The 57,671-nt window shown below is 50.5% G+C and carries 41 protein-coding genes and 1 tRNA gene; 26 read left to right on the top strand and 16 right to left on the bottom strand.

Annotated features, from left to right (window positions below; genetic code table 11):
- The first annotated feature begins 513 nt into the window (after positions 1-513).
- The 5 genes from Q1A54_RS15830 (at position 514) to Q1A54_RS15810 (ending at position 7,779) form a co-directional block, all read left to right on the top strand.
- On the top strand, positions 514-1,431 hold the full coding sequence (locus Q1A54_RS15830) for a DUF3667 domain-containing protein (RefSeq protein ID WP_299990165.1): 918 nt from the start codon (positions 514-516) through the stop codon (positions 1,429-1,431).
- Positions 1,432-1,449: 18 nt separating this feature from the next.
- Positions 1,450-2,835: a dGTP triphosphohydrolase gene (gene dgt / locus Q1A54_RS15825; RefSeq protein ID WP_299990164.1), complete on the top strand. Its 1,386-nt coding sequence runs from the start codon at positions 1,450-1,452 to the stop codon at positions 2,833-2,835.
- A 9-nt stretch (positions 2,836-2,844) separates the two neighbouring features.
- The gene (locus tag Q1A54_RS15820; RefSeq protein ID WP_299990162.1) at positions 2,845-4,050 is read left to right on the top strand and encodes a hypothetical protein; all 1,206 of its coding nucleotides are present in this window, start codon (positions 2,845-2,847) and stop codon (positions 4,048-4,050) included.
- Positions 4,051-4,345: 295 nt separating this feature from the next.
- Positions 4,346-5,683: a pitrilysin family protein gene (locus Q1A54_RS15815; RefSeq protein ID WP_196116879.1), complete on the top strand. Its 1,338-nt coding sequence runs from the start codon at positions 4,346-4,348 to the stop codon at positions 5,681-5,683.
- 11 nt (positions 5,684-5,694) lie between these two features.
- Positions 5,695-7,779 (top strand): insulinase family protein, encoded by a 2,085-nt coding sequence (locus Q1A54_RS15810; RefSeq protein ID WP_196116878.1) that lies wholly within the window; start codon positions 5,695-5,697, stop codon positions 7,777-7,779.
- Positions 7,780-7,956: 177 nt separating this feature from the next.
- On the opposite strand, the gene Q1A54_RS15805 is transcribed toward Q1A54_RS15810, so the two are convergent.
- Complete coding sequence (locus Q1A54_RS15805; RefSeq protein ID WP_196116876.1) at positions 7,957-8,877, bottom strand: DUF72 domain-containing protein; 921 nt, start codon at positions 8,875-8,877, stop codon at positions 7,957-7,959.
- Positions 8,878-9,196: 319 nt separating this feature from the next.
- Here Q1A54_RS15805 and Q1A54_RS15800 point away from each other — a divergent pair, with 319 nt between their 5' ends.
- Complete coding sequence (locus tag Q1A54_RS15800; protein ID WP_299990159.1) at positions 9,197-9,841, top strand: septal ring lytic transglycosylase RlpA family protein; 645 nt, start codon at positions 9,197-9,199, stop codon at positions 9,839-9,841.
- 101 nt (positions 9,842-9,942) lie between these two features.
- Here Q1A54_RS15800 and Q1A54_RS15795 read toward each other — a convergent pair whose 3' ends face one another.
- The 5 genes from Q1A54_RS15795 to Q1A54_RS15775 all read right to left on the bottom strand — a co-directional run bounded on the left by Q1A54_RS15795 (position 9,943) and on the right by Q1A54_RS15775 (position 14,672).
- Positions 9,943-10,650 (bottom strand): hypothetical protein, encoded by a 708-nt coding sequence (locus Q1A54_RS15795; protein WP_299990157.1) that lies wholly within the window; start codon positions 10,648-10,650, stop codon positions 9,943-9,945.
- Positions 10,651-10,676: 26 nt separating this feature from the next.
- Positions 10,677-11,534, bottom strand: a complete 858-nt coding sequence (locus Q1A54_RS15790; protein ID WP_230392082.1) for a DUF4097 family beta strand repeat-containing protein — start codon at positions 11,532-11,534, stop codon at positions 10,677-10,679.
- Between the two features lie 50 nt (positions 11,535-11,584).
- Positions 11,585-12,373 carry a HEAT repeat domain-containing protein gene (locus Q1A54_RS15785; protein ID WP_299990153.1) on the bottom strand — a complete coding sequence of 263 codons (789 nt, stop codon included), beginning with the start codon at positions 12,371-12,373 and terminating at the stop codon, positions 11,585-11,587.
- Positions 12,360-12,872 (bottom strand): sigma-70 family RNA polymerase sigma factor, encoded by a 513-nt coding sequence (locus tag Q1A54_RS15780; RefSeq protein WP_299990151.1) that lies wholly within the window; start codon positions 12,870-12,872, stop codon positions 12,360-12,362. Before Q1A54_RS15780 ends, Q1A54_RS15785 begins: the two co-directional genes overlap by 14 nt.
- 114 nt (positions 12,873-12,986) lie before the next feature.
- Positions 12,987-14,672 (bottom strand): S41 family peptidase, encoded by a 1,686-nt coding sequence (locus Q1A54_RS15775; RefSeq protein ID WP_299990149.1) that lies wholly within the window; start codon positions 14,670-14,672, stop codon positions 12,987-12,989.
- Positions 14,673-15,004: 332 nt separating this feature from the next.
- Between Q1A54_RS15775 and Q1A54_RS15770 the strand changes: the two genes are divergently transcribed.
- The 12 genes from Q1A54_RS15770 to Q1A54_RS15715 all read left to right on the top strand — a co-directional run bounded on the left by Q1A54_RS15770 (position 15,005) and on the right by Q1A54_RS15715 (position 28,341).
- Entirely contained in the window at positions 15,005-16,651 is a 1,647-nt protein-coding gene (locus tag Q1A54_RS15770) for a TldD/PmbA family protein (RefSeq protein ID WP_299990147.1), read from the top strand.
- Positions 16,652-16,791: 140 nt separating this feature from the next.
- Positions 16,792-18,108, top strand: a complete 1,317-nt coding sequence (locus Q1A54_RS15765) for a TldD/PmbA family protein (RefSeq protein ID WP_007652633.1) — start codon at positions 16,792-16,794, stop codon at positions 18,106-18,108.
- 72 nt (positions 18,109-18,180) lie between these two features.
- Entirely contained in the window at positions 18,181-18,414 is a 234-nt protein-coding gene (locus tag Q1A54_RS15760) for a DUF4160 domain-containing protein (protein WP_299990144.1), read from the top strand.
- The gene (locus Q1A54_RS15755) at positions 18,398-18,631 is read left to right on the top strand and encodes a DUF2442 domain-containing protein (protein WP_299990142.1); all 234 of its coding nucleotides are present in this window, start codon (positions 18,398-18,400) and stop codon (positions 18,629-18,631) included. Before Q1A54_RS15760 ends, Q1A54_RS15755 begins: the two co-directional genes overlap by 17 nt.
- Before the next feature lie 25 nt (positions 18,632-18,656).
- Entirely contained in the window at positions 18,657-19,274 is a 618-nt protein-coding gene (locus Q1A54_RS15750) for a DUF4159 domain-containing protein (RefSeq protein WP_299990140.1), read from the top strand.
- A 123-nt stretch (positions 19,275-19,397) separates the two neighbouring features.
- Positions 19,398-20,393, top strand: coding sequence for a MoxR family ATPase (locus Q1A54_RS15745; protein WP_299990138.1), 996 nt, complete (start codon positions 19,398-19,400; stop codon positions 20,391-20,393).
- Positions 20,394-20,482: 89 nt separating this feature from the next.
- The gene (locus Q1A54_RS15740; RefSeq protein WP_299990136.1) at positions 20,483-21,022 is read left to right on the top strand and encodes a hypothetical protein; all 540 of its coding nucleotides are present in this window, start codon (positions 20,483-20,485) and stop codon (positions 21,020-21,022) included.
- Positions 21,023-21,033: 11 nt separating this feature from the next.
- Positions 21,034-21,933 (top strand): DUF58 domain-containing protein, encoded by a 900-nt coding sequence (locus tag Q1A54_RS15735; protein WP_299990134.1) that lies wholly within the window; start codon positions 21,034-21,036, stop codon positions 21,931-21,933.
- 35 nt (positions 21,934-21,968) lie between these two features.
- Positions 21,969-22,709 carry a class I SAM-dependent methyltransferase gene (locus Q1A54_RS15730; protein ID WP_299990132.1) on the top strand — a complete coding sequence of 247 codons (741 nt, stop codon included), beginning with the start codon at positions 21,969-21,971 and terminating at the stop codon, positions 22,707-22,709.
- 22 nt (positions 22,710-22,731) lie between these two features.
- Complete coding sequence (locus tag Q1A54_RS15725; RefSeq protein ID WP_299990130.1) at positions 22,732-24,246, top strand: BatA domain-containing protein; 1,515 nt, start codon at positions 22,732-22,734, stop codon at positions 24,244-24,246.
- The gene (locus Q1A54_RS15720) at positions 24,246-26,435 is read left to right on the top strand and encodes a DUF4175 family protein (protein WP_299990128.1); all 2,190 of its coding nucleotides are present in this window, start codon (positions 24,246-24,248) and stop codon (positions 26,433-26,435) included. Before Q1A54_RS15725 ends, Q1A54_RS15720 begins: the two co-directional genes overlap by 1 nt.
- Positions 26,436-26,526: 91 nt before the next feature.
- The gene (locus Q1A54_RS15715; RefSeq protein WP_299990126.1) at positions 26,527-28,341 is read left to right on the top strand and encodes a hypothetical protein; all 1,815 of its coding nucleotides are present in this window, start codon (positions 26,527-26,529) and stop codon (positions 28,339-28,341) included.
- 97 nt (positions 28,342-28,438) lie between these two features.
- On the opposite strand, the gene Q1A54_RS15710 is transcribed toward Q1A54_RS15715, so the two are convergent.
- Entirely contained in the window at positions 28,439-29,263 is an 825-nt protein-coding gene (locus tag Q1A54_RS15710) for an alpha/beta hydrolase (protein ID WP_299990124.1), read from the bottom strand.
- Positions 29,264-29,626: 363 nt separating this feature from the next.
- The gene (locus Q1A54_RS15705; RefSeq protein WP_299990122.1) at positions 29,627-31,765 is read right to left on the bottom strand and encodes a sensor histidine kinase; all 2,139 of its coding nucleotides are present in this window, start codon (positions 31,763-31,765) and stop codon (positions 29,627-29,629) included.
- A gap of 147 nt (positions 31,766-31,912) precedes the next feature.
- On the opposite strand from Q1A54_RS15705, the gene Q1A54_RS15700 reads away from it, so the two are divergent.
- The 5 genes from Q1A54_RS15700 to Q1A54_RS15680 all read left to right on the top strand — a co-directional run bounded on the left by Q1A54_RS15700 (position 31,913) and on the right by Q1A54_RS15680 (position 38,900).
- On the top strand, positions 31,913-32,677 hold the full coding sequence (locus Q1A54_RS15700) for a response regulator (protein ID WP_299990120.1): 765 nt from the start codon (positions 31,913-31,915) through the stop codon (positions 32,675-32,677).
- 248 nt (positions 32,678-32,925) lie between these two features.
- The gene (locus Q1A54_RS15695) at positions 32,926-34,482 is read left to right on the top strand and encodes a sodium:solute symporter (protein ID WP_299990118.1); all 1,557 of its coding nucleotides are present in this window, start codon (positions 32,926-32,928) and stop codon (positions 34,480-34,482) included.
- Positions 34,460-35,512 (top strand): alpha/beta hydrolase, encoded by a 1,053-nt coding sequence (locus Q1A54_RS15690; RefSeq protein ID WP_299990116.1) that lies wholly within the window; start codon positions 34,460-34,462, stop codon positions 35,510-35,512. Before Q1A54_RS15695 ends, Q1A54_RS15690 begins: the two co-directional genes overlap by 23 nt.
- A 39-nt stretch (positions 35,513-35,551) precedes the next feature.
- Entirely contained in the window at positions 35,552-38,050 is a 2,499-nt protein-coding gene (locus Q1A54_RS15685; RefSeq protein ID WP_299990114.1) for a TonB-dependent receptor, read from the top strand.
- An 82-nt stretch (positions 38,051-38,132) separates the two neighbouring features.
- Positions 38,133-38,900: a 3-hydroxybutyrate dehydrogenase gene (locus tag Q1A54_RS15680; protein WP_299990112.1), complete on the top strand. Its 768-nt coding sequence runs from the start codon at positions 38,133-38,135 to the stop codon at positions 38,898-38,900.
- Between the two features lie 90 nt (positions 38,901-38,990).
- Here the strand turns inward: Q1A54_RS15680 and Q1A54_RS15675 are convergent, their stop codons facing one another.
- From Q1A54_RS15675 to Q1A54_RS15645, 7 genes are all read right to left on the bottom strand, one after another.
- Complete coding sequence (locus Q1A54_RS15675) at positions 38,991-40,985, bottom strand: OmpA family protein (protein WP_299990110.1); 1,995 nt, start codon at positions 40,983-40,985, stop codon at positions 38,991-38,993.
- 19 nt (positions 40,986-41,004) lie between these two features.
- Positions 41,005-41,958: a type IX secretion system membrane protein PorP/SprF gene (locus tag Q1A54_RS15670; RefSeq protein WP_299990108.1), complete on the bottom strand. Its 954-nt coding sequence runs from the start codon at positions 41,956-41,958 to the stop codon at positions 41,005-41,007.
- Positions 41,959-41,984: 26 nt separating this feature from the next.
- Positions 41,985-46,181 carry an ice-binding family protein gene (locus Q1A54_RS15665; RefSeq protein WP_299990106.1) on the bottom strand — a complete coding sequence of 1,399 codons (4,197 nt, stop codon included), beginning with the start codon at positions 46,179-46,181 and terminating at the stop codon, positions 41,985-41,987.
- Between the two features lie 465 nt (positions 46,182-46,646).
- Positions 46,647-47,606: a type IX secretion system membrane protein PorP/SprF gene (locus Q1A54_RS15660; protein WP_196116828.1), complete on the bottom strand. Its 960-nt coding sequence runs from the start codon at positions 47,604-47,606 to the stop codon at positions 46,647-46,649.
- 5 nt (positions 47,607-47,611) lie between these two features.
- On the bottom strand, positions 47,612-51,358 hold the full coding sequence (locus tag Q1A54_RS15655; protein ID WP_299990103.1) for a gliding motility-associated C-terminal domain-containing protein: 3,747 nt from the start codon (positions 51,356-51,358) through the stop codon (positions 47,612-47,614).
- Positions 51,359-51,995: 637 nt separating this feature from the next.
- Positions 51,996-52,072: transfer RNA gene (locus Q1A54_RS15650), tRNA-Met, on the bottom strand.
- Positions 52,073-52,155: 83 nt separating this feature from the next.
- Entirely contained in the window at positions 52,156-53,958 is a 1,803-nt protein-coding gene (locus Q1A54_RS15645; RefSeq protein ID WP_299990102.1) for a POTRA domain-containing protein, read from the bottom strand.
- Positions 53,959-54,136: 178 nt separating this feature from the next.
- Between Q1A54_RS15645 and hemW the strand changes: the two genes are divergently transcribed.
- From hemW to Q1A54_RS15630, 3 genes are all read left to right on the top strand, one after another.
- Positions 54,137-55,264, top strand: a complete 1,128-nt coding sequence (gene hemW, locus Q1A54_RS15640) for a radical SAM family heme chaperone HemW (protein ID WP_299990100.1) — start codon at positions 54,137-54,139, stop codon at positions 55,262-55,264.
- Between the two features lie 70 nt (positions 55,265-55,334).
- Entirely contained in the window at positions 55,335-55,745 is a 411-nt protein-coding gene (locus tag Q1A54_RS15635; protein WP_299990098.1) for a hypothetical protein, read from the top strand.
- 13 nt (positions 55,746-55,758) lie between these two features.
- The gene (locus tag Q1A54_RS15630) at positions 55,759-56,529 is read left to right on the top strand and encodes a cyclase family protein (protein WP_299990096.1); all 771 of its coding nucleotides are present in this window, start codon (positions 55,759-55,761) and stop codon (positions 56,527-56,529) included.
- Positions 56,530-56,710: 181 nt separating this feature from the next.
- On the opposite strand, the gene metF is transcribed toward Q1A54_RS15630, so the two are convergent.
- Positions 56,711-57,667, bottom strand: a complete 957-nt coding sequence (gene metF / locus Q1A54_RS15625) for a methylenetetrahydrofolate reductase [NAD(P)H] (RefSeq protein ID WP_299990094.1) — start codon at positions 57,665-57,667, stop codon at positions 56,711-56,713.
- Between the last annotated feature and the right edge of the window lie 4 nt (positions 57,668-57,671).

The raw sequence follows: 57,671 nt of genomic DNA, 5'->3' as shown, positions 1-57,671 counted from the left end.
TTATAGTTTACCTCTGAATAAAAATAAAAAAAGCAGCCAGAAACAATAATCTGTTTCTGGCTGCTTTTCAGGGTTAAGGTTTGTTTTCAGATGTCAGGGCATACACTCCAGGAGCATAAGCGCATACCCGACGCAGGGTTTAGTCAGTGGCTCGCATGTTGTTTTCACAGCTTGGAAAGGGACAGTCTGTTTTTCATTGCTCGGAATAGGCTCGAGTAACTATACAAATGTTGCGAAACATCAGCAGCACAAAAAGGAGAGTTTACCTTAAAAGGTAACTTTGATAATAGCTGTATAAATCTTAATTTTCAAACTATAAAGATACTTATCGGCCTGGCAACACACATAAATGCTTTAAAACACTTATAAAAAGTAACATTCTAAAACACATTTATATTGTTACAACAACAGATTATTATACATACCTAAAGCCCTTAGAATGAAAGCTATGGTAGTTTTATTATAGTGAGTATGCTATATTTGACTTTCAAGTATGTTACCTGACGCATACCTATGGCCAAAAAGAGACGAAAATTTGTACAATGCCCCAATTGCGGCTATACCTTCGAAGAGGTTAACAATTACTGCCCTAACTGCGGGCAGGAAAACCACGACCTGAATGTGCCTGTTAAGCATCTGGTAGAAGAGTTTTTTGAGAGCACCCTGCACTACGATACAAAATTCTGGCTCACTTTCAAGTACCTGATTACCCGCCCCGGCTATCTGACAGAGAAATTCAATCTGGGCAAGCGAGTATCCTACGTACCCCCTTTCAGACTTTATGTATTTGTAAGCATCTTTTTCTTTACCGCCGTTGCCTTGTTTGCTTCAGATGGTCTTGTGATCAGTGACGCTCAAAGTGCAAAGAATCAATTGGAAGCAACTAACCCGGAAGCTGCCGCTCAGATATTGCAAGCAGATTCGCTGGCCAGAGCCAAGGCTGGTCTTCTGGCCAACGATACCTCGTCTTTCATTGCAGGTGACACGTCATCTGTTATCATCAATGAAGAGGTGGATAATAAGTTTAGAAATTTCCTCAAAAATGAGGAGCAGTCGAGGCAAAAGCTGCTAAAAAACATCTCTTTTATGATGTTTGTACTAATGCCGTTCTTCGGGTTTATCCTATACCTGTTTTACAGATCACAGCGTCGCAATTACGTGGAGCACCTGATGTTCTCTGTTCATTTCCATACCTTTGTTTTCCTGCTGATCATGTTTGCCATACTGGTAGAGGTGATTTTCAGTAATATTGATACCAATGGCTGGGTCTTTCTGATCAGTATGGCATACCTGTTCTTTGCTTTGCGCTATGTATACAAAGAATCTTACCTGCGCACAGCACTTAAACTGCTACCGATCGGCTTGACTTATTTGGTATCACTGGCCACATTGTTTTTAGCAACTGTTGGCATTAGCGTGCTGCTCAGTTAACTTATACCCTATTATTACATGACTCCTACTACCTCCTGGGAACGCTTAATTTCAAAGAAACGCTTTGAGACGACCGACAATAGGTATAGCTCAGATGAATCGGTGCGCGGTGAGTTTCAGCGCGACTACGATCGCATTGTATTCTCCTCAGCTTTCCGCCGCCTGCAGAACAAGACGCAGGTCATGCCGATGCCAGAGAGCGACTTTGTGCATACCCGTCTTACACATAGCTTAGAAGCCTCTGTAGTAGGCCGATCTTTAGGACGTATTGTGGGCAAAAGTATACTGGAGCGCTACCCAGAGCTGACAGGAGATAAGAATATACAGGAGGCTGACTTTGGAGATATAGTTGCGGCTGCCTGCCTGTCGCACGACATTGGTAACCCACCATTTGGCCACTCCGGTGAAGACGCCATTTCGGCTTATTTACTGAGCGAGGAGGCCCAGCCTTTTTTAACAAACCTGACAGATGCGCAGAAAGCCGACCTGCAGCGTTTTGAGGGCAATGCGGCTGGTTTCAGAGTGCTCACCTATACCTACCCGGCACATTGCAAGCTACCTGATGGCGTCAGTCACAGTGGTCTAGCCCTGACCTTTACGACGCTGGCAACATTCACCAAGTACCCCAAGGAGTCGCTGCCAGAAGTGAAAGGCACAAAAAATACAAGCGAAAAGAAGTACGGCTTCTTCCAGACCGAAAAGACGTGGTTCGACACCATTGCACAGGAATTAGGTCTTTTGGGGAAAGGAGCTGACGACCAGGTATTTTATCATCGTCATCCGCTGGCATTTCTGGTGGAAGCTGCTGACGACATTTGCTACCGCATCATCGATTTTGAAGATGGGCTACGGCTTGGCCTGGTACCGCACCAGCAAGGTATAGCGCTGCTGCGCCAAATCCTCAACGATGACCCTAACCGTGTTTCCAGCCTTACTTTTTATGACTGGCGTGAGGAGATTGGTTACCTGCGGGCCCGCATTATCGGAAAGCTGATACAAGAAACCTCGCAAATCTTTTTGCAGCATGAAGATGCTATATTAACCGGCACATACGACAAACCGCTGATCAACGAGCTCGCCTGCAAGCCCGTACTTGACGAAATTAAAAGCCTTTCTATAGAATTGATCTACCGCAATAAACCGGTACTGGAGATCGAAGCAGCGGGCTTTGAGGTGCTGGGCGGCTTGCTGGATGCCTGCATGAAAGCCGCATTTCGCCAGGAGTCAAAGCACCACCGTAAAATAGCTGACCTCATACCACAGCACTACCTCAAGCTACCCGAAGGCGCCTCCGACTACGAACGCATCATCCACATCACCGACTACGTGACCAGCCTCACCGACCAGGCCGCATTGGGGTTGTATAGGAAGATTAAGGGGATTGAATTACCGAGGATGTATTAGGGGGTTGGGATGTTGAATGGTCGTTTCTTTAAGGCAGATTTATATTTATTACTGCTTTACCTGCTTACTGCTGCAATTATTCTTTTTAGAGTGAATGTTGAAGGCACTGGATATACCACACCTGATTCATTGGCATACCTAGATGCTGCCCAAAATTTTAAAGATGGGTATGGCTTTTACGAAACAGACACAGCAGGCAATAAAGATCAACTTTTTACCAAATGGCCTATTGGATACCCAATACTAATTTTTCTGACATCAGTTATGAGTGGCCTGGATGTCTTTTGGGCTTCAAAAGTGCTCAACTTACTTATATTGGCTGGCATCTTTCTGTTTCTCCGGAGTATTTGCCTTAGCTACTCTTTTGTGCTTGCCTCTATATGCTCAAGCTACACTTTATTGGAAATTTATAGCTCTACCTGGTCTGAAGCACCTTTTCTACTTGTTCTCCTCCTAGTTGCTTATCTAGCTTTTCGCACCTATAATGGTATTTCAATTCTACGTAATGCAATGCTTATTTTCTTAGCTTGCATTGGTTTATTTCTATTACGGTATGCAGGCATCTTTTCATTGAGCATACCGGCCATATTATGTTTATATTTTTACCTTAATGGAAATTATAAGATTGCGTCCTTATTCTTCTTTGTTTCAGCACTGACGACGCTTTCATTCACTAGCTACCTTTTTATTAATTATCAACTTAGCGGGTATACAACTGGCCTTAACAGACTGGAGACCGAAACAGAATCAGGGATTCACTTTCTGCTTATGTCTCTTAAAGGACTCATCAATGAATTCCTAATCATCCGCGAATACAGACCCCAGAACCAACCTGATTACTTACTTTACATAACAGCGATCATCCAATTGGTCGTATTTACCTTTATCACGATTAAAGTAAATAGGCATTATAACTTCTGGAAGGAGCTCAAGCAAAATAGCTTCTCGATGATATGCATTGGTATAGCGCTCTTGTACCTGGCTGCTATTTTAGCACTCCGCTTTGTCTCTCACTTTGATGCACTCGACTATAGACTACTGGCTCCATTCAGCTTTCCGTTGTTTGTTGGGATAGTTTATACCTTGGTCTCTCTTCCTGATAAACACCGAGATATTATCCAGGCGAAGTATGCACTCTTTGCTTTCTTTCTGTTATCGCTCTTTCTTAACCTACCTAAAAAATTCATCTTGCAGCAGTTGGAGCAGATCTTATAAATCGAGCTTTATACTAGCCAATAAGAGCATTTACAGTACGAAGCGCTTCCAAATCCTATAATCTAACTCCAAGCAAGGGGCTTCGATTTAAACACTAACACATAAGGTATAAGCCACTCTCAGCACTCCTCTTCATCCCACAAATTTCCTTATTCATCTACCTCTCCTCCCTATTTGTAGAGCAATCTCCTGTGTTCAGCTATTTGTGGAAAACCCCTCTAAGTTTTAGATTAATTTTATAGTTTCTATAACACATGTTGTGTATAGAGCTTTACTATTCCTAAACAATCATTTTATGAAACGTAAGCTTATCCTTTGCCTTATGTGGTGCGCTACGGGCTTTGCGGCCTTCGCCCAAACTAAGAGCAATAAGATCGAATTCACGGAGTATACGCTCCCGAACGGGCTGCATGTGATCCTGCACAAGGACAATTCCACACCAAACGTGGCGGTGTCTGTGCTGTATCATGTGGGTTCAAAAAACGAGGTGAAAGGCCGCACAGGCTTTGCTCACTTTTTCGAGCACTTAATGTTCGAAGGCACCGAGAACATTGAGCGTGGCCAGTACATGAACATGGTGCAGGCTGCCGGTGGCTCCCTCAATGCCAATACCTCTTTTGACCGCACTTACTACTACGAATTACTGCCTTCTAACCAACTGGCACTAGGCCTTTGGATGGAAGCGGAGCGTATGGTAGGCGCTAAGGTAGACGAAGTAGGTGTAGAGACGCAGCGTAAAGTAGTGCAGGAAGAGAAGCGTATGCGCGTGGACAACCAGCCTTACGGCACGATCCTGGAGAATACCTTCGGTCTTGCTTATACCGAACACCCGTACAAAATCACGCCGATCGGTACCTTCGAAGACCTGAACAATGCGAAAATCGAGGAATTCCGCGATTTCTATAAGACCTTCTATGTGCCTAACAATGCTACGCTTTCTATCGCCGGCGACATCAACATCGACGAGACCAAGAAGTTGATCGAGCAGTATTTTGCGAAGATCCCGAAAGGCACGCAGGAGATTCCAAGACCAAAGGTTGTAGAGCCTGCACAGACAGAAGAGCGCCGCAAAATCGTGTATGACAACATCCAGTTGCCAGCCGTTATTCAGGCATACCACATTCCTGCACAGGGCACAGAAGATCATTACGCACTTTCTATGCTGACTACTTTGCTTTCTGGTGGTAAAAGTGCCCGTATGCCGAAAGCTATCGTGGACAAGCAGCAGAAGGCGGTTGCAGCCCTTTCTATCCCTTTCCCAACTGAAGACCCAGGCTTGTTCCTGACCTATGCCATTGCCAACATGGGCGTGGATGTGAAGGATCTTGAAGCTGCTGTGGATGCGGAGATTGAGCTTGTGAAAAAAGAGCTGATTAGCGAGCGTGAGTTCCAGAAACTGCGCAACCAAATGGAAAGCCAGTTTGTGCAGCAGAACAGCACTGTGGCTGGTCGTGCCGAGAACCTGGCTAACTACCATGTGTACTATGGCGATGCGAACCTGATCAACAACGAGATCGATCGTTACATGAAGGTGACGAAAGAAGACATCCAGCGTGTGGCTAACAAGTACCTCACCAAAAACAACCGCGTGGTGTTGCACTACCTGCCTAAGTCAGCTCAACAAAGCAATTAATTTAGATGATCATGAAGAGAATATATAACATACTCCTTTTGATGCTGGCGCTTACAACGGTAGCCACAGCTCAAACAAAACAAACGCCTCCTCCTGCTGGTCCAGCTCCTAAAATTGAGCTGGGTAAGTACGAGCACTTCACCCTGAAAAACGGTCTGAAGGTATACGTGGTAGAAAACCACAAATTACCAGTAGTAAACATGTCGTTGGTTTTGGACCGCGACCCGATTTTGGAAGGTGACAAAGCAGGCTATGTAGCCATGGCAGGCCAGATGATGCGTACAGGTACCAAGTCGCGCACAAAAGACCAGCTCGACGAGCAGGTTGACTTTATCGGTGCTAATCTTTCTTTCAGCTCTACTGGCTTCAGCGCTTCTTCCCTTAAGAAGAACCTGCCTACTTTGCTTGACCTCACTGCTGATGCGCTTCTGAACCCGAACTTCACTCAGGAAGAACTGGACAAGGTGAAAAAGCAGATGGCCGCTAACCTTGCTTCTGAGAAAGACAACCCGGACGCTATCGCGGGTAAAATCCGTAACACGCTGCTTTTCGGTAAGAATCACCCGAATGGCGAACTGATGACCGAGAAGTCGATTGAAAGCGTAACGCTGGCCGATGTACAGAACTACTACAACACATATTACCGCCCGAACATTGGCTACCTGGCTGTAGTTGGTGACGTGACGCCAAAAGAGATGAAGAAGCTGCTGAACAAATCGTTTGGCAAGTGGAAAAAAGGCAATGTACCAACACACAACTACGACCTGCCTAAGCACGATGGCAAAACGCAGGTAGTGATTGTGGATCGTCCGAGCGCAGTACAGAGTGTGCTTTCTTTCACAAACCCAGCTGAGCTTAAGCCAGGCGCTGACGATTTTGTTGCTACTCAGGTTATGAATACCATTTTAGGTGGTGGCAGCACAGCCCGTCTGTTTATGAACCTACGCGAGAAGAATGGCTATACCTATGGCGCTTATTCTACGCTTTCGTCTGACAAGATCCTCGGACGCTTCAATGCCTCTGCGAGTGTGCGCAACGCCGTCACTGATAGTGCCGCTGCAGAATTCATGAAAGAATTCACTGACATCAGAACAAAGCAGGTAACCGACAAAGAGCTTGCTTATGCGAAGGCTTACATCACGGGTAACTTTGCACGTGGCTTGGAAAACCCAGGCACTGTGGCGATGTATGCCATCTCTACTGCCCGCTACAAACTGCCTGCTGACTACTATGCCAACTACCTGAAGAAAGTAGAATCTATTACTGCAGCTGATGTGCAGCGTGTAGCACAGAAGTATGTGCGTCCTGACCAGCTGTACATCCTGGCCGTAGGTAACGCCGCCGATATCGCTGATAAGCTGGTGGCGTTCGACAAAGACGACAACGCCATTACGTACTTTGACGCTACTGGCGAAAAGGTAGACAGAGCAGCTGCCAAAGCGGTACCAACTGATGTGACAGCTGATCAGCTTATCGCTAAGTACATTCAGGCGATTGGTGGCAAAGCGAACATCGAGAAGGTGAAAGATGTGACAGTAACTATGAATGCCAGTGTACAGGGCATGCCGCTTGTTTTCAAGCAGCAGCAGAAAGGTGCTGACAAAATGCTAATCCAGATCTTGATGAACAACAACCCAATGCAGCGTGTGATCATCAACGGTGACAAAGGCAAAATGGAAGCTCCAATGCAAGGTGTGAACAAAGATATGACTGCCGAGGAACTTGCTTCTTCTAAAGCGGAATCTGACATGTTCTCCATGACCCGTTTCGAGAAGTTCGGCATCAAGACAGCTGTATCCGGTCAGGAGAAAGTGGATGGCGCTGACGCCTATATTGTGGAAGCAACAGCCTCAAACGGTCAGAAGACGCTTCATTACTTCGACAAAGCAACAGGTTTGCTTTTGAAAGATGTAAAAAGCATGCAGACGCCACAGGGCGCTATCACGCAGACCAAGAGCTACAAGAACTACAAAGAAGTAGACGGTGTGAAATACCCGCACGTGATCGAGACCGTTGTTGGCCCTCAGGTGATTAAAGCCGAGGTACAGAGCGTGGAAGTGAACAAAGGCATCAGCGACGACGCCTTCAAAATCTAATTACCTTTACCCAATAACCCAAAGCAAAGCGGCGTGTCCAGATGGACACGCCGCTTTTTTTGTTGTAGCTATACCTATAAATGATGTCTTCGAGCAATCGCTATACCTTGGGTAGAAGCCAGGTATAGCGGGAATTAAACTCAGGAAGCGTAGATATAGGCATTGCCTCAGTAACCATCATTCTTTAAACAGCTCGCCTTGAACCGCCTGCACGAACTTTTTAGGCGGCTTTACATCCAGCCCGCATACCTTGTTCAGCTTTTCGATCAGATAAGTAGCCAGCTCAGGCGAAGTGATGTTGTCAGGCTCGTGCACAAAAAAGTAAAGTTCTTGCAGGCCAGCTTCCAGCCATACCTTGATTCTTTCCACCCAATCATCAATGCGGGTATAGTCAGAGGGGTGCAGGCCGTTTCCCACAAAGCGCACCATAGCCATCGGCGTGGTCAGGCGGATGTGCAGCACGTCGCGGCGACCGGCCACATCGGTGAGCACTGTGCCTACACGGAATTTCTCCAGCACCTCAAACAGCTCCAGCGACGCCACATTGTCTACGAACCAGTCGGGATGGCGGAGCTCTACCGCCAGCGGCACGCTCTCAGGTATGTACTGCACAAATTTTTCCAGATCGGGCAACTGTTTCGGGCCGAAGTAGGGCGGTAGCTGCAAAAAAGAACAGCCCAGTTTATCTTCCAACCCAGCAATAGCCTCGCAGAATGTAGCCGTGAGGTCGAGGGAACTCACAAGCGGCCCTTCATGGCTGATCAGTTGCGGAAACTTGGGACAGAAGGTAAAGCCTTGCGGCACGGTATGACGCCAGCGGTCTATCGTGTCCGGGCCAGGTATGTGGTAGTGCGTGCTGTTGAGCTCGATGGTATTGAACTGCTTGCCGTACCACAGCAGCGACTCCTTCTCTTTCATACCAGCCGGATAGTACTCGCCTATCCAGGGTTTATTCACCCAAACCGGTAGCCCGATGTATACCTTTGGCTTCTGCGGCAGGTCTTGCTTATACCTGTTGAGCAGGTTCAAAGTATCTGGATGGTCAGGCGGCAATGTGAAATCTACACGGCTTATATCTGAGAGTTTTCCAAAGTCCATGGTACTATGCTTTTATAAAGTATACGCTTTGGCAGAAGTTGCGGCTTAAACAAAATATACACACAAAAGTTCCCGTTTACCCTACAGCTAAGTCATAAAATGAAAACTTTTTTTAGGCTTCAAGCGGTTTGTTCATCGCCATAAAATATATAAAAAAGCGCCTATATCAGCTTGAGAAAGGGCTTTTTGTCATTATAAGACTTATAGCGATTTTGCGAGGCAGCGTGTATCCCCCTACAACCAGGACCACAATCGCACGTATAAGGCCTCGTTTGAAAATATTTCCGTATCTTTGCGGATTCACCAACTAAAAAACTATATGAAGAACGATAGAAAGTGCTTTATCTTAACAGTAATCATTTTTCTATTTATCGGAGTTAGTCAACCAACTTTCGCACAAAAGAACGACAAAACCCAAATTGGTTCTGCCTCTTGGTATGGCAGTAAATACCACGGCAGAAAAACCAGCAGCGGCGAGCGCTATAACAAGAACGAGATGACCGCCGCGCACAAAACCCTGCCTTTCGGCACGATGGTCAAGGTGACCAACCCAGCCAACGACAAATCTGTAGTATTGCGCATTAACGACCGCGGACCTTTTGTAGGCAAACGCATTATTGATGTGTCAGAAGCAGCCGCCCGCAAACTGGGCATACACGCTACAGGTGTGGCAAAGGTAGAGGTAGAGGTACTTGATAAGAACGAAGTAGCTGCAGCCAATGCAGAGACAAAGCCAAGTGCCTTTACGATCCAGACAGCTGCCAACCACCAGCAGGCTGAAGAGTTAAGCCGCAAACTGAAAGCCTTTGACAAGCACCTTCCGCTGGAGTTAGCAGAAGAGCAGGTAAACGGCAGAAAAGTGGTGCTGGTAAAAGCCGGCAAATTCAGCAGCAAGAACGAAGCTGAGGCCTTCAACGAGTTACTCGAGGAAGAAGGCCTGGCAGGAAAGGTTAGCGAAGCCTAAAAGACTAAAAGATTACTGATAAACAAAAAAGCGGAAGGCCTGTAGAGGCCTTCCGCTTTTTTGTTTATTTACTTGGTGCTGATTGAAATTCGCCGCTATACCTATTCCTTTTTGCGTAGGTAGATGTCGTTGCTGATGCTCTCTAACTTAATAGCGGATCCGCCGCCGCTTACGTTGCCTTTCAGCTCATACCCTACCATAGGGGCTTTTTGTTTACTACCGCCCAGGTCGATGGCCAGATCTGAGTAAACTTCGCCTGTTATAGTTTTCAGAGCCACAGCAGCGCCCTTGTTCGAAGCCCAGTTCATATCCACAAATCCACTGATGGATTTGGCGCTTACCGGACCTGTTAAGCCTCTTATCTCAATGTTGCCATTAATGGTTTCCACGGTCAAGTCAGCGTTGGCCGGGAGGAAGATCTCGTAATTGATCTTCGCACAGACAAAATTTCGGTTGCCGTTCTTGCTGACGTTGTACTGGCTGTAGTTGTTGTCCGGGCAATCCCCTGCCTGTCCATTCTTAGTTAGCTCCTTATCCAGATCCACATTTACGCGGGCACTGGCATTATCGCTCTCAAAATCCAGCTGCAGCGCTTCGTTCAGCTTGCCGCTGTTTATCTCGTAGGTTACTTTGATGTAGGCTTCTTTCTTGTTCCAAACGCTGATTTTGATGTCTTCACCGAATTTGAGGTTCAGCTCCACTTTGTTATTTGCGGGGATGGACAGCGTACGTTCCACCGTCTTGCTCTGGGCCCAAACGGTGGTTGTAAAACCAAACCATAGTAGAGCGAGGATAAATGACTTTTTCATAGTCTTAGAAGGTTAAGTTTGATGAGTTACTTGCTTTTGCGGATGTACATGTCGCCGCTGATAGTATACAGGTTCATCTCCACGCCACCACCATTGGTTTTGCCGTCGATATTATTGCCGCCAGTCACACGTGGCAGATTGCTCTTGGAGTCACGGGCAATGTTCATGTCGAAGTCTGAGTAGATTTCACCCTGTATAGTCTTCAGCTTAAAGTTCGCCTTCGTGCTCGCTGGCAGGTGGATGTCAACAGTGCCTGCCACAGTGGAGATGGCGCTCGGCTTGGACTGGTTCAGGCTGGAAAACTTGATCACCATGTCACTGCTGGTAGCGTTTGCCACAACTGGCCCCGTGATATTGGAGAGGTTCGCATTTCCATTATTTAACTTAAGCTCGATCTCACCTTCTACATCGGCGATGCTCAGGTCACCTCCCATCCAGTTGGTCTCTTCGTACATGACAGATGCATTCTTAGGTACCCGGATGGTATACTTGCCATCTTGTCTGGATGCTTTTGTAACGGTTAATGTGTTTCCTTCTTTTTTCACAGACAACCCCATTCCTGTGTTATCCTCGGCCTGGTTGTACAGTGGTTTCAGTCCGGCAGCACGGGCAGGAGGAGCCTGGTGGCTGGCAGCTTCTATTACGACCTCGTCTGAGTTATGCCCAATGACCTTTACATCACTGTTGTGCATCATAATGACCACCTTGTTGCCTTTGCTGTTGCCCAGCTTGTTTTTGTAGACAAGTGGTTTGTCCTGCAAGGTCTCCTCCGGATCGATACTTCCGGCTACTGTCGTGGTATGGGTTTCATTCCGTTCATGCGCATTTACTGGCGCTGCGGAGAGCAGAAGACAGGCAACTGCTACTAGTGTTAATCTTTTCATATGGCTCTAATCGCTCTAGTGGTAAGTAAAATCTCTTATGTTGTGTTCTGTTATATCAGTATGCCCAGCCCTTCTGCGGCCTTGCTTTTCACGATAGGAAGCAGGTCTTTCCGGTTCGCCATCTCCTCCAGCTCGCTAACCGCTTCTTTCTCTTTGATGTTGACCAGCATGTCGATCAGTGTGAGCTGCATGAGCGGGTCTGTCTGCAGTTTCAGCGACTCAACCAAAGCCTGGCGTACTACTTTTTTGTTGCTGAACTTATAAAGCGCTTCTGAGGCGGCCACCCGCACATTCACGTTCGGGTCTTGGTTCATGGTCCTGATCAGTACCTGTATAATCTCGTCAGGCTGCTCTGTATCGAATTCCTGGCTAACCAGCTGGATGCGCTCACTCGCAGAGGCTCCTGTAGTCATGGCCAGCTTCATCTCTTCTACTTCCTCTCGCAAAGCGGCTATCTCGGCTTCCTGTTCGGGTGCTATACCTTGGTTATAGTTCCGGCCTAACCAGAAGGCTCCCAGGATGAAGATGATGCCAGCGGCTATACGCCAGTAAGTGGCATATTCCTGCAGGATCGGGAAGAACACCTGTTTCCCTTTTGGCTCCTGTTGCTGCACTTCCTCCTGCTCGATCTTCTCAAACAACCAGTCGTCTGATAGTGCCCTGATTGATTGTTGCTGCTGCTGTTTGGCGTAGTACTGAAATGGGGCAGCATGGGCCTTTAGGTGCTCGGGCAAATTTGCTGTTTCTTTAAAGAATGCCTGCAGCTCCTTTTCTTCAGCTAATGTCGTTTCGCCTTCGTAATACTTCTGCAGCAGTTCTTCTATGTTATCCAACTTCATAATTCTCTAGTTTTAGAAAGCCATCCCGTACGCTTTTGCGGGCTCTTGACAAGATCACCCGCAGGTTGTTCACGGTCAGGCTTGTAATCTGCTCTATTTCTTCAAAGGTGTACCCTTCTACATCTCGTAGGTGCAGCACCAGTTTCTGCTGCTCGGGCAGTGCTGCGAGCAGCTTCTGCACATTGCCTATGCTGTCTGTTAGTTCCGAGTGCTGGTAGGGGTTCATATCTCCTGAGCTCAAGTCTATACCTGTCACGTCGACCATCTGCTTTCGCTTGCCTGCTTTCAGCTTGTCCAGGCAGAGGTTTTTGGTGATGCGCATGGCGAAAGCCTCAATGCTATCGTAAGCGTGCAGCTTGTCTTTCTGGGTCCAGAGTTTGAGGAATACATCCTGCAGGATATCCTCTGCTTCATCTTTGTCGTGAAGCAGGAACAGCGCAAGCCGGTAGAGCTTTTGCTTCGCAGGAAGTACCTTTATTTTAAACTCTTGCAGATCCATTCAATTACAAAGACGACTCGGGGTGGGAAACATTACAGCATATTATCAAAATTTTGCCTGCTCAAGGTATAGCAGCATCTTCTTTATTTACAGAACACTGCCTGCCAGCGTGTTTCACCCTTTTGCTGGCACTTTTTTTATTGTTGCCAACAGTTCTTTCGCCTGCTTGTTGGCAGGTTGTAACTGAATTGCCTTCTCCAATGCAACAGTTGCCTTTTGTGGTTCCTCGCTCAGCAGGTGCGCCTTTGCCAGTCCAATCAATGGCCAGGCTTCTTCTTTGTATCGGCCGCTGATATGGCTGTACCAGGCAATGGCCTCAGGAGATTTTTTAGCCTGCAGCAAGTATTCCCCGAAATTCTTCTCTGCCTGATCGATCGCTTCGCTATCAGCGCGGGCATCCTGCACGGCCCGGAAGTAGACCCAGGTAGCTGACCGAAAGCCTGCCTTTTCGTATACCTGCTGCATCACATCCGCTATGCTGATGTTCTGGGGCATTTGCAGTACTGCTTCCAGCGCAGGGTCTTTTCCCGCCAGGTAGTCTGTCGAGGTATAGCCGACAGGTATATCAGGCGCTGTCCAGGGTCGCTTTTCGTCCCCGTCCCAATCGCGCCAGTAAATGGTGGACACCCGTATGGTCAGCTTACTGTTCGGTAGCTGCATTTTTCGGGAGTCACCGTAGGCGCTAGGCGAGGAACCAGAGGGCTCTCCTACAAACAGGGTATTGGTATAGTACTCCAAATCATTGGCCAGCATCTGTGCCGCCGAGAAAGTCTCCCGCCCGATCAAGGTATAGAGTCTCCCAAAACGGTTGATCTGCTCCGACCGTGCCAAGGCAAGCACCAGAGAGCGGTTCAGATGATTGTTCCCTCCGGGATTATACCGCAGGTCCAGTATCAACTTCTCTACTGGAAAACCGGTGACGATGTGCTCTATCTTTGCAACAAAGGCGGCGAGCGACTTATCGTCTTTGTCGTTGCTTTCATTCAGCTGCACGTACAGGGTCTTCTCTTTCTCCAGCATGTGGAGCCAGAACTTTTCCTTTCTGTTCCACTGGCTCATGGGCGCTGCTATACCTAGCGCTTCGCTTGCCCCTACAAAGTATACCTGCCTGAATTGCGGGATTGGAGAGAGCGCTATAGTTGTCGTTTTTCCATCGCGTGTTTTTACTTTAAGCGTTACCTCCTGCACATCATCAGCTATACCCAGCGCTGTCAGAAATTCAGGCACAACCAGAAAGGTGGGAGCCAGCTGCTTGAAGCCCATTTCGTTATCGTAATGCACGACCGGTCTTACTTTTTCCAGTGCCTCATTTGTAGCAGTACTGCCAATCTGCAATACCTCGGCACCAATCAGGTCTATCAGTTCAGGTGTTGCTTCCCGGATGAACAGACCATCATCAAACAAGGCGAGCTTTACGGGCAGGTGATTCAGAAACAAACTAGAGTCAGCGGGCGGAGGTGTAGAGGAGTGCGCCCGACTGTAGGCCACTGCCATATCCTGCGGCAACGTCAGGCGGGTATGGCCGTCACCGATCATAGCAACCAGACGCGTGAGGGCCACCACTATTTCATGATCCTGCAGTTTAGGCACCTGTGCATGCAATACTGCAACAGCACTGTCAAACTCTTGCTGCGACATCTTATTATAAGGAGATCGGTGCATTTTGGGCATATGCTCAGCCAGGGCTTTGACATCCTCTTGCCATTTGGCTACGCTTAATACAGAGGGCTGGGCCTGCACCAAGCTATGCGCAAGCAGCATCAACAGAAGACAGCAACCTGTTAAAAATCGATTTTCCATAGCAACAAAGTCAGGTGTGAACGTAAGGCACAGAAACTGCGACTGCCCCCCTAATAACAGAGACGACTCAGGCTTAGAAACATTACACATTCGGTTGCCATACCTGTCAAATCATTTCCCTGCTGACTATGTGCAGCGTAGCGCGATTAAACCATCACCACTATTCTCCTTCTAAGAACCTAGTAAAGCTTTCATAGAGATATACACCTGCTTTATCGATTAAAATGCCTTCTCGAGCTTATAACTCGTGCCAGCACTTTGATTTAAGCCTGTAAATGCCTAAACTTAGTTACCTAAAACTATACTTCTCTAAACCTTAACCTTAAAAGAACTTGAAAAGACGTCATTTTATCGAGCTATCGGCGCTCGGGTTTGGTGGGCTCATGATGCCTTCCATACCTGTTTTCGGCGATATCATCTCACCCGAGAGAGCGCTGGAACAGGTAGACCCAGCCTTAAAAAAGCGTCTGGCTGATGTAGCCCTGAACGCAGCCAAGTCAAGCGGCGCTTCCTATGCCGACGTGCGCATAGGCCGCTACCTGCAGCAATATGTTTTCACCCGCGAGCAACAAGTACAGAACATCGTGAACGCCGAATCTTACGGTGTAGGTGTGCGCGTACTAGCCAACGGTACCTGGGGCTTTTCTGCCACATCTGATGTAACAGACAAAGGTATAGCCAAAGCAGCTCAGGAGGCGGTAGCCATCGCCAAAGCTAACTCGAAGTTGCAGAAAGAGCCGGTTAGGCTAGCTCCTGTGAAGAGCTATGGTGAAGTAAGCTGGAAAACTCCGATCGAGAAAAACTCCTTTGAAGTGCCTGTAAGTGAGAAAGCTGACCTGCTGTTGGCTGCCAATGCCAAGGCAATGGAAAACGGTGCCAGCTTCGTAAACTCTGCGCTTTTCCAGGTAAACGAGCAGAAGTATTTTGCTTCTACCGAAGGCTCTTATATTGATCAGGACATCCACCGCATCTGGCCAAACTTCACGGTGACAGCCGTAGACAAAGCTTCTGGCAAATTCAGAACCCGTGAGGCCCTGAGTGCGCCAATGGGTATGGGTTGGGAGTACATGGTGCCTAAAGCGGGCGAGAAGATCAAAGGACCGGAAGGTACTGGCCTGGTGGGCTATCGCTACGCTTACGATATGCTCGAAGACGCCGCCCTGGCCGCCAAGCAGGCCAAAGAAAAACTGACAGCCAAGTCGGTTGCAGCCGGTAAGTATGACCTTATCCTGGACCCGAACCACCTGGGTCTGACCATTCACGAGTCAGTGGGTCACCCGCTGGAGCTGGACCGCGTACTGGGCTACGAAGCCAACTACGCCGGCACTTCTTTCGCCACGCTGGACAAATGGAAATCCAAGAACTTCAAATACGGTTCTGATAAGGTACACATCTTCGCTGACAAGACCCAAAAGGGCTCCCTTGGCCTCGTAGGCTGGGACGACGAAGGCGTGAAGACCAAGCAGTGGGACCTGATCAAAGACGGTATACTGGTGAACTACCAGGCCATCCGTGACCAGGCGCACATCATCAACGAGCCTGAGTCGCATGGCTGCTGCTATGCCGATAACTGGAGCTCCGTGCAGTTCCAGCGCATGCCAAACGTGTCGCTGGCGCCGGGCAAGGAGAAAATGAACGTGGACCAGCTGATCAGCGGAGTCGACAAGGGCATCTACATTGCCGGACGTGGTTCTTACTCCATTGACCAGCAGCGCTATAACTTCCAGTTTGGCGGCACGGCGTTCTACGAGATCAGCAAAGGCAAGATCGTGGGTATGCTGGAGGATGTGGCTTACCAGAGCAATACCCAAGAGTTCTGGAACTCCTGCGCGGGTTCTTGCGACGAGAGTGACTACCGCCTGTTCGGTTCGTTCTTCGACGGCAAAGGTCAGCCAAGCCAGGTAAGCGCTGTATCGCACGGCTCAGCCCACACCCGCTTCAACGGGGTGAATGTGATCAACACAGCTCGTAAAATCTAAATCAGTAAAGAGTTAAAAGTTAAGAGTTCCTTTTTGGACTCTTACCCTGGATAAGCCTAGATGATCGGTATAGCTGATTTATACCGGCTCCGGATTTTTAACTTTTAACTCTAAACTCATAACTCTTAACTAAGATTAAAATGGCAATATATACAAGAGAACAAGCAGAGGCTTTGCTGAAAAAGGCTCTGGCTTACTCAAAAGCCGATGAGTGTGAGGTCACGCTGAGCGGCTACAATGGCGGTAACATCCGCTACGCCCGTAACGAAGTGTCTACCAGCGGTGCCGAAGAGAACGTGGCTATGTCGGTAGAGTCGCGCTTTGGAAAACGATCCGGGGTGGCAACGATCAACGAGTTTGACGACGCCTCTCTGGAGAAAGTAATACGTCGTGCTGAGGAGATCGCACGCATTGCGCCGGAGAGTCCAGAGTATATGCCCATGCTGGGTCCTCAGAAGTACATCACGACCAAAGCCCACTTTGACTCAACAGCTAAAATTGACCCGGCCTACCGTGCCGATGCAGCAGCCAAGAGTATCAAAGCTGCTGCCGACAAAGGCTTGACTGCTGCTGGCTTCCTGGAGCACTCGACCAGCTTTATGGCTCGCCTAAACTCCAAAGGTCTGTTCGCTTATCACCCATCTACTGTCGTGGACTTCTCGGTGACCATGCGTACAGAAGATGGCACTGGGTCTGGTTACGTGACGCAGGACTTCAGCGACGTGAGCAAACTTGACACGGCTAGCGCCTCCCAGATCGCAGCCAGCAAGGCCGTGAATTCCCGCAATGCCAAAGCACTGGAACCGGGCAAGTATACCGTGATTCTGGAGCCGGCTGCTTCCATTGACCTGCTGCGCAACATGTTCGGCAACATGGATCAGCGTAATGCCGAAGAAGGCCGTAGCTTCCTGAGCAAGCCAGGCGGCAAGACTAAACTGGGCGAGAAACTAGTAGACGAGCGCATCACGGTTTACTCTGACCCGATGCACCCTGAAATTCCATCTGCTCCGTTTGCCGGTGATGGCCGTCCGCGTGAGAAAACAACCTGGATCGAAAAAGGCGTAATCAAGAACCTGTATAACTCTCGTTTCTGGGCTGAAAAAACTGGTGCCAAGTCGGTGCCGAACCCGGGCGGAGTGGTGATGGAAGGCGGTAACCAGACGCTGGAAGACATGATCAAGAGCACCAAACGCGGCATCCTGGTTACACGCTTGTGGTACATCCGCTCCGTGGATCCGCAGACACTACTCTACACCGGCCTTACCCGCGACGGTACTTTCTACATCGAGAACGGCAAGATCCAGTATCCGGTGAAGAACTTCCGCTTCAACGAAAGTCCGATCATCATGCTCAACAACCTGGAGGCTTTGGGACGTCCGCAACGCATCAACGGCAACCTGGTTCCGCCGATGAAGATCCGCGACTTCACCTTCACCAGCTTGTCTGACGCGGTGTAGTCACCACAACTTATACCTTGAATGCCGTATGCAGCGCTTTGTGTACGGCATTCATTTTAATACCAATAATTTATGCCAACTGTACTTCGGATATTTGGATACAGATTTTTCTTCTTCAGCAATGAAGGAAATGAGCCGCCACATATACATGTTGAGAAGGCAGAAGCTTATGCTAAATACTGGTTGGAGCCAGTTGAGCTCGCAAGTTCTTATGCTTTCAATGCGAAAGAGCTGAATGAGCTTCGTAAATTAGTAACTAGTAATAAAGACCTCTTTGAGCAAAAATGGCATGAGTATTTTAGCTAAGAAATCTACACCGCAGGCGCAAAAAGTCTGGTTCACAGACGCCAAGATGTATGTGCTATTGACCGATGGTCGTGAGTTAGGCATTCCACTAGAATGGTTTCCCAGACTGCGTGATGCAGCTGAAAGCGAACGCATGAACTGGCGCTTAATTGGTGGCGGAATAGGTATACACTGGGAAGACATTGATGAAGACCTGTCCGTAGCAGGGTTACTCTAAACAAACTTTACTCTTATATTTTCAAGTGCAACCTTTCACCTTCGTCCGACTGCAATACCGCTCCGGCAACTGGGATACCGATCCGCGTATGCCGAGTAATTTACTGCATTCGCTCATCGAGTACACGACGGTGAAGGTGAACGAGCAGGAGAAAATTATCCCATTAGACAGTGCTGAGCTGTTCAATTATCCCTTTAGCTACATGAGCGGCCACCGGCTGGTGCAGTTTAACCAAAAGGAGCGGCAGAACTTTGAGACCTATGTGCGCAACGGCGGCTTTGTATTTGTAGACGACTGCAATCACGACATCGACGGACTTTTTGCACGGTCTTTCGAAGAGCAGATGAAGCAGATTTTCGGGCAGGGTGCTTTGAAGAAGATACCGAATAACCATAAGATCTACCGCAGCTTCTTCACCTTCGAGGATGGTCCGCCCACAACTTCATTCGAGCTGAACGGCTGGGGCGACGACCTGGTGCATGACTACCTGAAAGCAGTTGAAGTAAACGGTAGAATTGGGGTGCTCTACAGCAACAAAGACTACGGCTGCGAATGGGATTACGACTTCCGGAACAAACGTTGGCTGGCAGAGGACAACACCAAGTTTGGCGTCAACATCATTATGTATGCGCTGACTAGTTAATGAATAATTGTGAATGAGTAATGACTAATATCCCTGTTAAGGATTCTTCACACGATCATTCTTCAGTAATCCTCTTGATTAATTATTAATCATTATTCATTCGTCATTAATAATTAGAAACCCGTGACTGAACAAGACATAAACCAACTCCTCGGTAAGCTGCCGCAGCTCAAACAGGAGATACAGAAAGTGATCGTGGGGCAAGAGGAAGTGCTCGACGAAGTGCTTATTACGCTTTTGGCCGGTGGTCATGGCTTGCTGGAAGGCGTACCGGGCCTGGCGAAGACTTTGCTGGTACGCACCTTATCCAATGCCATGGATCTGAGTTTCCGCCGCATTCAGTTCACACCTGACCTGATGCCGACTGATATACTCGGTACCGAGGTGCTGGAAGAAGACCATGCCACGGGCAAGCGCTTTTTCAAGTTCAACGAAGGGCCGATCTTCGCCAACATTGTGTTGGCTGACGAGATCAACCGCACACCACCCAAAACGCAGGCGGCACTGCTGGAGGCCATGCAGGAGTACGAGGTGACCTACGCAGGTACTACCTATACCTTGCCGAAGCCCTTTTTCCTGCTTGCTACTCAAAACCCGATCGAACAGGCCGGTACTTATCCGTTGCCTGAGGCGCAGCTGGACCGCTTTCTGCTTTATATCAAAATAAAGTACCCGACGGAGCTGGAAGAACTCAACATACTGACCAGTACTACAGGCACCCGGCAGGCACAAGTACATCCGGCTATTTCGGGCGAGGAGGTACTGCAACTGCGCCAGCTGGTACGGGAAGTGAGCATCAGCGACGATCTGCTGACTTATGTGAACCAACTCGTGCGGGCTACACGCCCTGATACGACGTCAAGCGACCACATCAAAAGCTATGTGCGATGGGGAGCGGGTCCGCGGGCGGGGCAGGCACTTATTCTCACTTCCAAGGCCAGGGCTTTGCTGCAGGGCCGCTTCGCCGTAACGGCCGCCGACGTGCAAACGATGGCTTTCCCGGTACTGCGTCATCGCATACTGGTCAACTTTACGGCCGAGGCCGAGCGCATCACACCGGACAGGGTGGTAGAAGAATTATTGCAGCATATCAAACTACCTCAAACGGTACTGGTATAGGCTGCTATATGAGAGTGAAATCGGTCGTTGCAAATTAGTAGGATTACCTGATACAGCAGATCGACAGGGCAATCAGAAACTGAAAAGAGATGGAAGAAATAGAGAACATAAAACTGACGGACACAGGCATGCAACTCCTGAAAAGGATTGTAGGGGAGAGAATCTGTTATTTCTTTACTGATAACATAAAGGTACAGGCTACAGGGGGCAAAGTTACCTACTGGGCGCCTGAGTTTGCCATTGGCTTGACCAAAAACAAGCAGGACCAGCGCTTCATCAACGTCAGTGCCGACTATAAGCTGACATCGCGCTCTTCTACCACGTTTTATGAATTTGAGATCGGAGAAAGCCGGACACCACTACGCTGTGAGAAACTCCTACAGTCGGGTCAGCACTCTGAAATACGGGTCTTATCACCCCCCGTGCTGATGATCGAGGTATACCAGGACTGGAATCAGGAGTTTGACGAAGCTATTGCATACGATGCGGCTATTGTACTGTACACTGAATCGCAGAAGTACATGCTGAAAGTGCGCGAAGAACTGGTCGGCGGCGTGGATATCATACTGGATGAAGCAACGATAGAGGCAGAACTGGTTGATCTGAAGCTACGCCAGAGTTTGGTTTAAAGTATTACAGCATGTCACAAACAGGGCACAAGTTTATCGATCCGAAAGTGCTGGCCACGATCAAGGACCTGCCACTACTAGCTAAAACAGTGGTGGAAGGATTCCTGAGTGGCCAGAACCAGAGCATCAGACGGGGAGCCGGACTGGAGTTCAGCCAGTACCGCAGCTACCAGCCCGGCGATGACCTGCGTCAGTTGGATTGGAAGATGTTTGCCCGATCCGACCGCTACTACATCCGGGAAGCCGAAGTAGACACCAACATCACCGTACGCTTCATAGTAGATGGCAGCGCTTCTATGGCACACGAGGATGAAAACGGCCTGACCAAGATGGACTATGCTCGTTTTTTGGTGGCTTCGCTCGCTTACCTGGCGACCACACAGGGCGATGCCGTAGGCCTGTATGTGTTGCACGAGCAACAGCTGATCAACTTGACGCCCCGCAGCGACAACATGCACCTGCAGCGCTTCTGGCATCAGCTCGCTGAGATAAAACCTACCGGACGATTCCCTGACGCTGAAACAGCCGCTAACCTATTTTCGGACCGTCGCCAGAAAGAACTGACTGTGTTTGTAACCGACCTCTACGAGCACGAGCATGAAATAACGGACCTGCTTTACAAGCTAGGTGCCCAACGGCACGAGTTGCTTCTGTGCCACTTGATGAGCCGCAACGAACTGGATTTTAAAATCGAAGGCACACTTACGTTCGAGGACCTGGAAACTGGCCAGACCATGCAAGTAGGCACGGCTGAGCAACGTAAAACCTACCTGACCAAGCTGCAGGACTGGCTTCAGCAAACCGAAAAAGCCATGCGCAACCGCCAGATCGCCTATGACCGTTTCGTCACCGACGAGCCACTGGACAAAGCCCTGCGGGCCTTTTTGAAGAACAGACTGGTGTTGAGTTAGCGGTTGATTTAGTGATTGAGTGAATGTTAAAAACGATGAAAGATAACTTTTCCGGACACGCCGCTGATTACGCCAGGTTTAGGCCCACGTACCCGCAAGAGCTAATTGCACACCTGGCCCGTTTAGCGCCAGCCCGGCAGCTGGCCTGGGACTGTGCGACTGGCAATGGTCAAGTAGCAGGTATGCTTGCTTCGTTTTTTGACCAGGTGGTCGCCACTGACATCAGCGAGAACCAGTTAAAGAATGCCGTGCAGCAGCCCAACATCAGCTACAGAGTAGAGCAGGCCGAGCAGGCTTCGCTCCCAGATCATGCCATGGATCTGGTTGTAGTAGCACAGGCTGTGCACTGGTTTGATTTTGATCGCTTTTATCAAGAAGTGGAGCGGGTACTTAAGCCAGATGGCCTGATTGCTGTAATCGGCTATGGCCTGCTTAGTACGCATTCATCATTGGATAAAGTAATCAGATACTTCTACAGCGAAGTGCTCGAAGGCTACTGGGACCCGGAGCGCAGCTACCTCGACGAAGGCTACCGCACCATACCGTTTCCTTTTCAGGAAGTGGAGTTGCCCCAGTTCAGCAGCAGCTATACCTGGACACCCGAAGACCTGATCGGCTACCTGAACACCTGGTCGGCCGTGAAACACTACGAAAAGCAGCAAGGCCACAACCCGGTACAGTTGATCGAAAAGCAAATCCGGGAGGCTTTCGAAAGGGAAACCACCACAGTTATCTTCAACATTTTAACCAGAGCAGGTAAAGTGCATCATTCTTAAATTCCTAAAATCTCAAACTCACTTGACTTTCCTCTCCCCATACTGGCTATTTGCAGCGTCGGCAATACTGGTCCCGATCGCGATCCACCTGTGGAACAGGCGGCAGGGGAAGACTGTGAAAGTAGGAAGTCTGCGTTGGCTCGAGCCATCGGCAAGCAGGCGCTGGAGCAGTATCCGGTTAAGCGACGTTTGGCTTTTGGTGTTGCGATGCCTTATCCTGCTACTTTTGGCGGTTGCGCTGGCAAAACCTGTTTGGGAAGGCTCTCCTACAGCCCAACCAGCACAGAAAGCGGTATTCATTAGCCCTGAACTCTTGCATAGTTCCGCCCTCCGCGACATCAAACCAACGGTTGACGACCTGTTGCAACGCGGCTATACCTTGCACCACTATACCTTAGATTTTGAGTCTATACCTGCCGAAGCCTGGCAGGCGCTGAGCAGCAATCCGGCTGACTCTGTCGTGAGCAGCGGTAATCACTGGGGTTTGCTGCCCGCGCTGGCCCAACGGTATGACCAGGCACAGGATAGCGTCTGGCTCTTTACATCAGACCAGCAGCGCCATTTTAAGGGTGCGCCAGCTTCATTACAAGAGAACATCCGATGGGTGCCAGTAGCATTAGAGAGCACCATGAACTGGGTGCAAGCTGCTCATACCTTGAGCCCTGATAGTATTTTGCTTATCACAGGCCAAAGCAGCCGCGAAGGAACCACTTACCAGCGAACAGCCATTGCAGCATCCGATCAACCTAAAACCTTTTATTCTAAACAAGCACGGTTCAAGGTGCAGGGTGACAGTCTATTTGCGCAATGGGGTGATGATACTCCGCAGACAGTCGCCATACAAAAAGAACCACTCGTGCTAGGTATAGCCCATGATGAAGTACAGCAGTCTGAGGTGCGGTACCTGCAGGCGGCCATGCAGGCGATCGGTCGCTATACAGGTATACCAATAGAGACACGTGAATTCCAGATCACCACGCAACCTGACACTTCCGCTAACTGGCTATTCTGGCTGAGCAATGAAGAAGTACCTGCCAGCTGGTTGGAACAGGTACAGCAAAACGGTGCCAATCTTTGGGTGCAATCAGCGGCTGACCCTGAAACCACGACTGCGCACCTTGCTTCGCCAGGTATAGAGAAAATCAGGATTCATCAGCTTGCAACAGATATAACCCAAGCCGAGTCTAACCCGGTTTGGCAGATAACAAACGGAGAGAATTTGCTCACAGTGCAGCCCTTGGGCATTGGCAAGGTTTATCATTTCAGAAGTGGTTTTGGCCCTGCCTGGAGCCAATTGGGACAGAGTGCACAGTTACCGGAGCTTTTGCTGCCACTGCTTTTAACAAACCCATCCTACAATCGGTATGATGCCCGTGCTTTGGATGAAAGCCAATTGAAGCCAGCGATGGTGCAGTCTGTCAGTAAGCCGGATAAGCAGGAAAGACAACAGTACAGCCTGCTGCCTTGGTTGGTGCTATTGGCATTTGTGTTATTTCTAGCAGAGCGAGTGATCACCAGTAAACGAAAAACCACCTGATGCAGGACAGCCTCCATACCTTACAGCATATCCGCCGGGATTACATCCGGGCGAAGGGATGGCTGTATACCTGGCAAGCCCTCGCCGTGGTTTTGGTGGGTGCTGCCATCCTGTACAAATGGCGACTGGAGGTACCTTTGCTGGCCGGTCTGGCTATCTTGATGATGCTAGGTGCTTTGCTGTACCTTAGCTGGGCCTGGAGCCAGCTCCGTAAGATCAGTTTAGAGCAGGTAGCCCGCCACCTGAACCGTACCTATCCGCAACTCGAAGAAAGCGCCCAGCTGCTGCTTCGGCCTACTCCTGAGCTCAACCTATTAGAACGACTCCAACAGCAGCGGGTAGCAAGTCACTTACAGACCGCTATACCTGAAAAGCAGTCTGTTTTTCAGCTTCACAAAAAGCCTACATACACAGCATTAGGTATAGCCGTGCTGATAGCGGCAGGTATAACTGCATTGCCAGCCGACTCAGTTGCCGACGCTACTTCAGCTCCCCCCCTGCAACTCGACTTCCCTGACACGCCCGCAGCAGTAGCCGACACCGCTGTGACTATTCAAAAAATTGAGATCACCATTACACCGCCTGCTTATACCGGCCGAAAAACCTATCAGGCCGAGCAGCCTAATTTGCGGGTGGAACAGGGTGCCCGGGTGACCTGGCGGATTGCGACGAACCGGCCGGCACGCACCATGCAGCTTATTCTCAATGAAGGAAAGCCTATTTCGCTATCAACTCAAAACGGTAGCTATACCTTATCGCAGACTTTCACAGAACCTGCGCTGTATCATATCGCTGTAAACGGACAGAAGTCCGCTTACTATACCCTGGAGATCATCCCGGATGAAGCCCCAACAATACAGATCACAAAGCCGGAGCAGTATACTGAAATCCTGTTCGGCGACCCGCAGCGCGTTACCATCCGGGCAGAACTATCCGATGACTATGCCCTGCGCGACGCCAACATGATTGCCACCGTGGCCAAGGGGACGGGCGAGGCCGTGAAGTTCAGGGAAGAGAAAATCAACATCGGCTTCAGCGGACAACGCCGCAACTTCAGCGTGAACAAGACCATTGACCTGCAAAAGCTGGGCATGAGTTACGGCGACGAACTCTACTTCTATGTGCAGGCCTGGGACAACCACCGCGGCTATACCCGCTCCGAGACGTACTTTGTGCAGATTGAGGACACGACCATTGTAGAGAGCATGGATGACCTAACCATGGGCGTGAACCCGGTACCCGAGTATTTCCGCAGCCAGCGCCAGATCATCATCGATACCGAGAAACTGATCAAAGAGCAAAAATCGCTTAGTAGAGCCGTATTTGAAGAGCGCGGCAATAACCTGGGCGTAGACCAGAAACTGTTACGACTGCGCTACGGCAAATTTCTGGGTGAAGAATTTGAGTCAGGCATAGGAACGGGCGGTGGAATACCCGAAGGAGAAGAAGGCCACGAAGAAGAGCATTTCGCAGGTGACGGCCACGACCACCCCGAGTTCGAAGACCAGACCAGCGTAGAAGCCTTGCTCGACCCTTACCTGCACAAGCACGACCAAGAAGAAGCGGCCACCTTCTTTGAACCCGCCGTGAAAGCCAAACTAAAAGGCGCACTGGCCCAGATGTGGGAAGCAGAATTGCGCTTACGTACCCATCGCCCGAAAGAAGCGCTGCCTTACGAGTACAAAGCGCTGCGCATGCTTAAGGAAGTGCAGCAAAGCACCCGTGCCTATGCTGCCAAAACCGGCTTTGATCCGCCCCCGCTTAAAGAGCCTGAGAAGCGCCTGACAGGAGATTTAAGCAAAATAAAAGCCCCAACGGAGCGTCGCACCATAGAAGCCGAAACCAAACTACCGCATACCCGCGAGGCATTGCAATGGCTCGAACGGCAAAAACAGGGCGGCAGGTATAAACAACAGGACGTAGCGTTGCTGGAGCGGGCTGGCCGGGAACTGGCGCAGGAAGCACTGTCCAAGCCGGGTCGCTACCTCCGCGCCATGCAAGACCTCCGCACCCTTATCGCTGATATAAACACCAATCGGGCTTTGTGTAAGAATTGTCTGATGACAGTAGAGCGAGCCTGGCATGAATTGTTGCCACCAGCAGCCCCTTCACCCCAGAAACAGGGTACGACGCGGAGCAAACTGGCAAAGGGGTATTTTAAACAGTTATCAGGGAACAGTAACCAGTAAACAATAAACAGTTAGCAGTTAATCTTATATGCAGAGCAACATTATCAATCCTGAAAATCTTTTTAAATCCTAAAAATCCTGATTCAGACAAATGCTCACCGCACCTCCATATCTGCCATACCTACTTGCTGCCATAGCTGTGCTCTTGCTCAGTTGGCTGGCTTGGCGGCGCCCTGACCGCAGGCGGCTGATATGGCGATTATTGGCCAGTGCAGTGGCAGGTATAAGTCTGGTGCTGCTGCTTTTCCCACCCAGTTACCAACGTGCACTTGACCCAAGTACCGCTATCCTGCTGACCGAAGGGTATGCGCTAGATTCGCTTCACTCACTTTTGCAAAGTCTGGAACCAAAACCGCTGGTCTATACCTACCAAACCGAAGCTCCAGAAGCAGTTGCTACACCTGACCTGTATACCTTCCGGGGTGAGCAACCACAAGTACAGACGGTGCATGTGTTGGGCTATGGCTTGGGAGAGCAGGAACTACAGGCTATGCAGGGTGTCAACCTGATACCACACTTATCAGGTATACCGACGGGTGTAGCTTCCATTACTTGGCCAGAAAGTATTTCATTGGGAGAGACTGTGACGGTGGCCGGGCAGTATACCTTACCTTCTGCGAAGGAAACAACCTTGTACCTTCGGGCCGCCGGGCAGGCGCACGACTCCATCACCTTAAAAGAAGCTGGCCAGCATACTTTCCAATTGCGCTACACCCCAAAGCAGGAAGGCCGCTATACCTATACATTGGTTACAAGGTCAGGCAACAGCACCGATACGTTGGGTCAGGTGCCTGTGCAGGTATATCCTGCCAGTAAGCCGGCTGTTTTGTTGGTTTCATCATTCCCGCTGTTCGAGTTTAAATTTCTAAAAAACCACCTTGGGCAGCTGCAGCACAAAGTAGCCCTGCGTAGCACAGTCAGCAAAGGCATGTACCAAAGCGAATGGCTCAACATGGCACAAACAGACTTGAGCCGCATTACACCTAAGCTGCTGCAGCAATTTGATGTGGTGATCACGGAGCCCCAGGCATTGCAGGAATTGAGAAGCACAGAAAGAGCAGTACTCCAAAGAGCGGTTACAGAAGATGGGCTAGGGGTGCTCACCATCGCGGGTGAACAGCTGGGCAGCCGTACGACAGCTTTCTTTACCAACTTCCAAAGCAAACGACTATCGCAACAAGATACCCGCACGGCATCGGCTAATTGGATAAGCAATTCAATAGCCGCCGCTATACCTGCATCGCCTTATACCTTGGTGAACAGCGAGGCCGTGTCAGGGCTGATAGAAGAGCAAAGCAATAACCTGTTAGCCGCAGGCCGAAAGGCCGGCTGGGGCAACGTGGCCATGACCGTGGTTCCGCAGACTTTCAGCTGGCAGTTGGGAGGCAAACAGAATACCTATGCCAGTTACTGGGCGCATTTGCTTTCGTCAGTGGCTAGGCGGGAAGTACAGGAGAAGTTCTGGCAACTGGAAAAACGGCAGATTCCACAGGTACACCAGCCTGTCACTCTAAAGCTCACCGATTATACCTTAGACAACCCTGTTGACGCTCCTAAAGCCACAGTGCGGAGCATAGTCGACACGACGCTAGCAGGTATAGCGCTGCAACAAAACGTTCACCAGCCAGAGGTATACGAAGGCACTTTCTGGCCGCGGCGTAAGGGCTGGCATGTGGTAGAGTCGCAGGGGGTGGAGCCGTTTTATTTTCTGGTGCAGGACAGTGCCGCATGGACACATCAGAGTATTCAAGCGAAACGAGAGGCCACTCTACAGTTTGCCACACAGCAGCAGCGAAAACAAACCATAAGCTCGATAGCCTATGCAGAAGAGCAGGCTCCGGTGATCTGGTTTTTCTTACTGTTTGTGCTGAGCAGCGGGTTTTTGTGGCTGGAGGAGAAGCTATGATAAGGGAAAACGCAATACTGCTAACAGAATTAGGGCAGAATTCAGCCTGATTGTGGCTGGAGATGCTTCCCGTATTTTGCAGTTATCGGAGTAAATCCTATCGTTGATCAACTGGTAAGGCCTTCGCCGCAAAAGTATCGAGCAGTTGGATCAGGTCAGGTATACACTCGAGGTTGAGCGTATGACCCACGTTAGGGAGAATCTCTAACTCACCGTGTGGCAAGGACTGATACATAGCCTGCCCCATTTCGGGTGTACAAAGCATGTCTTCCTGACCATGCACCATCAGCACCGGCACCTGCACTTTCTTTAACTCTTCGAGGTAGTTACCACTCTCTTCCGTGGCACGTACCAACTTGAGCAGTCGTTCCGGCGTCGGGCTTTGGCTCGTTTTACTGTTCTTGAGGTTTTCTATCGTGATGATCGGGTTGAGGAAATAGCTCCGGCCCAGCACAAAAGGTAGCATCACATCAAGCATCAGCGAATAGCCCCCCGCTAGCAGAGCCTGTTTCCAGCTAGCCCCGATAGCGTCAAAATAGGCATCTTTATAAGGGAAAGTAGAAAGCAGCACAGCCCGCTGCACTAGCTCCGGATGATGTACCAGAAACCGCTGCGCCACTGCACCGCCATAGGATATGCCGACCAGTATTGTCTCGCTGGGCAGGTCTAAAGCCTTGAGCAAATCAGCCAGATCAGCCGCGTGTTCCTCAAAACTGCGGTGCTCCGGCGCTTCATCCGACTGCCCCTGAAATATTAAATCCACCAGCACCAACCGGTATTTTTTTCCCAAATTATGCACCAGTCCCGCCCAGGCTGCCGTTGATTGCGAGAGTCCGTTCAGGAACACCATCGCTTGCGAAGCTTCAGCGTTTCCGTGCAGTTCGTAGTGCAGTTCCAGTTCGTCGGGTAGGCGATGTCTCATGGTGTAGTCTGTTTAGGTTGAAAGGTTGATGCCTAAATCTAAAGGAAAATTCTGAAAGGCAGGAGGCAAGGTATGGTCAAACAGGACGAGCTCCAGGTGTAAGCGCAGATTTTCGTGGTGAACTGCTTATGACAAACCGACTGTCTATACCCATGCTCATTATAGCACCTGTGTAACTTGTCCGCTTTTGCAATGCTAGCTTGTAAGCGACCCCTACCTTAAGCTACCTGATGTTTCTATTAACAACATGAGCCTCTATGCTTAAACAGACGATAGGTATAGAATAGGTATAAATTTTGGCGATCATAGCCCCTCAAGCCATATTTAACAGCATGCAAACGTCGGTTTCAGGGATAGAAGTGTTTAGCAAATTTCGCCTTCCAGCTGCAGTTGTTTATCGGTAGACTGTTCAGGTATAACCAGTGGTACAGTAAAATAGAACCGACTGCCCTGCCCCAGCTCGGTTTCTACCTGAATCTTACCACCATGCCGCTCCACAAAATCGCGGCAAAGCAGCAGTCCCAGGCCGGTGCCTTTCTCGTTGACAGTGCCTTTGGTCGCCATAGCAGGAGTCTCCTGTTTAAAGAGCGTGGCCAGTACGTCGGGGCTAATCCCTGTACCTTGATCGGTCACAGCGATGGTTGCCATATTGCCGGGACCTTCTGCAGCGGATACTTGGATAAGGCCACCTGGATACGAGAACTTGATGGCATTGTGCAGCAGATTTCGGATCACAAAGTCGAGCATGTGGGCATCGGCGCGAACTTGCAACGCAGCTGGTACCTGCACCCGCCAGTTAATTTGTTTCGTATCGGCAGTATCCCTAAGCAAGGTCACGTTGCGGTTCACCAGTTCTTCTACCGCCAGTACCTCCGGCTCGAAGCGCACATGATGCCCCGAGGCTGTTTGGGCCGTCGACCACTGCAACAGATTCTCGAGCAGGGCCTGCAAGTTGCGCACCGATACCTGTGTGTGCGTAGCCAGTTTCTGCATTTGGTCCGGCTTCATCTTATCCGAGAAGTTTACCAAAATATTCAGGAAAGACTCCAGCGTGGCTAGTGGCGTGCGAATATCGTGCGAGATGATGGAGAAGAAGCGATCCTTAAAATAGTTGAGCCGGAGTAGCTTGTGCTCTGAAGCCTTTAGTTTGCGTACCGTGTCTTTGAGTTCCTGCGTACGGTGGCGAAGCGCAGCGGTGCGGTTAGCGACCATCACTTCGAGTTCGTTTTTCTGTTGCTCGATCAGCAGCTTGCGCTCCGTTTCTTTCTCGCGCTCCAGTCGCTCTTTCTCGAGCACTTTGGCATTGAGTTCACTCGTCACGGTGTTCAGTCTATAGGCTAAACCGAGCGAGAACAGCACTACCTGTGCTACCATACCTACCTGCGCGGCATACACCGTTACGAGGGTATCGGGCACCAAGTGATTCTCCTTCAGGATAAACAGCAGAGCGCCTACCACAAAAAATATGTTAGCGATCAGGAAGTAGAGTGCCGGCCTATACCCTTGTCGCAGCGACTGTATACTGGTCAGCACCATGGCTACCAGCACCAGTCCGCCAATAATGCCGATTAGGCTCACGCAGGCCTGCAGCAGGTCCAATGGTGTGAGGTATGATAGCAGGCCCATCCCCACCGGCAGAATATAGAGCAAGGCCAATAGCGTGAGCGCCTTGTCCCAAAGCGGCATGGTGCGCTGAGTATTGAGGTAGTGCCGCGTAAACAGCACCCGGAACAGGCCGTTGAAGGTGACGATGAACGGAAAACTGTGCGCATTCCAGAGCGGGGCGTTCGGCCAGAGCAGCTCGATGGCGAAGCCATGGTAGAACATGAAGTAGAGTCCCGTGCCCAGCAGCGCCAATACATAGTAGAGGTAACTGCGGTCGCGCACCGAGGTGAAGAGCACCAGGTTGTAGAGCGTCATCACGAGGATGATGCCAATGAAAATACCTTGTACAAAAAGCCTGCTGCGATTAGCAGCTTCCACTTTATCCGTGGTCAGTAATTGCAGCCGCAGCGCCTGTGGCTTATAAAGGTTGATATCGCCCTGCAGCCGCAGGTATAGGGTCGTGGTGCTGTTGGGCAGCAGCTCCAGCCGGATATAAGGTTTGTAAGAGGGAACATCACGCGCTTCAATGGGCAGGAGTTGCCCGGTGCGCTTCAAGGTATAGCTTGTTTCGTTTTGCTGATAAAGCTCCAGAAGACTCCAGTCGCCGGCGTAGAGCAGGCGAGTTAGTTCGCGGTTGGTCGGGTTTCGCAACACCACCCGTACCCAATGCACCGTTTTACCCGGCTCCAGCACAGCATCGGGATTGTTGGGTGCAAAAGAGCGGCTCTGCACTTGATCCACATTCAGTCTGGCGCTCGGATCATGGTATACCTGCAGGGCATCCGCCACTACTTGTTCTGAAGCCGTTACATCCACTGTATTTGGTGCCTGGGCTCGTGCGTGTAATGCTACCGAAAGAAACAGCAGCAAAGCGAGCACCTTGAGCAGGTGCCGCAAACAACAGGTATAGCGGAGCAAGTGCATACGTCAATTTACAAAATAATCTCAGTTATACTATACTTCCGTAAGTGGAGCATTTCACCTATGGAATCATTTTGCTATATTTAGCTGACGTACCTGACCGATTTCACTTATACCCTACCTATGGCTCGCCTGAAGTTAATGATTGCAGAAGATGATGTGGTGATTGCCCAGAACCTGTCGCTCTCGCTCGAGTCGATGGGCTATGAAGTGTGTCAGGCGGTAAGTTCAGGCGAAGAGTTGCTCTTGCAGGTGCACCAGCATCAGCCAGACTTAATCATTCTCGATATCACGCTCGACGGCAAACTCGATGGCATCGAAACAGCCGCTATGCTGGCCAAAGCGACCAAGGTGCCTTTCATTTTTATGACGGCTTTCTCTGATAAGGAAACCATCGACCGCGCCAAACAGACCAATCCGCACGCCTACCTGGTGAAACCTTTCGATGCCCGCACCCTGCAAAGTAGCATTGAGCTGGCCATTCACAATGCCGGCACCCGCCAAGTGCAACCGGATCAAGCCGCGGCTATACCTGCCCAGCCTACCGATACCGTGGAGGCCGATAATTTCTTGGTGCACGACGCCCTGTTTGTGAAGGTGCGCAACCGCCTCGAAAAGGTCATGCTTGAAGACATCGTCTGGGCCGAAGCGCAGGACATCTACTGCAACATCAAAACCCGCACACACTTACATTTAGTGAGCCAGAGTCTCAAAAACCTGGAACAACGTCTGCCTGCCACCCAATTTATGCGTGTGCACCGCTCCTACATCGTGCAGCTCACCGCCATCGAGGCCATCGAAGACAACAACATCCTGATCGGAGGCAAGCAAATTCCCATCGGCAACACCCACCGCGATGCCTTGCTGAAGCGACTGCAGATTCTGTAGAGTTAGAAGCTTTAAAAGAGCAAAAGTTGGAAAGGTATAGCCTGTAGGAACAACGACCTATACGAATCGTGCATCTAACAGGAAGCAATCAATAATTCAACCATTTAACAACTAACAATTAAATACCCCACCTTACTCCTTGCCGATTTCACCTCAAATTATTCCCGTTTGGCAAGTATAGGCTTCTGTTAATGTTTATTATTAGCTAAATTAATTCAAGATTTCCTTAGCAATAATACCATTCGCACATGAATAGTCTGGCATCATCGGAGCTTGTGACAGCTGGTTGGGTACTTGTACTCGCCTACGCAGGCATTATCCTGTTTTTTGTGATACGGGGTGCGCTGCGCATACGCTCCATCTCTGACTATGCCCTTGGCAATGTGGCCTTCTCGCCGGTGGCAGTCGGTTTGGCACTGGCCGCCTCTATGACAAGTGCCGCTACTTTCATCATCAATCCGGGTTTTGTGGCCCTTTATGGTATAAGCGGTGTTATCTCCATGGCTATAGCTTTGCCTTTGGCAGCACTGGCGTCGCTGGTAGTGCTTACCAAGGGCTTCCGCAAGATGGGCACTGCCGTGAAGGCACAGACCATGGCCCAGTGGATGGGGCTTGTTTACAAAAGTCGTGGTTATGCCATGTTCTTCGCTTTTCTGTCGCTCTTACTGATCACCTTTATTGTGTTGATCTGCGTGGGCCTCACTAAAGTATTGGCCAGCGTGCTCAACCTCAACGAACTGCATGTATGCGTGGGCATCGTGGTGTTTGTGTTTGGCTACATGATGTTCGGGGGCGCCAACTCCATGGTGTATACCAATATGATCCAGGCGACGCTTATGCTGATCGTGGCCTTTATACTTTTAGGCTCCGGCTATCAGCATTTCAGCGACGGCGTACACGGCTTTCTGGACAAACTGGCGGCTATAGACCCTTTGCTGGTCTCGACAACCAATCCCCAGAGCTTTCTCTTCCGCGATAATTTCGAGATTATATTTTGCCAGATGATCATCGGTGTGGCGATTGTCTGCCAGCCGCACATCATCACCAAGTCACTCTTGCTCAAGAACGATAAGGACGTCAACCTATACCTGCTGACGGGTGTACTAGTGGAGGCGCTGTTTTTCTTAGTCGTGTTCGCCGGCCTCTATGCCCGACTTTCCTTCCCGGACCTGACGGTGAACGGACAGCCGCTGCCTGTCGATGGCATCATGTCGGCCTATGTGGTGCGTGAGTTTCCGGTGTACGTGGGGCTGTTGCTGGTGCTTGGTCTGATTTCAGCAGGGCTCTCTACTTTAGAAGGCCTGATCCAATCACTCTCCATCACCATTACTTCTGATATACTGACCCCAATCGTAGGCAACAGCATCAAAGAACGTGGTGTAGTGGTAAACCGACTCGTAATTGTGGTACTGGCGGCCGTTACCATCTGGCTGACTTTTGACCAACTGCAGAACCCGAATCTGAGTGTGGGCATTTTCGCGCAGAACGGGGTATACGCTTACTTCTCAGCGGCTTTCGTGCCCGTGCTCTTTGGTATGTTCCTAAAGCGTGTCCCACTCATTGCACCGGTGGCGGCCTCTCTTACGTCAGTCATCGTGCACTTTGGCGTGTACTACGGCGGCCTTACCACTTACATGCAGGCCCCCGTGCGCAACCCAGGTATAGCCGCCGCACTGGCCATACTGGCATCCGTGGCGGTAGGCCTTATCTTTTACTATGTGTTCCGAAAGCCTGCCTTAGAACCAGTAACTGAAGAACCTTCACTTCTAACAGCACCTACTTATGAAAGTGAACTCAAAAACTAAGCTTGTACTAGCCGCTTGTGGCTTGCTATACCTGCACACCGCCTGCCAGTCAACACAGCCTGCCGCAGCTTCAACAGGTATAGACAACACCACCAGTACAGAAACAGCCAGCACGCAAGCGACTGCCAGCACATCAGCCACTGCCCTTGCACCAACTGCTGACCCTGTATTCGAGGGCCTGAACTACAAGTATGCGGTCAGTAAAGTGACACTACCCAATGGTACCCGAATCGCCTATACCGACGAAGGCAAAGGCCCTGAGACGCTTATTTTCATCCATGGACTAGGCAGCTACTTACCCGCCTGGGACAAGAATGTGGCTGAGCTCAGCCAGCACTACCGTTGCATTGCCATCGACCTGCCCGGCTATGGCAAGTCCGACAAAACAGGTATAACAGCAGGTATGGCGACCTATGCAGAGGATGTGTTAGCCCTGATGGATGCCCTGCAACTGGAGCAAGCCACGCTGGTCGGTCACTCCATGGGCGGACAGATTGCCATCACCGCCGCCCTGAAACAACCGCAGCGCATCAAGCACCTTGTGCTGGCCGCTCCCGCAGGTATAGAGACGTTCACAGAGCAACAGAAACAGCTCTTTAAGATGACCGTGACGCCCAAGAGTGTGCAGAAGACCTCTCCTGAACAGGTAGTGGCCAACTTCAAAGTGAACTTTCACCAGATGCCTGCTGATGTGCAGTACATGATCGACGACCGCCTGAAGATGACTGAATCAGCTGAGTTTGGAGACTACAGCACAGCTGTGGCAGGCAGCGTGGCAGGTATGGTTGACGAGCCGGTGTACGAGCAACTACCGCAGCTGCAGGTGCCAACACTAATCGTCTTTGGAGCGCAGGACGCCCTTATACCTAACCGCTACCTCAATCCAAACTTGACTACCCAGGCCGTAGCCGAAACCGCTCGACAGCGCATACCTAACAGCCAGTTGGTGATGTTGCCCGAAGCAGGACATTTTCTGCAGTACGAGCAAGCCGATGCATTTAACAAAGCTATCCGGGACTTCCTGAAATAGCACCTAAACGATAACCTTAAACATCTAACCTACATTGCCATGAAAAAAATTTACACTCTCCTGTTTGCACTCCTTGCAGTGACGCAGGTAGCACTCGCCCAAAGCGGCAGTGTCAAAGGCCGCGTGCTCGGGGCCGACACCGGGGAGCCCCTGACCGGGGCCACTGTCTTGCTCGAAGGAACAACCAAAGGGGCTTCCACCAATGCTGCCGGTGAGTTCAGCATCATGGACGTGCCTACCGGTACCTATAATCTGCGCATTTCCTATGTAGGGTATAATTTCCCAAGGCAATCTATCACTGTAACCTCAGGCGGAATCACCGACATTGGCACTGTCACCATGAACATGACCAACATGGTGGGGGAAGAGATTGTAGTAACCGCTTCGCGCAGGCCCGAGAAACTGACCGAAGCCCCTGCAGCCATTAGCGTGATCTCCTCCCGCGACTTGACGGAGCTGCCTTCTTTCAACGTGGGTGAGTTGCTCAACAAGGTGCAGGGTGTAGAAGTGGTGCGATCTGGTGTGGCCGGTATCGGCATCAATGCCCGTGGCTTCAACAATGCCTTCAACGTAAAGATGTTCCAGCTGACCGATGGTCGTAACTCGATGCTGCCAGGTGGTACAGGTTTGCCTGCCGGTCTATACAACACTGTGATAAAAGAAGACATTGAGCGTGTGGAAGTAATTCTGGGTCCGTCTTCAGCGCTTTACGGCCCGAATGCGCACAACGGTATTATCAACACCATCACCAAAGACCCACGCCGCTACCCAGGCACAACCGTAACATTGGGTGCCGGCAACCAGAGCGTGCTCACGGCTCGTGCCCGCCATGCAGGTGTCATCAACAGCAAGTTCGCTTATAAGGTGAATGCAGAGTATACCGAAGGCAAGGATTTTGAATTCATCGACACAGTATATACCACGCTGGGCCCTAAGCCTGAGTATGACGTAGATTTTGGCTTCAACTTTAAGCGTGCCAATGCCGCCGTATACTACACTCCCAGACAGAACATGGACATCATTCTGGACTATGGCATCGGGCAGGGCTCTAACATTGGCGTGACGAACAACGGTCGTAACCAGATCAACGGTTGGACCTTCCAGTACCTGCACGGCCGCATCGTGACGCCACGCATCTTCGCGCAGGTATACAACACCTGGAACGATGCCGGTGATACTTACCAGATTAATGCCCGCACAACCAACTACCATACCTTGCGTGCTTTAGGCCAGTCACAGGATGTAGCACACGAAAAGTCTAAAACTGGTGCTCCGGCAGGTTCGCTATACCCTGGCTCTCCAGCCATCGCTTTCCCAGGCTTCATCGACAAAAGCCACCGCCTCAACGGAGAAGTACAGTACAACAACAGCTATGCCGGTTTTGATGTGATCACAGGTTTGAGCTTCCAGCGTGACGTGGCTTACAGCCGCCAGACCTATCTCGACGACCGCAACGGCAACATCATCCTTAACCAGTATGGTGCCGTGGCCCAAATTGAGCGTAGCCTGGGTGACAGAGTGCGTGCCGTCGTAGGTGCCCGACTGGATCGCCATGACAACTATGGTACACAGTTCAGCCCCAAAGCTGCCCTGACGCTGAATGCGCTGGCAGGTACATTCAGAGCTACCTATGGCCGTGCCTATGCTGCCCCTTCTATTCAATTCCAGGAGTTTTATCTGAACAATGGCGCATTGGCTATTTTGGGTAGCGGCGCAGGCCTGACAATTCAGAATACGGAGACAGGTGCCACTCGCGAGATCCCGAAGCTGGAGCCAGAGCGTGTGCAGACCTTCGAACTTGGCTATAAAGGCACTCCTACCGACAAGTTTTATGTTGACCTGAGCACCTGGTACTCTATGTCACAGGATTTTATCTCTCCCCTAACAGGCATCACCCCGATCATGGGTAAAGAGAAAGTGATCCGTAAGGGCTCAGAAGATGTGACAGAAGCTGCTTCCAACGCCCTCAACTACTATCTCACCTACCTGAACTATGGTAATGTGAACTCCTGGGGAACAGACCTTGGCCTGAACTATTACCTGAGCAATAACTTCAGCATTGGCGCCAAGTACTCTTATTTCAACTCCGATATTACGGACCGTGATAACCTGGACAATGACGCAAACGGTGACGGCAAAGTAACGCCGGCCGAGAGCAGCCTGAATGCACCGAAGCACCGCTACAACTTCAACTTCACAGCCCGCGACCTGTTTAACAATAAGTTCTTTGGCTCTGTGAACGTGCGTATCCTGCCGGAGTATGACTTCTTCTCGGGCTCACAGGTGGCATCCCGCGAAAACCGCGAGCAGCGTGTGGCACCGCTCCTTTACAACTACGGTCCGCTGGGCGGCTTCACGTCGGTGGACGTGAGCGCTGGCTACCGCTTCACACAAATGATCACACTGGGTGCTAGCGTATCCAACCTGTTTGATGCTGAGCAGCGTGAGTTTGTAGGCTCACCGGTGATCGGTCGTCTGTACTCAGTTGAGCTTCGCTTCGACTTCGGTGGCAAGAAAAATAAAAACGACGTTAGGTAGATAGATTAAGGTGAGAACAGGGCGTCCCGCAAGGGCGCTCTGTTTTTTTGTTTGTCAACTTTCCATTTATAAGATCTTACAAATGAAGAATGCAATCATCACAGGCGGCACCAGTGGCATTGGCTTAGGTATAGCCCGCTTGTTTGCGGCCCAAGGCTACAACCTGCTGCTAAACGGGCTGGAGAAAAATGGCCAGCAGATTGCCGATGAACTGGCCCAGGAGCACGATGTAAAAGTAATGTTCTCATCCGCTAACATGCAGTACCCAGACCAGATCCGGGAGATGGTGCAGCTGGCCGAGCAGGCTTTTGGGCAAATTGATGTCCTCATCAACAATGCAGGTATACAATATGTCGCTCCTGTAGACGAGTTCCCGGAAGATCGTTGGGATGCTATCATTGCCATTAATATGTCTGCTACCTTCCATGCTTCCAAGGCAGTGTGGCCTGGTATGAAAACCCGTGGCTTTGGCCGCATCATCAATATCGCTTCAGCGCACGCCCTTCGTGCTTCGGAGTTTAAGGTAGCCTATGTAGCCGCCAAGCACGGTGTAGCAGGTATAACTAAAGTACTGGCTCTGGAAGGAGCCCCTTATGGTATTACCTGTAATGCCATCTGTCCGGGTTATGTGCGCACCCCACTTGTGGAGGCGCAGATAAGTAATCAGGCACTAGCCCATCAGATGTCAGAGGCAGAGGTCATCGAAAAGGTGATGTTGAAGAAACAGCCCATCAAGCAATTTGTAGAAGTTGAAGCGCTCGGTAACCTAGCGCTATACCTGGCATCCGATGCGGCCAGTCAGTTGACAGGTGCCATGCTGCCCGTAGATGGTGGCTGGTCAGCGCAATAAGCTATACCTTACCCAGTCCACAGCTGATCTCAAAGCAAAAGCCCCGGCTCTCTCAGGAGTGTCGGGGCTTTTACATTAACCTTAATTTATTTACTTACTAATGATCTTGAATTCGGTACGTCGGTTCACCTGATGGTCTTCCTCTGAACATTCCACATAGTCGGCACATTTGTTACGCAGCCTGGTTTCTCCGTAGCCTTTCGCTACCAGTCGGTTGCGTTCTATACCTTTCGATACAATGTAATCCACGGCAGCCTGTGCTCTGCGGTCTGACAGATCCTGGTTATACTTGCGGGTCTGGCGACTGTCGGTGTGTGAGCTTAGCTCGATGCGGATAGTTGGGTTGGCTTTCAGGATACGCACCAGTTTGTCAAGCTCAATGGCAGCATCCGGACGGATATCATGCTTGTCGAGATCGTAGAAGATGTTCTCCAGCACAATAGGCACGTTCGGTGTGTCACGGTACATGATCATCTCTACCAACAGCGAGTCTATGCTGAAACGGCAATCCGGTGTGAAGAGGATCGTCTGCGTCAGGTAGCCTTTCTTACTGCCACGGATCGTGTATTGCATACCTGCCTCCACTTTATAGTTGAAGTTACCAGTCGAGTCAGAGTGCGTTTCAACCATTGAACCTACGTTCTCTTCAAACAACTGAAGCAACACATTGTCCACCATCATACGTTTTTTGATGTGCGTTCCTGGCTGATCTACCATCTCGTACGTCTGCCCTACCAGCGTACATTCCACATTCACTTCTCTGAACTTGTAGATGTTGTCGTAACCGGTCTCGCTTGTTCTGCCTGATGACAGCCAGCCTTTGGTGCCTGAGCTGTCTACCACAATACCCAAATCGTCACGAGAGGTATTGAGCGGGTACATTAGGTTCTGCACGCGTGTCCAGTTACCGTGCTCTCCCTCTGCTCTAAATATGTCCAGACCGCCTAGGCCTACATGTCCGTCAGAAGAAAAATAGAGTTTGCCATCACCGCCTATACTTGGAAAACTTTCACGGCCACTCGTGTTGATCACTTCGCCTGCGTTTACAGGCTCACCCCAGCTGCCGTCCGGCTGACGCTCACTGTAGTATATGTCGGTTTCACCTGCCCCTCCTGGCATATCAGACACAAAATAAAGTACCTTCCCGTCTGGCGTAATGGCAGGATGCCCTACAGAATACTCTTGTGGCTTATTGTATTTGAAAGGCTTCACATCTACCCACTCATCGCCATTGCGACGGGCCATAAATATCTCATGCCGGTTAATGTTACCATTGCCTTTGCCATCTCCTCTGTTCACCCAACTGGTCGGGTCAGTGTTTACTTTGGCATGGCTACGCTTCACACTGTTGGTACGCGTGAAGTAAAGGGTGTTTTCCTGCGGCAGGAAAGACGCCGGGCCATTATGAAAATCAGTGTTAATCTCTTTGCTAAGCGGGCTTGGCTCGTTCCAGGTAGAGTCTTCGTTCATGCTGGCATAGTAGAGCTGCACAAAGCCATTGCCTGTCCAGTTGAAACGTTCTTTTTTCTTGCTGTCGTCGGTTGGTAGCCTGTCTGATGAGAACACCATGTCGCCATTTGGCAATTGAATAGGGCTGAAGTCAACCCCAGAGGAGCTAAGGCTTTGCTCGGTAGAAATTTCGTAGGAAAGTGGCCTGTTCGTCCAGAATATAGCTGAGTCGCACGAGGCCGCCAGTGCCATGGCTTTGTTGGCCTGCTCCGGCACACGGCGGGCATAGCTGGTATACAGTTCCTTGGCCTTCTCATAGTTACCGTTGCGCTTGGCTGCTTCGGCATAATAGTAAATGCTGGCTGGCGTTACGTTCTCAAAGCCGGCAGCCTGTGCATACCAGAATTCTGCCTCCTTGCTGTTGTTCATCAGGCGGTAGCTGTCTGCAATACGCTCGAGCAAATAGGCGTCAGGCTCTTTGCGCTCCATCAACTTTTTGTAAGCATCGAGCGCCAGGGCATACTCAAAACTGTTGAAGTGTTTGTCAGCCTCCTTTATCTCTTTTTTCTGCGCAGCAAGTGGCTGCGCACATACTGTCGCCAGAAGAATCAGTAGGTATAGGAATCGTAATCTCATGTCTGCTTTCTGGGTGAATTTAGAAGTAACGTGGTGTCAGCATCCGGTTGTCCTGCTTCTTGAAGAAGGAGTAACCCAATGAAATTTCGTGACTGGCATGCTGGCGCAGTGCATTTAAGCTCACATCGTAAGAGTAGCCCAGTCGCAGCTTAGGCGTTACATACAACTGCGCGATGGCAGCCCAGGCATTGCGGCGGTCCAGTTCGTATTCGTCAGAGTAGTTGCTGTGCACTTTCACAGCCGTGCGGTATGAGCCTCCCAGCCAGATGCGCTCTCCTAGCAGGAAAAAGGCGTTCAGGTCCAAACTGGTCGGGCTGTTAAAATCCTCCTTTACCAGGAAGCTAGGCTTGAAAATAAGCGTCGACGAGAGGTCCATCACATATCCTGCCGACAGGAAGTAATGGCGGTTCGGCATAGTCACTTCCAGATTGTCACCGCCGGTATTGATCAGGTTAGCTACTGAAAGTCCGGTATAGAAGCGCTCCGTATTGAAGAAGGCTCCGATACGGAAATCAGGCATTAGTTCTGAAACGCGACCGGGATTCAGGGCCTGATCAGGTCTTGTGTTGCCGGTGTTGAGCTTGGTGCCATCGAGGGTATACTGCGCCAAACCTGCCGCAAAGCCTAGCGCCAGTTTGGATGTCTCGCTCATCTGCAGTCGCACGGCCAGGTTGCCATGAAGTCCCATCTGGCGCTGTGCTCCCAGCTCATCATTCATCGCATTGAGACCAAAGCCCAGCATACCGCTGCGCGAAGAACCATCCACACTGAAAGTCTGTGTAGTGGGAGCCCCCTCTATACCTACCCACTGGCTACGGTGTGTCAGGTTCGCATTGATAATCTCTTTGCTACCCGCATAGGCCGGGTTGATGATCAGCTCGTTGAAGATGTACTGTGTGTATTGCGGTGCCTGCTGCGCATAGCCCTCCCAGGACAGCAGCAGTAACACCAGAAGTACCCCTATTTTTCGCATGGTAATCACTTAATTCGTTTGTTTTCTTATCGGACGATCATCACATAACCCTTGTAGGTCTTCTCAGAGCCATCGCACAGCGTGAGACGAATCAGGTAGTAATAAGTACCCTCCGCTAATTTGTCTCCATTCCAGTTGTTTTGATAAGCTTTGCTTCTGTACACTTCATTGCCCCAGCGGTTCACGACTACCACCTCATTATCTGGATAGTTTGTCAGGTTTCCGATCACCCAGGTATCATTCTCGCCATCGTTGTTAGGCGTAAACACGTTTGGCATATTCAGAGCCGCTTCGCGCATGCTTGGGTCTGAGATCATGGTTACCGGGTCGCTCTTACACTCGCCGTTGTCAGCCACTACAGTAATCTCTCCTCTGGCATTGCCCTGCATCACGGTGATTACGCTGGTACCCTGCCCTGACATGATCTCCCAGCCTGCCGGCACTTCCCAGGTAAAGAGAGCAGATGGGTTGTTGGACTCGAGCTCGAAAGTAGCTATATCTGAACAAGCCAGTGTGCGGTCGACAATGCGGCTAATCACAGGGAGCGGTCTTGTCGTTACAGCCAGTGTTGTAGCATCACTCTTATCGCAGTCGTTCATGGCCTCTACGCTAATGACACCTGAGCTTGTGCCCATCTGTACTGTGATTTGCGTCGTACCCTGACCTGAAGAAATGATCCATCCGGCTGGTACTTTCCACGAATAAGAAGATGCATGCGCAACTGGTTCTATAGAGTAAGTGGTTATGCGAGTTGCACATGTCAGTGTCTCGCCGAGTATGGCAGCTGGCGCAAGCGGTGGTGAGGTTACAACTTCAACTGTGAGTTTCGCCTCAGACGTGGTTCCACAGGCATTCTCAGCTTTCACCTTTACGTCTCCTCTGCCTGTAATTTTTACTGTTATGCTATTAGTGCCTTCTCCTTTCAGTATCTCCCAGCCGGCAGGCAGTGTCCACAGGTATGTTTCGGCACCGCTGATAGAAGGTATAGAGTAAACGGCATCGGTTCTGCCCACACATGCCAGTTCAGGTCCTTTTATAGCTTCCGGGTTCATAAGTGGACGCTGAGGCTCTGTCAGGAGCTTTACACTCTGACTCTTTCCGCAGGAGTTAACAGCCACTACGGTTATCTCTCCTCCGCTTGTGCCGGCAGTTGCTTTAATTTCTGTTGTTCCTTGTCCTGATGTGATTGTCCAGCCTTGTGGCACGACCCACTCATAGCTGATTGCCGTTGGAACAGCTGCGATGCGGAAGGTAAGACCAGCTGCATTGCCGCAGTAGGTTTCATTGTCAGCTATGATAGCGGATGGTGAAGGCGGCACAGAACCAACTGACTGTACTGTCAAACCAGTGGCAGTGCTTCTGGTTCCGCAGTTGTTTACAGTAGCTACACTCACTTTACCTTGCGTTGTTCCGGCCTTCACCGTCACACGGGTAGTTCCCTGTCCCTCTACGATCACCCAGTCTTCGCCAGGGAAGCTCCAAAAGTAAGAGCTTGCACCTTGCACCGGATCGATAGAGTAAGTTTGGTTTAGTCCGGCGCAGTACTGAGCGTTTCCGGTTATTGGTCCCGCTTGCGGAGCTGGTACGTCGGCTACTGGCGCAACACGCAGTCTGGCAGGCATACTGTTACCGCATGGGTTAGAAGCCGTCACAGTGATATCACCAGCCAGTGTACCTACTTTCACTACCACTCGCGTCGTACCCTGGCCTGACATGATAGTCCAGCCAGACGGCACGGCCCAAATGTACTCTAAGGTATGGTCAACTGGCTCCAGCATATAAACTACCTCGCTCTGGCCTATACATACTTCGTTAGGACCTTTAATGGCAAATGGAGTTGCTGGTACTGTTGGGAATGGTCTCACGGCTTTGGTAGCAGGGCTACTCTGACCGCATGAGTTCACCGCAATTACACTCACATTTCCTGATTGGCTACCGATCGTTACGGTGATGCGAGTAGTACCCTGGCCGCTGGTGATGGTCCAGGTGGCAGGAAGTGTCCAGGTATAGCTCTGAGCTCCTGCAACCGGGTCTATTTCGAAAACTGTCGTTTTAGCCGTACAGCCAAACTCTTCTCCTTTTATCACGACAGGAGCAGATGGTGCACCTGTTGCAGTCGTTACATCTTTACGGGTGATGCCGCTTGCGCCGCAATCATTGACAGCCTGCACACGTAACTGGCCACCGCTGGCGTTCTCGCTCAATGATACGGTGATCTCGTTTGTACCCTGGCCGGCAGTAATCGTCCAGCCATCCGGCACATACCAGGTATAGCTGGTTGCTCCTGGCACTGGTGCTATGGAGTATTTTGTACCTACACTGTTCTGGCAAACCGGGAAAGCTCCTGAGATGTCACCCGGGTTAACCGGCGGGCCAGGAATAGGCACAACATTAAATGTCCTGGATGGACTCTGTCCGCAGGCATTTATACCTTTAACTGTTACTGTACCACCAACGCCGTTAGGATTAAAGACAACGGTGTTGGTCCCCTGTCCCTCAATAAGTGTCCACTCAGCCGGATATTCCCATACATACTCTGCCACATCGCCGCTGGCTGTCACACTGAATGTCACACGATCTGTTGTAACACAGAAAGGCAGCGTACCTGATCCAGAGATGTTAGAAGGCTGATTCGGCGCCTGTAGGAATGGCTTTACATCAAGCTCTGAAGCATTCGGGCTTTCGCCGCAGACGTTCTTTGCTTTTACAGTTACTTTTCCGGCTGTTTCACCTACACTTACTGTAATTTGTGTGGTACCCTGGCCCGATACAATTCCCCAGCCTTCAGGCACTGCCCATACATAGGAAGTGGCATCCTTAACTGGCTCTATGGAATATGTTGCACCTTCACCGGCACATACACCTTCATTAGCCGTAATTGGCCCAGGCGTGGCAGGTGGATCAGGGTAGTTGTTTACTTTCAGGCGGCTTGGAGGGCTGGCGCCGCAGCTATTGTTCACCGAAACCTGAATAAAGGCTTCGTCGTTTCGCGATGTTGCTCTTACAACAATCTTTGTAGAGTTTCTCGATCCGATTATTTCCCATCCGCTGGGCACGTTCCAGGTATAGCCCGTGGCACCTACCACTGGCTCTATGCTATACTCTGCGTCTGTCCCCACACACAGTTCTACCGGACCAGTAATAACCCCTGCATCTGGCAGTACCGCGCAAAAGTTAATGTCAACCGTGTTGTTTTGCTGGATTTCATCTTCAGCTGCACCCGAAATAGTACCTCGCACAAAGCCCGGGCCTGTTTCATTGATAGTTGCTGTAAGCGTGAGGGTATAGGTCTGTCCTACTTTCAGACTCCCGATGTTCCATACCCAGTTGCTGTTCACAAGCGAGAAAGTAGAATTGGGAGCATCAGTAGTGAAGCTGTGGTTAGCTCCGGAAAAAAGAATAGGAGTTACCCGTACGTTTTCGTCGTCTACAGGTCCTTTGTTCGTGACAGTGAAGGTATAAGTGATTGTCTGACCTACAATGTAGCGGTCAACACCGGCGTTGCCTTCCGATTTCTGTATTTTGATTTCCAGGTCAGTTGGCAGGAAGAAGTTGTTGTTGTTCAGCCTCACTTCACTTTGCAGGGAAGCAACCCGGCCCCTTACAATCGTACCATCACCTATTGTAACAGCTTGCTTTGCCAGGTATTGACCTTTAATCTCTGCGCCATTACCCACTGTAATCGCGTTTTCTGCCACCCAGAATACATTCCCTATTTTAGCATCCCGAATGAGCTCAATGTCTACTCCAGCGCTTATACCAAGATTTCCCTTGATGATAAAGATGAAAACTGCATTAGGGTTATTACCACCGTCTAATGTAATATCACTTGCGACAGTGACGTCGCCATTGAACAGGTATACACCTGGGGCGTAGGTACGGCCGCCAAGTTCAGGATTGGGAAGTGTAGCAGTGGGGGTAGTGGCGGCGGCCGTATTATAGACTGCAGTGGCTGCGGCGAGGGCTTCGCTGGCGGCGGCGTTCGTGTTCTCGATGCCACGCCATACTGAACCGTTCGTAAAGCCTTCGGCAGGTCTGCTAACAGAGGCTACTTTTGCGCGAACAACCGTATTTGTGTTGTTTTGGTTTACAACCCTATCGCCACTTACTACGTTATAGCCGTAAAAGGCCCCCAGTGTGGGCGCTTGTTGCGCATTTACGCCAAACGTAACCAGCCATAAGCCCAGCACTAAGAGCAAGGCTCTACTTAAAAAGCTTGTCATGAAATCAATGAGTATAAGTTTGTTATAGAACTTGGCGTTTAAATATTCAACAATTTGCAGCTACGGACAGCCATTTCCGAAGCTCTTTTCTTTTCATCTCTCTCAGCCAAATAAGCCGCAAGTATATACTTAAAAAAGTACATTAAGAAGCTTCAAAAGTATATTGCATATATTTGGGGCTATATTAACCTCTAAAATTTAACAAAATTTGTTAAGCACCAAATTTTAAGTTAAAGTTTAAACTTAATTACGGCAGAGTCCTATATTATTTCTTTCACTTTTCAAGTGCGCCCAGCTCCTAATCACAAACTGTCTGATCACATCTCACAAGCTATTGTACAATAGTATTTTTGGACTCGGGTGCAAAAGTAGGCACAATCGGGCACACTCTGTATCAGCGATATAAAAAAAGTATCCCCGCACAGATTCTTTCTGAATTGCACTAAATCAAAAAGTGCTCTCGCGCTACCATACCCATTGCGGGCAGATAATGCGGCGGTCATTGAACAGCTTAAAACCTACTACTACCTCGTGGGTTCCGGCGCTTACCCGGTTGAGGCCTGATGTAGTGGCGTCGTATGAATAGGAGATGTCAATCAGCGGGCTAACGTATACGCCCACCATACCTACTATGGCATCGTTGTGGCGGTAGGAAGCACCTACCCAGAAGCGCTCATCATAAAGCGCACGCAGGTTTACGTCCACTGAGAGCGGACTAGGCGAAGCCAGTTTGAACATCACAGACGGAATCAGGTCAATGCGACCTCCAGGAGCAAAGCGGTAGCTACCCGTCAGGAAGTAATGACGCTGCAGGTCAAGTGATACATTGTTATCTTCAGCAGAACGGAAAGTGCCGGCATTCTCAAGCAACTGCGCACCTGCAAGGCCAACCGAGAAGTTACGGGAATACACCCACAGCCCCAGCGACAGGTCCAGCACATTTTGGTTCACACGACCTCCACCTATAAGCGGTTCCGCCGGGTTAGTAAACTCCAGTTCTGAACTGTTGATGGTGTTGCGCACCAGGCCCGCTGCCACGCCTGCTGACACATTGATGGTGCGCGTAACAGGTAAGTGGTAAGCATAAGTGCCTGATAGCCCTGTTCTGCGCAAGGGGCCTGTTTTATCGGTATGAAGAATAATACCTGCCCCGTGGTGGGCAAGCGCCTTGGCATACTTGGTACTGGCCGCACCTTTATTCAGCGGCATGTGGGCGGAGGCGTAGTAGGTAACAGGCGCTCCGTCTAACCCCACCCACTGCTGCCGGTTGCTTATGCGTATGTCGGCGTAATCTTCTATACCTGACAGGGCTGGGTTGAGCAGAAAGTTATTGACCATGTACTGGCTATACTGCGGACGCTGCTGTGCGAAAGCCTGCGTAACAACACCTACCAATACAACCAACAGGAGAGACAGCTTTTTCATAGTCATTATCTAATAATAGTCACATGCCCTGAAATTGGTTTTTCGGAGCTGTTGAGATAAATGATGTAGTAATAAGTCGCCACTGGCAGGGACTCGCCATTATAGGTACCGTCCCAAGGTGTAGCATAGCCAGTTGAATTGAAAATCTGGTTACCCCAGCGGTTGAAGATCTCGACGCGCGCATCCGGATAGTTCTGAATGTTCTCAATCTCCCACACATCATTCACCCGGTCACCGTTTGGCGAGAAAGCGTTAGGCGCTGTGATCGCAGGTATAACCGTTACGGTCACTTCATCAGTTGCCGTACAGCCTTCTTCAGTCGTAATGGTCACCGTATAAGTGGTGGTCACATCGGGTCTGGCCACCGGGTTGGATACATTGGCATTGCTGAGGCTGGCAGCGGGCTCCCATTGGTAAGATACTCCGCCTGAAGCACGCAGCTCTGCAGGACGTCCCTGAATGATCTCAACATCCGGGCCGGCATCAGCCACAGGCTCTACCACAGTCACGTTTACTGTTGTGCGGGTGGCGTTGGTACAATTGTTATTGTTTCTGGCCTGCACATAGAAGGTAGTATTGCCGTTGAGCTCTGGTGTAACGAAAGTAGTGCCGACAAAAAGCGGAGAGCCGCCAGTCGGGGTATCAAACCACTCAATGGAGTTGCCGTTGGCATTAGCGACCGTGAGCGTGGCGGAGCCTCCAACACAGGCACGAGCATCCTGTACCGTCAGGATAGGGGCACTTGGTATGGCCTGCACTTGCAGCTGCACCACCTCCGAAGCATTCTCACAAGAGCCAACTATGGCGACTCTGCGGAACCAGGTATCGCGGGTGAGAGCAGGCGGTGTATAGTTCTGTTCTGAATTCGTGCCCGGGGCCGGATTGAAGCCTGCCGTTGGCCCACTGATGCTGCTTTCCCAACGGAAGGTGACTCCGCTGATCGGCGTACCCGTCAGTTGGCCGGGAACCGAACCGGTACATACCTGCGGCTGTGCGGCCTGTATGCTGTTATCCTGCGCAGTTACCGTTATCACCCTTATTTCTACTACATTGCTTTCATCTTCGGGACAGTTGCCAGAGCGCACGATGCGCTTGAACCAGCTCGTCTGGGTTAAGGCGCCTGGTGTATAGTCTCTGCCCGTGGCATTCGTCACTAAGGTATAGGGGCCATCACTGCCTGTGACACTTACTTGCCATTCGTAGGTATAGGTACCGGTGCCACCTGTGGGGGCGCTTCCTGTAATAGCGCCTGGAGTTGTGCCCGTGCATACTTCCTGCTGAGTGGCGGTTAGGTCGTTGCGCTCAATTTCGGGCACAACTGTTACCACTACCGGTTCTGACACAACCGTACAGCCGCCCGATGTTACGGAGCGTCTAAACCAGGTTGTGGTGCTTATGGGCTGGGTGAAAACATAATTAGCGCCACTGTTGTTGCCGCTTGTTGCTGCATAATCTGTGGCTGTGGCCCCCGTGGTGCTAAACTGCCACTCAATTGTCAGGTTGCCGTTTCCGCCTTCTGGCGTAGCCCCCGTAAGCTGGGTAGGTATAGCGCCCGCGCACACATCCTGGTTGCCCTGCACCGTGGCATTCCCCGTAATACGAGGTACGGCCTGCACTTCTACTACATTGCTAATGCTCGGATCGCAGTTGTTCAAGCGCACTACACGGCGGAACCAGGTAGTTTCGCTCAGGGCGTTTGGTCTGTAGTTCTGGCCGTTGCTAGGGTTGTCGCTGCCGCTCGGCGCTGTGGCAAAAGAGCCAGTCGGGCCTGTGGTACTAAATTCCCACGTATAGAGATAGCCCGTACCACCTTGCTCGGATGGATCGTTGCCAGTAATTTCAGCCGGACGGTCGCCTGCGCATACCCCTTCAACTGTTTCGATGATGTTGACAATCTCAGGTACAACCGTTACGGTCACGCGGGCACGGGGACTTTCGCAAACTTCATTGTAGGCCTCTACAAAGTAATCGCGGTTGGATGGCGGAGCCGGAATTTCGAAGCGGCCGCTCTCGTCAGCTTCGGCAACCAGGTTTCCATCTATTTGAGCGTCGAATAAACGGTAGCGCACGCCAGCCGCTGGTCCGGTTGCTCTGAAGCTGACAGTGCCGCCCGGGCAAGATACCGGAGGAGTTGTTACAGTTGGTTCAGAATCGAGGGGTGGGTATACCGTTACGGTTTGGGTAATTGGTCCCTGAAAATCAGAGTTACCGCATTCGTTCTCTGCGTATATGCGCACAGTGTAAGTACCAATCTGACCGAAAGTATACGAGAAGCTTTCATTATTTCCGGTTGCCACCTCTGTTCCACCAAATGTTACCGTCCAACGGATTAGGGAGATTGTACCGAAATTTGGATCGATTGACACAGACTCGACACCCTCACCACCTCCAGTGCCCCCAGAACTATAGCTAACCTGCTGCCCAGGACCACAAATTGCTTTCTCTGGGTTTAGCGACAGCAGCGGATAGCCGATTACTACTGTTTGCTCTGTTTCGCTTGGCTCGCCGCACTCATTATCAACAGTGAGCTTTACCAGGTATATACCTGTTAAGTTGAATTTTATCTCAAGAGACTCTTCTTCCAGTCCACCAGAGTATACCTCCCAGCTGTCGGGGCCGAGACCTTGCGGCTGCTGCGGAGTTATCTCCCAGGTATAGGTAAGGCCGCCGCCCGTAGATTCGCTTTTAAAAGGCACAATAATCGGCTCGCAGCCTTTGTCACCTTCTTCAGGCACGGGTCTTCTTTGCTTACCGCCTGGCTCTGGTGCAGGTCCATCAGGGTCGGTTTGCGTACCTTCTTCGGTAATTACGGCTTCGGGCTCGTCGCCCACTGAGAATACGGTTTCAAAAGTATTGGTACAGCCGTTGGCCCCCACTGCTCTCACCTTAATGTCGTAGTCGCCAATTTCTGCGTATACTGGGCCTGTTTCTGGGAAGCTGCTTACTGGCTGCTCTCCGTTTCCATCGCCCCAATCCACAAAATACTGCTGCACGTTGCTGTGTGGTTGGTCGGCAGGTATAGTCAGGACAGGTTTAATGTTAATGTCTTCAACTTCCTCGTCTTCTGCAAGGCAGTAGTTGTTACCTGCGCCAGTTTCCCCGCCTTCTTTTTCCCAGCTTACCGTGAAAGGGATGCGAGGAATTCGCTGAACAGATACGCTTCTTGTTACTAGTTCACTTTGGCATCCTCCTCTTGTTCCTCTAACAGACACATTTGTTGAGGCCAGGCCATCTCCCTGCTCACTGAAAGTTTTCTCCACTCTAGTCCCTGTCTGAGTAGAGCCGTCCTCAAAGGTCCAGGTATAGTTTACGTCGTTTTCTGGTGTTTCAATAATAAATGCCACAGGCGTTACTCCATCGGCGCAAATAGGTGTTGTGGGCTCAATGCGAAAAGTAGGTCGATTGGGCGTGGGTGTTATTGTAACAGGAATAACACCCAGGTAACGTGCTGTACAGTCTCCGCCAGTCGCCACCACATAATAATCGCCTGCTATGGTTGCTTCCAGAACGGGGGCATTTATACCTAGCGCTGTTTCCACGCCATTCACCACCCTGTACCATTCCCAGCTTGTTGCATCAAAATTGTTGGTGCTTTCTAAACGTACACTCTCACCCTGGCAAACGGTTGTACTACCAGTGGTTGTAATGCCTACAACACAATCGTCAACTAAACTCGCACTGACTTCCTGACTCAGGAAGAGCACCAGCACCAGGGAACACAGGTTAAAGGCCTTAAGAAATATGGAACGCATCAGGAAAGCTTTATAAGGGTGAATTTGGGCCGTGCCTAAACTATAACGATATAACCTTTAGTTATGATTTATCAGAGCATGATTTTAAAGCAAATATTGCTTAAATATAAGTAAAACAATTAAAAAACAGCATATATACCTTAATCCGTGAACGATAAATTCTCTTTTAAAATTGGCTTACAATCGAAGCGCAATATTGTTTGGGCTTTACTCTTACAATTGCTCCCAGCAGAAGACCCTTTTCTACGGCAACAGGTATAATTCTGTTTAAATATAGTAACAACAATATTTATTGGGGAATTGTGTGTTGAACCGCTTTGGACTAAATTGAAGAAGCGATGAAGGGAGGTAGAATCCAGTCAGCGTCCACACTTAGTAGATGGGGCAGTCTGTTTGCAGGTATAGCTCAAGGTCTGCAGTGCTTACGTATGCGCAAATGCAGTACTGCTAATGGACAGTAACAGCATAATGCATCACCTAGAGACATGGCAGCTTGGCAACAGCTGGATAAAGAGGATCCATTTTTTATTGATAGAACGGTAGGTGACTCGCTCCCCATAGCAACTGAGCTGCCAGGCCGATCAGTACAGCCCAAAAACAAAGAAGCCTGACTCATTTCTGAATCAGGCTTCTTTCTTGGGTAGCGGGAACAGGACTCGAACCTGTGACCTTTGGGTTATGAGCCCAACGAGCTACCAACTGCTCCATCCCGCACTGTTATTGTGTTACAAAAGTAGTATAAACATACTTACAATGCAAGTATAGGTTACTAAAAACCTCAAAAAAATTGCGCCTCTTTAGAATTTACTCGTGATCCCGAAGTGTATCTTCGAGGCTCTCAGCGACATAGGCTGCTGTTCCGATTTTCCGACAGAATACACTAATTGAAAAATTCCGGCGCCGGTACTGAAACTTATACCTCCACCAACACCAAGCGGCAGGCCTTCAGCTTTGGATTGCTCCAGGTCGCTGCGGTAGTAGCCTTGATCATAAAAGAGCAGTACGTAGGAATCTTCTGCTGTGAACAGGCGGTACTCCAGCGTGCCGATGCCGTAGGTGGAGGCAAAGAAGAAATACTCGTCAAAGCCCCGCAAGGACGCCAGCCCGCCTATGCGGTACATGTCATTCAGGAAGATCTGATCATTGAGCAGTGCCTCGCCTCGCACTCTTGCCAATAAGGCGCTGTTTTTGCCAACCCTGAAGAAATTCTCCAGACGCACGCCCAGGCTAAGCTGGGTCGTGTTCACCTCCAGCGTATCGTAAAACTCCTTCTCTAAACTTGGGTTGCGCAGCAGCTTCTTGCGTCCTGCCGCCAGTTGCAACTCCACCAAACGTCCTTTGCGGGGGAAATAGAAGTCGTCGAGGTTGTTCCAAAGGTAGTTCAGACCATAGGTATTGGTGCGGGCGTCTGCTAAGTCGAGCGCCCGCAGGCTTTGCGGGCTGGCCGTGGAGAGGATGCGGGAATTACGCCACTCCGTGAACACACTGAAGCGGCCATACCGCATGGTGTTATAGGCAAGCTGAACCCGCGGCTGTATAGTGATAAAGCTGGAATCCTGCTTGAGCAATCCGAAGCGGGTACCTAGCTCAAAGGGAGTTCCGAAAAGGTTAGGGTGAAGATACTCGCCGTTCAGGATAACAGAACCCTTATTCACCCGACGCCACTGCAGGCCGAGTTGCTTGCCGCTGCCTTTGATGTTGCGGATGTTCATGTTGGCCTCCCCCGTAATAAGCAATTTGTTGCCGGAGCGACTCGGGTCAGGCAGAAAACCGACCACGCCATCGATCTGATTTGTCTGTCGATCTTCGAGAAAGTATACCACCCGTGCCTTGTCCCGGTAGAACTGCACCTGCGGGGGACGCACTACTTTCAGATAAGGCAGAGTAGTGAGCATGCGCTGCGAAGCCTCTACCTGATCCTGGTTATAGGGCTGCCCAGGGTATAGCTGCAGGTAGCGCATCAGAAACTTTGGCTGTGTCTTGCTGCCTCCCATCACTTGCAGGGAGTCGTAAGTAACGATAAAAGCCTTTTCGACCATCAAGGCCGCCTTTATTTTGTTGTCTGCTATCTGAATGGAATCGAGCCAGACAGAGGCGAAGGGGTAACCATTGCGCTCGGCGTAATCGAGGATGCGCTGCTGCAAACGGGCGTATTCGGCTGGTTTGAAGGGTGTATTGCGGTAAAACTTCTCCCGAAAGCCAGACTCAATCAGTATACCTTCGCTCAGGTTGCCGTTGCGGAGCTCAGCCCAGTCGAAGCGACTGCCGATGTGCAGTTTCACGTGGAGCGTATCGCCGTGCTTGTACGAGCTGTCAGCCGAGGCCAGCAGGTAGGCATCCTGATGCAGCCGGTGCACCAGTGCCGTGACTTCTTTGCGGGCCTCTACGGTATCGGCATGCTGGGTGCGGTAGTTGTACTGTCGCAGTACGGGCCGTTCTGAACCTGCCGTGTGTACCTTCAGCGTTGCTTTTGTCTGGTTTACCAACTTAGGCATTGGCGGCTGCACCTGCTGCTGTGGCACAGGCGGCTTGTCCTGCGCCTGCGCCAGCAAGGGCAGCCATAGGAATAAGCACCAGACTAAGACAGCGATTTTGTACATTTGCACGCTAAATGGTTGAATTGTTTAAGGGCTAAATTGTTTCTCTATTAACAAGAAGCATCTGCTCAACAGTTTGCCTGCAAAGGTAAGGCCGCCTGAACGGATTACCACATGCTATTTTCACATATAGCACAGGCTGAACAACAATTTAACCATCAACAATTTAACAATTAAAAAATTGTCCGGCATCTACCTCCATATACCTTTCTGCAAGCAGGCCTGCCACTACTGTGATTTCCACTTCAGCACCTCCATGGGGCACAAGGAGGTCACCATACAAGCCATTGCCCGGGAACTGGAGCTGCGCCGTGAGTACCTGCAGGGGCAGGAGGTCGGCACGATCTACTTCGGTGGCGGCACGCCCTCGTTGCTCACCCAGCAAGAGCTGCAACTTCTACTGCAAACCATCAAAGACTTGTTTATAGTTTCGGAGGAGGCAGAAATCACGCTGGAGGCCAATCCGGATGACCTTTCGCCAGAGAAGCTGCGGGAGCTGAAAGCGGCAGGTATAAACCGCCTGAGCATTGGTCTGCAGTCCTTTCACGAGTCGCACCTGCGCATGATGAACCGCGCCCACAATGCGACGGAGAGTCTGCAGTGCGTGAAAGACGCCCAGGCCGCTGGCTTCGACAACATCACCGTGGACCTGATCTACGGTATACCTGCTCCAGATCATAGCATCTGGCTCGAGGACCTGAAAACGCTCTTCTCGCTCAATGTGCAGCATGTTTCCTGCTATGCCCTTACCATCGAGCCCGACACAGCCTTGGGGCGCTGGAGCAAGAAGGGAACCTTCAAACCTTCAGAGGACGAGTTTACGGCACAGCAGTTTGAGATTCTGTTGGAGCAGATGAAAGTGCACGGCTTTGTGCAGTACGAGGTGTCCAACTTCAGCAAGCCCGGCCACGAGTCGCGGCACAACAGCAATTACTGGCGTGGGGTACACTACCTGGGGGTGGGCCCGAGTGCGCATTCCTTCAACGGGCATAGCCGGCAGTACAATGTGGCCAACAACCGCAAGTATACCGCTGCCATCAGCGAAGGCACTATACCTGCCGAGGTAGAAGAACTCACACTCGCCGACCAGGCCAACGACTTCCTGCTTACCACACTCCGCACCATCTGGGGTTGTGACCTGAAAGTGATGCGCGACAGGTATGGCTATGACCTGCAGTCACAACACCAGCTATACCTGCAGCAGCTTCGCAATAAAGGCCTGGCCTGGATCGAAGCGGATGTGCTATACCTAACTGATCAGGGCAAGCTGCTTGCCGACCAGATCACCCTGGACCTGATGGTGGAATAGCTTTCGCAGTTTATTTCAGATTTATTCGTAGATTTGGTAGAAGGCGGATATAGCTCCGCGCCACACCACCATGCAGCTACTGGAAACACTTTACTTGAATGACATCAGCCGGATTGCAACAGACCGCCAGCACGGTATTCTGGCCAATACCTGGCTACGCCCTGTGGAGCACAGCGAGATGCTTGAGACAGCAGAAAGGATAAGCCAGCTGCTGCGGGAGTCCAACATTGACAAGCTGCTCCTGAATGCCATGGCCATCGGCAAGCTACTGCCCTACACCAAAGAGTGGCTGTCTACAACTTATTACAAGTCGCTTTCGGACCTGGGCCTGAAAAAACTGGCCCGTGTGCTGCCCGAAAATGTGTTTAACAGACTTTCATTTGAAGCTGTTGTTACAAGGGCTGAAGCCTTGGGCTGCGTGAATTTCGAAATCAAAAACTTTACCAGCGACGAAGCTGCCTTGCGGTGGCTTCGGGATTAAAAGCCTCAGTTCCATGGAAGCCTCCATCACTTACCGCGACCAGCCCTATACCTTCGACCCAATACAGCCGCTCGACATTTCGATGCCCCTGCACGACGGTCAGCTACAACCAGAATGCTTTTGGGCTGAGCCGGTGGCTTTTGATGTGATCCGGGTGGGAGATTTTGTGGGAAGTGTAGCAGAAGGGGGTAGCACCAATTACAAGCGCATACATGTAACACCACACGGCAACGGCACTCACACTGAATGCTATGGCCACATTTCCGCCGATGAAAACGCCACTATTCATAATTGCCTGAAGCGTTTCCTGTTTGTGGCGCAATTAATTACGGTGCAACCGCAAAAGCAGGAAAACGGCGACGAAGTGGTAATGCTGGAGGATGTGAGGGAGAAGCTGCAAGGTATAAAATGCGAAGCGCTCATCATCCGCACCCTGCCTAACTCCGACGAGAAGCTCACCCGCCATTACTCCGGTACCAATCCACCCTACCTGGAGCACACCATCGGGCAGTACCTGGCTGAGAAAGGTATACAGCACCTGCTCCTCGACCTGCCCTCCGTGGACCGTGAACTGGACGAAGGCAAACTGCTCTGCCACCATGCTTTCTGGCAGTATCCCAAAAACACCCGTTGTGGCGCCACCATTACAGAGCTGATCTATGTACCGGATCAGGTAGACGATGGGCTATACCTGCTCAATCTCCAAATTGCTAGCCTGCAACTCGACGCCAGCCCCAGCAAGCCAGTGCTGTACAAGCTGTCACCTGTCTACCCGACTTTATAAGAACTCACATTTTGCGTCAGCTCTCGCGAGCGCCTGAAACTTGTTTCATAGCCAGCTAGACGCTCCCAGGTCTGGGAGACACTGTGAGGTCGTGCAATAGGTATAGGTATACCTATAAAAAAGAAAAGCTGGCGCCAAAAGCGCCAGCCTTAAGGTTAGGTTTAGTTTAGTTGAGGTTTCTTTAAAATAAGGCTTCAGCGACTTTCCGCACCGACTCCGATTTACCCATGGAGTAGTAGTGCAGACAAGGCACGCCAAATTCCATCAGCTCTTTCGATTGCTGTATCGCCCACTCTACACCTACCTGTACAGCGGCCTTGTTGTCCGGACAGGCCTCGATGGCATCTGCTAGTTCGCAGGGAATCTCGATGTGAAACAGGCTCGGCAAAAGTGTCAGCTGCGTCTTGGTGGTCATTGGCTTCAGACCTGGAATGATCGGCACGTTTATACCTTCTTCACGGCAGCGCTTCACAAAGTCGAAGTACTTCTGGTTATCGAAGAACATTTGCGTCACAATGTACTCTGCACCCAGCTCCACTTTCTTTTTAAGCCATCGCAAATCTGATGTTATATTAGGTGCCTCGAAGTGCTTTTCCGGATAGCCCGCCACACCGATGCAGAAATCAGTACCATTGTGGTATGCCTGCTCCTCATCCAGGTAACAGCCCTTGTTCATATTGACGACCTGCCCAATCAGCTCTGTTGCATAGGTGTGTCCATCCGGCTCCGGCACAAAGCGCTGCTCGCTCTTCACGCAGTCGCCACGCAATACCAGCACATTGTCTATACCTAAGAAGTGCAGGTCGATCAGGGCATTTTCTGTCTCCTCTCTGCTGAAGCCGCCGCAGATCAGGTGCGGCACCGTGTCTACCTTATAGTGGTTCTGGATGGCCGCACAAATCCCTACCGTACCTGGTCGCTTGCGCGTGCTGCGCTTCTCTAACAGCCCATTTTCCCGCTGCTTGTACACGTACTCTTCGCGGTGGTAGGTTACGTCGATAAAGGGTGGCTTAAACTCCATTAGCGGATCGATGTGGCTGAACAGCGTTTTCATGTTCTCGCCCTTGAGTGGCGGCAAGATTTCAAAGGTGAACAGCGTCTTGCCATTGGCGTTCTGGAAGTGCTCGGTTACTTTCAAGGTA

It is taken from the genome of uncultured Pontibacter sp., assembly GCF_947502515.1.
GTDB lineage: Bacteria > Bacteroidota > Bacteroidia > Cytophagales > Hymenobacteraceae > Pontibacter.
Note: the sequence above shows the minus strand (reverse complement) of the source record. Positions and strands in the feature narration are given on the sequence as shown.

Coding starts and splice junctions, on each gene's coding strand:
- Q1A54_RS15680 (WP_299990112.1), top strand. CDS start 38,133: ATGAAGAATGCAATCATCACAGGCGGCACCAGTGGCATTGGCTTAGGT.
- Q1A54_RS15630 (WP_299990096.1), top strand. CDS start 55,759: ATGGAAGCCTCCATCACTTACCGCGACCAGCCCTATACCTTCGACCCA.
- Q1A54_RS15700 (WP_299990120.1), top strand. CDS start 31,913: ATGGCTCGCCTGAAGTTAATGATTGCAGAAGATGATGTGGTGATTGCC.
- Q1A54_RS15760 (WP_299990144.1), top strand. CDS start 18,181: ATGCCAACTGTACTTCGGATATTTGGATACAGATTTTTCTTCTTCAGC.
- Q1A54_RS15735 (WP_299990134.1), top strand. CDS start 21,034: ATGTCACAAACAGGGCACAAGTTTATCGATCCGAAAGTGCTGGCCACG.
- Q1A54_RS15740 (WP_299990136.1), top strand. CDS start 20,483: ATGGAAGAAATAGAGAACATAAAACTGACGGACACAGGCATGCAACTC.
- Q1A54_RS15635 (WP_299990098.1), top strand. CDS start 55,335: ATGCAGCTACTGGAAACACTTTACTTGAATGACATCAGCCGGATTGCA.
- Q1A54_RS15810 (WP_196116878.1), top strand. CDS start 5,695: ATGAAGAGAATATATAACATACTCCTTTTGATGCTGGCGCTTACAACG.
- Q1A54_RS15805 (WP_196116876.1), bottom strand. CDS start 8,877: ATGGACTTTGGAAAACTCTCAGATATAAGCCGTGTAGATTTCACATTG.
- Q1A54_RS15675 (WP_299990110.1), bottom strand. CDS start 40,985: ATGAGATTACGATTCCTATACCTACTGATTCTTCTGGCGACAGTATGT.
- Q1A54_RS15790 (WP_230392082.1), bottom strand. CDS start 11,534: ATGAAAAGATTAACACTAGTAGCAGTTGCCTGTCTTCTGCTCTCCGCA.
- Q1A54_RS15665 (WP_299990106.1), bottom strand. CDS start 46,181: ATGACAAGCTTTTTAAGTAGAGCCTTGCTCTTAGTGCTGGGCTTATGG.
- Q1A54_RS15795 (WP_299990157.1), bottom strand. CDS start 10,650: ATGAAAAAGTCATTTATCCTCGCTCTACTATGGTTTGGTTTTACAACC.
- Q1A54_RS15670 (WP_299990108.1), bottom strand. CDS start 41,958: ATGCGAAAAATAGGGGTACTTCTGGTGTTACTGCTGCTGTCCTGGGAG.
- Q1A54_RS15715 (WP_299990126.1), top strand. CDS start 26,527: ATGCTCACCGCACCTCCATATCTGCCATACCTACTTGCTGCCATAGCT.
- Q1A54_RS15830 (WP_299990165.1), top strand. CDS start 514: ATGGCCAAAAAGAGACGAAAATTTGTACAATGCCCCAATTGCGGCTAT.
- dgt (WP_299990164.1), top strand. CDS start 1,450: ATGACTCCTACTACCTCCTGGGAACGCTTAATTTCAAAGAAACGCTTT.
- Q1A54_RS15645 (WP_299990102.1), bottom strand. CDS start 53,958: ATGTACAAAATCGCTGTCTTAGTCTGGTGCTTATTCCTATGGCTGCCC.
- Q1A54_RS15685 (WP_299990114.1), top strand. CDS start 35,552: ATGAAAAAAATTTACACTCTCCTGTTTGCACTCCTTGCAGTGACGCAG.
- Q1A54_RS15720 (WP_299990128.1), top strand. CDS start 24,246: ATGCAGGACAGCCTCCATACCTTACAGCATATCCGCCGGGATTACATC.
- Q1A54_RS15820 (WP_299990162.1), top strand. CDS start 2,845: ATGTTGAATGGTCGTTTCTTTAAGGCAGATTTATATTTATTACTGCTT.
- Q1A54_RS15785 (WP_299990153.1), bottom strand. CDS start 12,373: ATGAAGTTGGATAACATAGAAGAACTGCTGCAGAAGTATTACGAAGGC.
- Q1A54_RS15765 (WP_007652633.1), top strand. CDS start 16,792: ATGGCAATATATACAAGAGAACAAGCAGAGGCTTTGCTGAAAAAGGCT.
- Q1A54_RS15660 (WP_196116828.1), bottom strand. CDS start 47,606: ATGAAAAAGCTGTCTCTCCTGTTGGTTGTATTGGTAGGTGTTGTTACG.
- Q1A54_RS15710 (WP_299990124.1), bottom strand. CDS start 29,263: ATGAGACATCGCCTACCCGACGAACTGGAACTGCACTACGAACTGCAC.
- Q1A54_RS15730 (WP_299990132.1), top strand. CDS start 21,969: ATGAAAGATAACTTTTCCGGACACGCCGCTGATTACGCCAGGTTTAGG.
- Q1A54_RS15690 (WP_299990116.1), top strand. CDS start 34,460: ATGAAAGTGAACTCAAAAACTAAGCTTGTACTAGCCGCTTGTGGCTTG.
- Q1A54_RS15815 (WP_196116879.1), top strand. CDS start 4,346: ATGAAACGTAAGCTTATCCTTTGCCTTATGTGGTGCGCTACGGGCTTT.
- Q1A54_RS15800 (WP_299990159.1), top strand. CDS start 9,197: ATGAAGAACGATAGAAAGTGCTTTATCTTAACAGTAATCATTTTTCTA.
- Q1A54_RS15755 (WP_299990142.1), top strand. CDS start 18,398: ATGAGTATTTTAGCTAAGAAATCTACACCGCAGGCGCAAAAAGTCTGG.
- Q1A54_RS15695 (WP_299990118.1), top strand. CDS start 32,926: ATGAATAGTCTGGCATCATCGGAGCTTGTGACAGCTGGTTGGGTACTT.
- Q1A54_RS15655 (WP_299990103.1), bottom strand. CDS start 51,358: ATGCGTTCCATATTTCTTAAGGCCTTTAACCTGTGTTCCCTGGTGCTG.
- Q1A54_RS15780 (WP_299990151.1), bottom strand. CDS start 12,872: ATGGATCTGCAAGAGTTTAAAATAAAGGTACTTCCTGCGAAGCAAAAG.
- Q1A54_RS15775 (WP_299990149.1), bottom strand. CDS start 14,672: ATGGAAAATCGATTTTTAACAGGTTGCTGTCTTCTGTTGATGCTGCTT.